Source organism: Thiocapsa sp., assembly GCF_022340925.1.
Lineage (GTDB): Bacteria > Pseudomonadota > Gammaproteobacteria > Chromatiales > Chromatiaceae > Thiocapsa.
This window is the reverse complement of sequence record NZ_JAJDNA010000059.1, coordinates 1-41,938: the sequence shown is the minus strand read 5'-3', so window position 1 is coordinate 41,938 and position 41,938 is coordinate 1. Positions and strand designations below refer to the sequence as shown.

General features: G+C 64.2%; 40 protein-coding genes. 14 read left to right on the top strand and 26 right to left on the bottom strand.

Annotated elements, in window-relative coordinates; genetic code table 11:
• From LJE61_RS07805 to LJE61_RS07735, 15 genes are all read right to left on the bottom strand, one after another.
• The coding region (locus LJE61_RS07805; RefSeq protein WP_296915142.1) for a hypothetical protein at positions 1 to 441 on the bottom strand (441 nt) is incomplete at its 3' end.
• Positions 438 to 1,052: a type II secretion system protein GspM gene (gene gspM / locus LJE61_RS07800; protein ID WP_296915140.1), complete on the bottom strand. Its 615-nt coding sequence runs from the start codon at positions 1,050 to 1,052 to the stop codon at positions 438 to 440. The genes gspM and LJE61_RS07805, both read right to left, overlap by 4 nt.
• Complete coding sequence (locus LJE61_RS07795; RefSeq protein WP_296915137.1) at positions 1,049 to 2,149, bottom strand: PilN domain-containing protein; 1,101 nt, start codon at positions 2,147 to 2,149, stop codon at positions 1,049 to 1,051. Before LJE61_RS07795 ends, gspM begins: the two co-directional genes overlap by 4 nt.
• Positions 2,150 to 2,285: 136 nt before the next feature.
• On the bottom strand, positions 2,286 to 3,191 hold the full coding sequence (locus tag LJE61_RS07790; protein ID WP_296915133.1) for a type II secretion system minor pseudopilin: 906 nt from the start codon (positions 3,189 to 3,191) through the stop codon (positions 2,286 to 2,288).
• Between the two features lie 5 nt (positions 3,192 to 3,196).
• Positions 3,197 to 3,895, bottom strand: coding sequence for a prepilin-type N-terminal cleavage/methylation domain-containing protein (locus LJE61_RS07785; protein WP_296915130.1), 699 nt, complete (start codon positions 3,893 to 3,895; stop codon positions 3,197 to 3,199).
• Positions 3,896 to 3,902: 7 nt separating this feature from the next.
• Positions 3,903 to 4,310, bottom strand: coding sequence for a type IV pilus modification PilV family protein (locus LJE61_RS07780; RefSeq protein ID WP_296915127.1), 408 nt, complete (start codon positions 4,308 to 4,310; stop codon positions 3,903 to 3,905).
• Positions 4,307 to 4,777, bottom strand: a complete 471-nt coding sequence (locus LJE61_RS07775; RefSeq protein WP_519972675.1) for a GspH/FimT family pseudopilin — start codon at positions 4,775 to 4,777, stop codon at positions 4,307 to 4,309. The genes LJE61_RS07780 and LJE61_RS07775 overlap by 4 nt, the downstream gene beginning before the upstream one ends.
• Before the next feature lie 29 nt (positions 4,778 to 4,806).
• A complete protein-coding gene (gspG, locus tag LJE61_RS07770; RefSeq protein ID WP_296915124.1) occupies positions 4,807 to 5,235 on the bottom strand; it encodes a type II secretion system major pseudopilin GspG in 429 nt (142 codons plus the stop codon).
• Positions 5,236 to 5,377: 142 nt separating this feature from the next.
• On the bottom strand, positions 5,378 to 6,586 hold the full coding sequence (locus LJE61_RS07765; RefSeq protein WP_296915121.1) for a type II secretion system F family protein: 1,209 nt from the start codon (positions 6,584 to 6,586) through the stop codon (positions 5,378 to 5,380).
• Positions 6,587 to 6,678: 92 nt separating this feature from the next.
• The gene (gspE, locus tag LJE61_RS07760; RefSeq protein ID WP_296915118.1) at positions 6,679 to 8,559 is read right to left on the bottom strand and encodes a type II secretion system ATPase GspE; all 1,881 of its coding nucleotides are present in this window, start codon (positions 8,557 to 8,559) and stop codon (positions 6,679 to 6,681) included.
• A gap of 231 nt (positions 8,560 to 8,790) precedes the next feature.
• The gene (locus LJE61_RS07755) at positions 8,791 to 10,692 is read right to left on the bottom strand and encodes a nucleoside-diphosphate sugar epimerase/dehydratase (protein WP_296915115.1); all 1,902 of its coding nucleotides are present in this window, start codon (positions 10,690 to 10,692) and stop codon (positions 8,791 to 8,793) included.
• On the bottom strand, positions 10,689 to 11,732 hold the full coding sequence (locus LJE61_RS07750; protein ID WP_296915112.1) for an MraY family glycosyltransferase: 1,044 nt from the start codon (positions 11,730 to 11,732) through the stop codon (positions 10,689 to 10,691). The genes LJE61_RS07755 and LJE61_RS07750 overlap by 4 nt, the downstream gene beginning before the upstream one ends.
• Positions 11,733 to 11,799: 67 nt before the next feature.
• A complete protein-coding gene (locus LJE61_RS07745; protein WP_296915110.1) occupies positions 11,800 to 12,354 on the bottom strand; it encodes a DJ-1 family glyoxalase III in 555 nt (184 codons plus the stop codon).
• A gap of 211 nt (positions 12,355 to 12,565) precedes the next feature.
• Positions 12,566 to 13,873: a S41 family peptidase gene (locus tag LJE61_RS07740; RefSeq protein ID WP_296915107.1), complete on the bottom strand. Its 1,308-nt coding sequence runs from the start codon at positions 13,871 to 13,873 to the stop codon at positions 12,566 to 12,568.
• A 157-nt stretch (positions 13,874 to 14,030) separates the two neighbouring features.
• Positions 14,031 to 15,290, bottom strand: coding sequence for a murein hydrolase activator EnvC family protein (locus tag LJE61_RS07735; protein WP_296915105.1), 1,260 nt, complete (start codon positions 15,288 to 15,290; stop codon positions 14,031 to 14,033).
• Positions 15,291 to 15,593: 303 nt separating this feature from the next.
• Between LJE61_RS07735 and LJE61_RS07730 the strand changes: the two genes are divergently transcribed.
• The 4 genes from LJE61_RS07730 to LJE61_RS07715 all read left to right on the top strand — a co-directional run bounded on the left by LJE61_RS07730 (position 15,594) and on the right by LJE61_RS07715 (position 18,145).
• The gene (locus LJE61_RS07730) at positions 15,594 to 15,962 is read left to right on the top strand and encodes an ArsR/SmtB family transcription factor (RefSeq protein ID WP_296915102.1); all 369 of its coding nucleotides are present in this window, start codon (positions 15,594 to 15,596) and stop codon (positions 15,960 to 15,962) included.
• Between the two features lie 174 nt (positions 15,963 to 16,136).
• The gene (locus LJE61_RS07725; protein WP_296917958.1) at positions 16,137 to 16,565 is read left to right on the top strand and encodes a rhodanese-like domain-containing protein; all 429 of its coding nucleotides are present in this window, start codon (positions 16,137 to 16,139) and stop codon (positions 16,563 to 16,565) included.
• Between the two features lie 81 nt (positions 16,566 to 16,646).
• Positions 16,647 to 17,132 (top strand): protein-export chaperone SecB, encoded by a 486-nt coding sequence (gene secB, locus LJE61_RS07720; protein ID WP_296915097.1) that lies wholly within the window; start codon positions 16,647 to 16,649, stop codon positions 17,130 to 17,132.
• An 8-nt stretch (positions 17,133 to 17,140) separates the two neighbouring features.
• Positions 17,141 to 18,145, top strand: coding sequence for an NAD(P)H-dependent glycerol-3-phosphate dehydrogenase (locus tag LJE61_RS07715; protein WP_296915094.1), 1,005 nt, complete (start codon positions 17,141 to 17,143; stop codon positions 18,143 to 18,145).
• A 30-nt stretch (positions 18,146 to 18,175) separates the two neighbouring features.
• On the opposite strand, the gene LJE61_RS07710 is transcribed toward LJE61_RS07715, so the two are convergent.
• Positions 18,176 to 18,661: a tRNA (cytidine(34)-2'-O)-methyltransferase gene (locus tag LJE61_RS07710; protein WP_296915091.1), complete on the bottom strand. Its 486-nt coding sequence runs from the start codon at positions 18,659 to 18,661 to the stop codon at positions 18,176 to 18,178.
• 134 nt (positions 18,662 to 18,795) lie between these two features.
• Here LJE61_RS07710 and LJE61_RS07705 point away from each other — a divergent pair, with 134 nt between their 5' ends.
• Positions 18,796 to 19,020, top strand: coding sequence for a hypothetical protein (locus LJE61_RS07705; protein ID WP_296915087.1), 225 nt, complete (start codon positions 18,796 to 18,798; stop codon positions 19,018 to 19,020).
• 136 nt (positions 19,021 to 19,156) lie between these two features.
• On the opposite strand, the gene LJE61_RS07700 is transcribed toward LJE61_RS07705, so the two are convergent.
• The 6 genes from LJE61_RS07700 to LJE61_RS07675 all read right to left on the bottom strand — a co-directional run bounded on the left by LJE61_RS07700 (position 19,157) and on the right by LJE61_RS07675 (position 26,180).
• A complete protein-coding gene (locus LJE61_RS07700) occupies positions 19,157 to 19,555 on the bottom strand; it encodes a hypothetical protein (RefSeq protein ID WP_296915084.1) in 399 nt (132 codons plus the stop codon).
• Positions 19,556 to 19,667: 112 nt separating this feature from the next.
• Positions 19,668 to 21,095 (bottom strand): nitrogen regulation protein NR(I), encoded by a 1,428-nt coding sequence (gene ntrC / locus LJE61_RS07695; protein ID WP_296915081.1) that lies wholly within the window; start codon positions 21,093 to 21,095, stop codon positions 19,668 to 19,670.
• A complete protein-coding gene (glnL, locus tag LJE61_RS07690) occupies positions 21,088 to 22,170 on the bottom strand; it encodes a nitrogen regulation protein NR(II) (RefSeq protein WP_296915078.1) in 1,083 nt (360 codons plus the stop codon). The genes ntrC and glnL overlap by 8 nt, the downstream gene beginning before the upstream one ends.
• Before the next feature lie 325 nt (positions 22,171 to 22,495).
• The gene (locus LJE61_RS07685) at positions 22,496 to 23,014 is read right to left on the bottom strand and encodes a DUF4124 domain-containing protein (protein WP_296917956.1); all 519 of its coding nucleotides are present in this window, start codon (positions 23,012 to 23,014) and stop codon (positions 22,496 to 22,498) included.
• Positions 23,015 to 23,129: 115 nt separating this feature from the next.
• Positions 23,130 to 24,533 (bottom strand): glutamate--ammonia ligase, encoded by a 1,404-nt coding sequence (gene glnA / locus LJE61_RS07680; protein ID WP_296917954.1) that lies wholly within the window; start codon positions 24,531 to 24,533, stop codon positions 23,130 to 23,132.
• A gap of 492 nt (positions 24,534 to 25,025) precedes the next feature.
• Positions 25,026 to 26,180, bottom strand: coding sequence for a cation diffusion facilitator family transporter (locus LJE61_RS07675; protein ID WP_296915196.1), 1,155 nt, complete (start codon positions 26,178 to 26,180; stop codon positions 25,026 to 25,028).
• A gap of 288 nt (positions 26,181 to 26,468) precedes the next feature.
• On the opposite strand from LJE61_RS07675, the gene glyQ reads away from it, so the two are divergent.
• From glyQ to LJE61_RS07655, 4 genes are all read left to right on the top strand, one after another.
• Positions 26,469 to 27,374 (top strand): glycine--tRNA ligase subunit alpha, encoded by a 906-nt coding sequence (gene glyQ / locus LJE61_RS07670; protein WP_296915193.1) that lies wholly within the window; start codon positions 26,469 to 26,471, stop codon positions 27,372 to 27,374.
• A gap of 11 nt (positions 27,375 to 27,385) precedes the next feature.
• Positions 27,386 to 29,479, top strand: coding sequence for a glycine--tRNA ligase subunit beta (gene glyS, locus LJE61_RS07665; RefSeq protein ID WP_296917952.1), 2,094 nt, complete (start codon positions 27,386 to 27,388; stop codon positions 29,477 to 29,479).
• A gap of 82 nt (positions 29,480 to 29,561) precedes the next feature.
• Positions 29,562 to 30,107, top strand: a complete 546-nt coding sequence (gene gmhB, locus LJE61_RS07660; protein ID WP_296915188.1) for a D-glycero-beta-D-manno-heptose 1,7-bisphosphate 7-phosphatase — start codon at positions 29,562 to 29,564, stop codon at positions 30,105 to 30,107.
• A gap of 1 nt (position 30,108) precedes the next feature.
• Positions 30,109 to 30,831, top strand: coding sequence for a lysophospholipid acyltransferase family protein (locus LJE61_RS07655; RefSeq protein WP_296915186.1), 723 nt, complete (start codon positions 30,109 to 30,111; stop codon positions 30,829 to 30,831).
• Positions 30,832 to 30,891: 60 nt separating this feature from the next.
• Here the strand turns inward: LJE61_RS07655 and gyrB are convergent, their stop codons facing one another.
• The 4 genes from gyrB to dnaA form a co-directional block, all read right to left on the bottom strand.
• Positions 30,892 to 33,297, bottom strand: a complete 2,406-nt coding sequence (gene gyrB, locus LJE61_RS07650; protein ID WP_296915183.1) for a DNA topoisomerase (ATP-hydrolyzing) subunit B — start codon at positions 33,295 to 33,297, stop codon at positions 30,892 to 30,894.
• Between the two features lie 159 nt (positions 33,298 to 33,456).
• Complete coding sequence (gene recF, locus LJE61_RS07645) at positions 33,457 to 34,590, bottom strand: DNA replication/repair protein RecF (RefSeq protein WP_296917950.1); 1,134 nt, start codon at positions 34,588 to 34,590, stop codon at positions 33,457 to 33,459.
• An 11-nt stretch (positions 34,591 to 34,601) separates the two neighbouring features.
• A complete protein-coding gene (gene dnaN, locus LJE61_RS07640; protein WP_296914729.1) occupies positions 34,602 to 35,702 on the bottom strand; it encodes a DNA polymerase III subunit beta in 1,101 nt (366 codons plus the stop codon).
• Between the two features lie 143 nt (positions 35,703 to 35,845).
• Positions 35,846 to 37,183 carry a chromosomal replication initiator protein DnaA gene (dnaA, locus tag LJE61_RS07635; protein WP_296914742.1) on the bottom strand — a complete coding sequence of 446 codons (1,338 nt, stop codon included), beginning with the start codon at positions 37,181 to 37,183 and terminating at the stop codon, positions 35,846 to 35,848.
• Between the two features lie 360 nt (positions 37,184 to 37,543).
• Between dnaA and rpmH the strand changes: the two genes are divergently transcribed.
• From rpmH to mnmE, 5 genes are read left to right on the top strand one after another with little or no spacing between them, the layout of a single operon-like run.
• A complete protein-coding gene (rpmH, locus tag LJE61_RS07630; protein ID WP_296917948.1) occupies positions 37,544 to 37,678 on the top strand; it encodes a 50S ribosomal protein L34 in 135 nt (44 codons plus the stop codon).
• Positions 37,675 to 38,073, top strand: a complete 399-nt coding sequence (rnpA, locus tag LJE61_RS07625; RefSeq protein WP_296917960.1) for a ribonuclease P protein component — start codon at positions 37,675 to 37,677, stop codon at positions 38,071 to 38,073. Before rpmH ends, rnpA begins: the two co-directional genes overlap by 4 nt.
• Positions 38,058 to 38,294: a membrane protein insertion efficiency factor YidD gene (gene yidD / locus LJE61_RS07620; RefSeq protein WP_296914735.1), complete on the top strand. Its 237-nt coding sequence runs from the start codon at positions 38,058 to 38,060 to the stop codon at positions 38,292 to 38,294. Before rnpA ends, yidD begins: the two co-directional genes overlap by 16 nt.
• Entirely contained in the window at positions 38,287 to 39,960 is a 1,674-nt protein-coding gene (gene yidC / locus LJE61_RS07615) for a membrane protein insertase YidC (protein ID WP_296914738.1), read from the top strand. The genes yidD and yidC overlap by 8 nt, the downstream gene beginning before the upstream one ends.
• 21 nt (positions 39,961 to 39,981) lie before the next feature.
• Positions 39,982 to 41,319 carry a tRNA uridine-5-carboxymethylaminomethyl(34) synthesis GTPase MnmE gene (mnmE, locus tag LJE61_RS07610; protein ID WP_296914740.1) on the top strand — a complete coding sequence of 446 codons (1,338 nt, stop codon included), beginning with the start codon at positions 39,982 to 39,984 and terminating at the stop codon, positions 41,317 to 41,319.
• The last annotated feature ends 619 nt before the right edge of the window (positions 41,320 to 41,938 follow it).

Here is a 41,938-nt window from a genome sequence, read left to right as displayed (position 1 = left end):
GACTCGGTCGGGCAGAATGTCCTGAACCGACCAGCCCTCGAGCTCATCGCCGATGCGCAGACGCCGAAGTCGGGGCTGACCCGGATCCTGCACCCAGGCCGAGATCAGGTCCGATGAGATGATCACCGCGCTGAGATCCATTCCGTCCAACGCGGCCGCGAGATCCGGCCCGACGAGGTCCGGGGGCTCAGTCTCATCCGGATCCTCCGGTCGCCGCTGGGGTCGGAACAACGGGCGGTCGATGACGCTCGTGTAGCTGTCTTTCGGGTCGGGCGGCATCAATCGGGCCAAGGCGTCCTCGGCTTTCCTGCCGTCCGCCGGGTCCGTCGCGGGCGGCTCGGTCAGGCCGGCCCGCGATGGATCGGGAGGCCAGTCTCTCCATTGCACCATCAGGACGACCGCGAGGGTGACGAGGATGGCTCCGGGGATCAGCCTTGTCACTGGTCACCCCCGAGTGTAAAGCCGAAGATGTCGAGTCGCATCGTGAGCTCGCCGCTGGGATTGACGGGGGGGCGCCTGATCACACGTCCTCTGGGGTCGCGTGCGGGCTGTTGCGGACGCGCCGAAGACCGAATGGAGAGCTGATCGACGAACAGAAAGGGCCGCTGCTGCTCGAGATCATAGAGGATGTCGAGCAGGGTTTCGGTGGATCCCTGGATCTGGGTGCGGACCCGGACTCGTGGAGGACGCTCGTCCGGGGGGCCGGGAAGGAGCTGGGTGCTGATCAGGCGGCCGCTGGCCGCGTTCACGATATCCTGCACCTGGCGCTGCAGCTCGGCGCCGGCCAGCGCGGGGGTGGGGGCATCGAAATAGAAGGCCTTGAAGGTCTCGTTGGCGCGCACACGCTCGAGCTCGGCTTGAAGGCTCGGCAGTGTCTGAATCATTCGCCGATAACGCGCGAGCTGATCCTCGCTGTCTGCGATCCTGGCGGAGAGGCGACCCATCTGCGCTGTCCAGGACATCGCCAGGGCTCCGGTGACCAGCAGGGGAATCGTGATGATCAGGACCCAGGCCAGGACGCACAGAATGTTCGACGTCGGTCGCGAGCTCATTCTTCCCTCGTTCGCGAAAAACGCAGCGAGATGTTGAACCGTTCCTTGCCGGTTTGCGGGACCTGGGTGACGGGCGACCTGAATGAGACCTCATCCATCCCAGGAGCCTGCTCCAGCAGGGCGATGAGGGCGGTGGCCTGGCCCGATTCACCCCGCAGCTCGACCCGGCCGTCGTTGTAGTCGAACGTCTGGATCCAGGTGTCGTCGGGGATGCGCTCGGTCAACTCGCGCAACATGACGAGGACATTCGGCTCGTCCCATTTTTGCTGCAGGACCGCCGTGCTGCCCAAGCGGGCGCGTTCCAGCTCCTGGCGCAGATCGTCGACCGCGACGGCTTCGATCCGGGCGTGCCGGACCTGCGAGTCGAGCGCCTCGGCGATCCGTTGGCGCTGCCACCAAGGGCCGATCAGAATGGCCGCGACCAGCAAGAGCGCCGATGTCCAGAGCAGCCTGTCGAGACTGAAGAGCTCCAAGCGGCGCTTCGGACGCTCCGAAGGCGGCAAGAGGTTGGCGTTCGACCATGCGCCATCCCACCAAACCCGATCGATCGGTGCGCCCGCATCGCCGAGCCGCTTGATCCATGGAGCGACGAGGTCGCGGCGGCACAGGGCCAGGTCCACGTTCAGGCGGCGAGCGCCCTTCGGGCCGGGGCGTATCGAGAAATCGTACAGGACCTCATCCGGTTGGAACGGTGAGAGGCGATCCAGCTCGTATCGGATCACTTGAGCAAGATTGCCTCGGACCTGAGCCGGCAGAGAGACCCTGCGGGTCAGAATGGCGTCAGGCGGCAGCATCAATTCGCGCGTCGGGGCCCGCTCCTGTCCGGAGTGGCTGATGTCGGGGAAAGGGATGATTGCATGCAGGTCCACCGCGCCGACCGGCTCGCGCTCTTCACCCACCGCCAGGACGACCCGGGCCACCTCACGCTCAGGCTCGATGATGAGGCGCCGGCGGCGCCTCGCCAGCATGCGCCTTACCCGCTTGGGCAGGCAGGCGGAGAGCGATTCACGGAGGCCCTCATAGACCCCGTCAAGGGCCGCAATGCCAGCGCCCCGTGGGCCCTTAACCAAGAAATTGAGACGATCTAGGAGGGCCATGGTCGATGGTCGTCATCGCGTGGTAAGAGACGGTTGCACACCGGGTACCGTCGGTTGTCGTCACCCGATGCCAGAGAGCGACGACCGCTGGCAACCTGCCCCCGCAGTTTACGTCCACAGCGCGCCCGTGCGCCAGTCAATCACTGCGCAGCTCGCTCGACGGAGGGGGCGCGTTTGTCAGACCGAATCGGCGCCAACGCACCCGATAAGGCGGCTGCTCGCCTGGCGTGGTCTCGATCAGGGCTTCCATCCTGCGGCCCAGCCGGCCCCGGCCGACCTCGCCGACCTCGATCCGATAGAGGGGTCCTCCGCGATCGACGAAGCGAGGTCCGCCGCTGTCCTCGAACAGGGGTGCGTCGCGTTCGGCGACGCGCGCCTGTGCCTCATCCAGAGGGATCCCTTCCAATGCGGCCACGGCCGCGGCGGAGGCAAACCGCTCTTCGAAATTGGCGTCGTCGATATCGACACTGACCTCCGGGGCCAGGCGCTCATACAGCTCGGGCGTCATTCCGATGACCTGGAGGAGCTCCTCGGCGATCACGAAAGGGGCGTCCTTTGCGCCGATTGTGCGTCCGGCATCGCGGTAGTCGCGATCTTCGGCGCCATTGAGGAGTGTCAGGTCGTCTTCGTCGCGCCAATCCACGATGGCCGCCGCAACGGACTCCGCGACGGCGTCTTCCGCGCCGAGCGCCACAAGCAGGGCCGCGAGCAGCTCTGGAGTGGCCTGATTGAGATCGATTCGCGACGTCTCATTGGTGACGCGAATCTGCAGGTCGGAACCCGCGATCCGCCAGGGCCGGGGAACGCCGTTGGGCAACCATGCGGCGGCTTCCGGGTCGGTCGCTTCCGGCGGGGGCATCGCAAAGACGAGGACGGTATAGGCTAGAGCGGCATCGGCCAGGGCCCGAAAGCGCGCGGCCGAGACATGATTGTCGCTCAATGCGGTCTCGGTGCGTTGCGCCGCGGTCAGCCCGAGGGCCATCACGGTCAAGAGGGTCAGTACCCAGAGCACCAGGACGAGGGCGATGCCGTTGTGACGCATCCCCCTCACATGAGACTCTCGGGCAGTTTGACGACCAGATCGGGCCAGGTCTGAGCCGGCGTGCTGAGATGAATCCTCAGCAATGCCGGGAGGGTCGACTGGCCGAGCCACTCCTCATGCCAGTCGGGCTCGAGATCGCCGTCGGCCATCCCGAAATAGGCGATTGCGAGCTCCCCGACCGGCTCGAGCAGCACGGTCCGGCCAAAGGCGCCGGCTGCGGCGTCGGTATCGCGGGACCAGTCTTCATCTTCAACAAAGAGGCCTGAGTCCTCATCCAAAGGCTCCCAGGGTGGGATGCCGTTGGATCCCTGGAGCACCTCCGGATGCGCCAGCCAGTGCGTCAGGACCAGCCCTTGGCCATCGCCGATGGGCGCCAGACCTAGGCGGAGGACGTATAGACCGGGGACGCCCACATGCTCCGACAGGGGTGCGGCCAGCTCCAGGCGCTCGCTGTCTCCGGCGAAGACTGAGACGACCTCGCCATCGAGCGTGAGCGTCGTTGGGCGAGCCTGAGTCAGCATCCACAGCAGAAAGTCCTGCGCGACCCGCACCTCGGACACCTGCTCCGAAATCGCATCCACCCCTTCCCAGGCGCGGGATCCGAGCTGCAAACCGGAGAACAACATGAGCGTGATGAGGCTGACGATGGCCAGCGCAATCAGCAGCTCGATCAGGGTGAATCCGTTTCCCGGCTCGTTCAGCACAGTGCCCCTAGAAGTGTTCGCCCAGGCGCAGGGTCGTTAGCGTGAGGCTGCGCACCCGGCCGGCATCCTGCCAGAGTGCAGTCGCGTTGATGCGGTACGGCATGGCGGGGGGAGCGTCAACAGACGTCTCGCCAAGCGACACGGGCACGATCGTGATCTCCCATGCGATGCCGTCTTCCGGATCGCCAGAGACGGCGCCTTCCTCCAAGGGGATCTCGGTCCCGACCGCGTTCAGCTTGGCCTCGGCCAGCGAGGCGGCACGACTGTATTGCGACGAAACCAGGGTGGTTCGGGTCGCCTGCGAGAAGATCTGCATCAACACCCCGAGGGAGATCGCGAGGATTGCGAAGGCGACGAGCACCTCCAGCAGGGAGAAGCCGGACTCCCGCGGACCCCTGATTGCAGTGTGTTTCATTCCGGAACCCAAGGTGCCATGCGGACCCGCCCGGTGAGCCAGTTGACGCCGACCTGATAGCCGGAATCACCGTAGGCCAGGATCACCCGCCCTCCGGTGGAGCTTCCGTCGGGAAAGAAACGGATTGCCCCGCGTTGGTCGTCCAGCATCTCCTGCTCCGCAGCTTCCAGCGTCAGGTCGAGCCTTTTCGGGAGCGTCAGCACGCGGTGTCCCGGCAGCTCCAGGCGGCGCGCCTCGACGTCTACGACCAAACCGAGATCCGTGCCCTGCCGGATGGCCGACTCCCTGGCCAATCGGAGGCTGTGAAGGGTTCGCCGAGCCGCGGCCTTCATCTCGAGCCCTGGCAGGGCGGCCGAGAAGAGCGGCGGCACCGCGGACATGGCCAGGGCGGCGATCGCCAGGACCACGAGCAGCTCCACCAAGGTGAAACCCCGGTGCCGTGGATCGCGTCGCCGGCGCAGCCCGATGCGCGACGGCGCAGGTTGAGGTGACGGGTTCAGTCCCAACTGCGGATGTCGGTGTTCTCGCCTTCGCCGCCCTCACGATTGTCCGCGCCAAGCGACCAGATATCGACAGCCCCGTGCTCGCCGGGGAACCGGTACTCGTAGTCGAACCCCCAGGGGTCCTTCGGGACATCGCCTTTTCGCAGATAGGGACCGTTCCAATTCTGCAGGTTCGCCGGGCGTTCCACGAGGGCCTGCAGACCCTCTGATTGGGTCGGATAGCGACCCACCTCCAATCGGTACATGTCCAGGGTGGCCGCGAGATTCTCGATCTGCAGCTTTGCGGTCTTGGTCTTGGATGAGCCGAGGAAGCTCATGACCTGTGGACCGACCAGCCCGGCGAGCAGGCCGAGGATCGCTAGGACGACGAGCAGCTCGACGAGCGTGAAACCGCGATGGCGCTTGTGTTTGATGGCGTACATGGCTTGACTGGGATGCTTGTTTCTGTCCGTGCACATTGTATTGTGCCGGCGAAGTGGGACCAAGGCGCTATCGAACGCGAGCAGCCCGCCCGACGTGACCGATCCGCCGAGCGTGATGACGTGTCTTTCGGTTCGGTTGGAGTCAAAATACCAGCTCGTTCGCGCCCAGAATGGCCATCAGGATCGAGACGATGATTCCTGCGACGATGACGCCGAGGCCGATGATGAGTATCGGCTCGAGGAGCGTCAGCATACTCTGAACGCTGGAGCGGGTCTCCCGGTCGTAGATGCTCGCGACCTTTGCCAGCATGGCATCCAGACTCCCGGACTCCTCGCCGACGCGGATCATCTGCAGCGCCAGATCCGGGAGGGCCTGGAGGCGGACCAAGGGGCCCGCGAGACCCCGGCCGTGTTTGAGGTCGTCGCCGGCCTCGTTCAGCAGTCCAGAGAGCTTGCGGTTGGAAACCACCTCTTTCGCCAGGGTCAGGGCGCTCAGCAAGGGAAGACCGTTTTTCAAGAGCGTGGCCAGCGTGTGACAGAGACGAGCCGTCTCCATCTTCCAGACGAGGTCGCCGATCAGCGGGACGTCCAGAATCTGGTGGTCGACCCGCTCGCGTACGGCCGGATCCTGAAGCCAGCGCTCCAGCACCACTGCGATCGAGGCGAGGCCGACGAGCATGGCCCACCAATAGTTGCGGAACAGGTCGCCGGCCCCGACGACGATCTTTGTGGGCAGCGGAAGCGCCTCCCCCATATCCTCGAACAGAACCGTGAATTGGGGTACGACGAAGACCAACAGCATGATCACCGAGAGCCCGGCGACCACCAGCAGGATGGAGGGGTAGATCAAGGCGGAGGTGACCGTCTGGCGCAGCTCGGCTAAGCGTTCGAGATAATCGGCAAGACGATCGAGGACCTGGTCGAGTGCGCCGCCGGCCTCTCCTGCCCGCACCATGTTCACATAGAGTCGGGGGAACTGCCCGTCCTGCATCTCGAGCGCGCTGGAGAAGGTGGCCCCGCCCCTGACCCGGTTTTGCAGATCCGACAACACCTTGACAAGGTGCTCCTCGCCGGTGAGGGCCACGAGGATCTGCAACGAGCGGTCAAGGGTCATCCCGGCTTCCAAGAGCGTCGCCAACTCGCGCGTCAGGATGCCGATCTCCTTCTGAGTGAGGCGTCGGCGTCGCACCCGTCCCAACCGAGCACGCAAACCGGCCGAAGAGCGGGTGTCGATCGGGATCAGCCCCTCCGACTGGAGTTGGCGCACGAGCGTGGCTTCGTCGGCAGCCTCCTGCTCGCCCTCGACCGATTCCCCGTCGGGCTTCACGGCCTTAAACAGATATTTTGGCAACTTGGTCCCCGTCAGTGTCATTCCGCGGCAGCGCGTGGAGCCGCGACCCGACTTCGACAGCTCGGGTCGCGGACGCCGCAGGTCCGCCGACGTCAATACTCGGTCGGCGCGTCGCCGGCCTCGGCGACGCGCAGAACCTCTTCGATCGTAGTCCGGCCTTGGAGTGCCTTTCGCAGGCCGTCGAGATACATGGTTTCCATCCCTTCGAGGACAGCGATGCGGCGGATCTCGGTGGCGGTGGCGTGGCTGAGCACCGCCTTGCGGATCTGATCGGTCATCACGAGGACCTCGGTGATGACCAGCCGACCCCGATAACCGGTCCCGTTGCATTCGTCGCAACCGACGGCGCGCCGCAGCTGCACCTGGGAGGGGGCGGCCCCGATCGAGGCAAACCGCGCTGCCAGCTCGGGTCGCGCCTCGTAGGTCTCCGGGCAGCTCGGGCAGAGCCTGCGAACCAGCCGTTGGGCCAAGATGCCGTTGATGGTGGAGGTGAGCAGATAGTCCTCGACACCCATCTCCAAGAGGCGGGTGACGCCGCTGGCGGCGTCGTTGGTGTGGAGGGTCGAGAGCACGACGTGGCCGGTGAGAGCCGACTGGACGGCAATGCGGGCGGTCTCCAGGTCGCGCATCTCGCCAACCATGATGACGTCCGGGTCCTGGCGAACGATCGCCCGCAAAGCGCTCGCGAACGTCATGCCGATCGAGCTCTTGACCTGGATCTGATTGATCCCGGGCAACTGATATTCCACCGGATCTTCCACCGTGATGATCTTGCGTTCTTCGGTGTTCATCCGGCTCAATGCCGTGTAGAGCGTGGTGCTTTTACCCGACCCCGTGGGTCCGGTCACAAGCAGGATCCCGTAGGGTTTCTCGAGGATGCCACGCAGGCGTTCCCGCGCTGACCCGTCGAACCCCAGCGCATCCAGGTCAAAGCGGACGCTCTCCTTGTCAAGCAGGCGCATCACCACGCTCTCGCCGAACATGGTGGGGACCGTCGAGACGCGGAGGTCCAGCTCTTTGCCCTGCATCCGGATCGGGATCCGGCCGTCCTGAGGCAGGCGCCGCTCGGCGATGTTCAGCTTGGCCATGATCTTCACTCGCGAGATCACTGCCGCGGTGGAGCGCACGGGCGGGGCATCGACCTCTTTGAGGATGCCGTCGACCCGGTAACGCACCTTGAGCTGGTCGGCAAACGGCTCGATGTGGATGTCCGATGCACGTGATTCCAAGGCCCGCTGGATGAGCTGGTTGACCATCCGGATGACCGGTGCTTCGCTCGCCAGGTCCTTGAGATGCTCGATGTCTTCCTCGTCGAATTCCCCGAGTGATTCGTCCGCGGTCTCGGGGGCCTCTTCGACTTTCTCGTAGAGACGCTCGAGCGCGAGCTCGATCTCGCTGGGCATCGCCACCCGCGCCTCAACGGGCTTGCGGGCAGCCATCTGCATTGCCGAGACGGCGTATGAATCGATCGGATGGGCGAAGGCGACCTGGAGGGCGTCGTCGTCCTCGGAGAGTGGCAGGACCTTGGCGTCCTTCAGAAACCGCAGGCTGAAGAGGTCTTCACGCACGGGCTCGGAGGGAAACGAGCCGGCGTCGGCCAGGGGGAGGTCGAGGACCTCGGACATCGCCTGAGCCATGTCCCGTTCCGAGATCAGCCCCAGTCGGACCAACATGGGAAGCAGGGGGTCTCCGGCCTCATCGGCGAGCCGGTGAGCACGAGCCAGATCGCCAAGCGTGAGCTTGCTGCGTTCTTGCAGGTGGGCAACGACACGGGCCTCGGCAGTGGGTTGCTGATGCGGGGGCAGTGGCTCGGTCGGCGTCGAGCTGCCGGCGGCGCGCCCTTGCGAGTGCACGGCATCTAGATGCTCTGCGGTCGAGGGCATGCGTGCGGAGGTCTCGGGCAAGTGGTCGTCGCGATCATCGCGCGTCGCACTGATCGTTGGGGCCTCCTCTAGGATGGCATCGTCTTGCATAGATCTTCCTCCGGGCTCGGGCTCTCCCGCTCAACGACGAGTGGGGTTGCATCGCGTCCCTACGCGTCAACCACTGGTGCCACAAATCGGACAGTCTGTCCAGATGTCCCCGGCGTTCCGTTCGTTTGCACCCGGGCCATCAAGGGGGCGCTGGAGCCTTCGGCGCGTTCCGCAGCACAGCAAGCTGCCGGGCTGGTCCTTGGCCGGGACGGCCACTCGATCAGCGCTTCATCAGGCGCCGATCGAGGAGTCGGCAATCCCCGCCGTTTGTTCCGCCGTCCGCCCGGCGGGATCTGCGGCCGCTTGCCATCCGGCTAACGGACCGGTAAGGACCCGCTCCATCGCCGGCCGGTCGCCCGATGCGGCGGCTTGCTCGAGTGCCGCGACGTTGTCAGCCACGCTGTCCGCGACCAGTCCGTCGCCGCTGCGGGCGACCCGAATCTTGGGGTGGCGCGTCGCTATCAGATCCTCTGAGTCATAGAAGAGCTCCTCGTAGAGTTTTTCCCCCGGACGCAGACCGACGTATTGGATCGCGATGTCCTCGCCCGGCTCGCGCCCGGAGAGCCGGATCATCTGCTCGGCGAGATAACGGATCTTGACCGGCTCACCCATATCGAGGACGAAGATCTCGCCGCCCTCGCCGATGACGGCCGCCTCCATGATGAGCTGGCAGGCCTCCGGGATCGTCATGAAAAACCGCTCGATGTCGGGATGGGTGACGGTGACGGGTCCGCCTTGCTCGATCTGGCGGCCGAACAGAGGCACCACGCTGCCCGCAGATCCCAAGACGTTTCCGAACCGCACCGTGATATAGCGGCAGGCAGCCTGGCGATCGAGGACCTGACAGATGGCCTCTGCGACCCGTTTGGTCGCGCCCATCACGTTGGCCGGATGGACGGCTTTGTCGGTCGAGATCAAGACGAAGCGCTCGCAACTCCAGCGCGATGCCGCCTCGGCAACAATCCGGGTCCCGGTGACGTTATTGCGCACGGCCGCCCGGATCTGATCCTCGAGCATCGGGACATGCTTGTAGGCTGCGGCGTGGAACAGGATTTCGGGCCGCTCCTCGGCGAAGACCGCGTCGACGGCCGCCGCATCCGTCACATCCGTCAGATGTCGAGCAAAATGCAGGGTCGGATAGTGCTCGCGCAACTCCATTTCGATGCGGTAAAGGTTGAACTCCCCATTGTCCACCAGGATGAGGCGTGCAGGATCGGCACCGGCGATCTGGCGGACCAGCTCAGATCCGATCGAGCCGCCCGCGCCGGTCACCAGCACAGCGCGTCCTGAGAGCCCTTTGCGAATTTCCGACCAGTCGAGCTGGATCGGGTCCCGGCCGAGCAGATCTTCGATCGATACGGGCCGCAGTTGAGTGATGCTGACCTGTCCGGTCATCAGGTTACGCAACTCCGGCACGGTGCGAAACGGCAAGCCCGTGCCCTCGCACAGCTCGACCAGGCGACGCATCTCTCTGGCGGTGGCGCTGGGGACGGCGAGCATCAAGAGGTCGATCCCCTGACGAGCGGCGATTTCGGGGATGGCCTCGGTTGGACCCAGCACCGGAACCCCATGGACCTCACCACCTTGCCGGCGCGGCTTGTCATCGACGAAGCCCGCGGGGAAATAGGCGTGCCGCGGGTCGCGGAGCATGTCGCGCGCCAGCATCTCCCCGGCGCGCCCGGCACCGACGATCAAGACCCGTTTTCCGGCGCTGAGATTGAGCCGATGGTCCTTGAGCCAGCGATAGAGGAGCCGAGGCCCGGCCAGCAGGATCAGCTGGAGGCCCAGATAGAGGACCGGAACGGAACGGGGGATCAGCTCAGTGCGATTGACAATGAACAGGGCGACGACGACGAGTGTCGTGCCGGCCAGTGCCGCTTGGACGATCCGGACCAGATCAGGCAGGGACGCGAAACGCCATACGCCTCGGTAGAGGCCGAACAGCCAGAAGACGCCGCCCTGAATGACCACGACCCACGGCAGCGACTGCCAAGCACCTGTCAGGAATTCGGGCGGGATCCGATCGAGATTGAATCGGAGCCAATAGGCCAATAGCCAGGCAGTCGGGATCATCAGGAGATCATGGGTGAAGGCGGCCGTGCGCGAGCGCAGGCGATCGAAGAGCGGGTTCATCGCAGGCCCGCGGCGGTGGTTCGCTCGACGAGCCGGACCTTCAGATGGACCAGGCCGTATATGACGGCCCACGCCCCGATCAGCAGCCACTGATCGTGGGGCTGGAGACCCGGTGCGGCGACCGCGGAGGCCGCGCAGGCGGCCATGACCAGATAACTGTGGAGCACGGTCTTGCGATGACTCCAGCCGGCGAGCACCAGGCGCTGGTAGTGATGTGAGCGATGGGGCTTCCAGATCGCCTCACGACGGACCGCCCTTGCGAGCAGGGTCCAGGTTGCATCGAGAATGAAGGGCGAAAAGGCGACCCACGCAACCCACAAGGGAAATATCCCCCGCTCAGCGCCCCATAGAGAGAATGCGGCAACGAGAAGGCCAAGGCTGGACGAGCCCGAATCACCGAGAAAGATCCGCGCAGGCGGGAAATTGGACGCCAGGAACCCGGCCGCAGCCATGGCCACGCAGCAAGCGGTCAGTGCGAAGATAGGTTCGTCTCCGATCCAGCCGAGGATCGCGAAGGCCGAGAACCCGAACAGGGCCATTCCCCCGGCGAAGCCGTCCATGCCATCCATGAAATTATAGAGATTGATCAGCCAGACCACGTAGATCAGGCTCAGCAGGACAGTGACGGGCATCGAAAAGGGCTGGGCCCAGCCCGGGATCTCGAGCACCGACCAAGTCAGTCCGCCAGCCATCAGCACAAGGGCCGCCGCACAATGGACGATGAGTCGCACCCATCGCGGGACGTCACCGAGGTCGTCCAGATAGGCGACGCCCGCGACCAGAAGCAGGGCGAACCCCAGCCACCGCAGCTCCTGCGCCGAGTCCCCGTGGGCCGCCGCCAAGAGGAGCGGCGCACCTAATCCGAGGAGCACGGCCAGGCCGCCGCTGCGCGGCACGGGAGTGCTGTGCAGGGATCGCTCATTCGGGTAGTCGACGGGTCCGCGGTCTGGTCCGCGCGAGGCCAGCCAGCGCGTGACCAGGAGGCTCAACAGGAATGAGGAGGCCGCCAGGGCAGCCTGAATCGGCGTCTCCAGGGTCATGGTCCTTGGTATCTTCGACTCACGGCTTGCGGACGGACGCCGGCGACGACCGCGAGGATCGCCCCTCTTACAGAGTGCGCGCCAGGCCGCGCTCAACGTCGTCGCGCGCTGCTCGCCCCAGCAGGACCTCGATCAGCTCCAGGGCGAAATCCATCGCCGTTCCGGGCCCCCGTGAGGTCACGAAGGTTCCGTCGACGACGACCGGTGCATCGACAAACCTCACGCGGGGATAGTCCGAGGTCGTGATGGCCCCAGGGTACCCGGTCGCCTGCCGACCGTCGAGCAGGCCCGCGCCCGCTAGAACCTTCGGCGCGGCGCAGATGGCCGCCAGATATCGGCCCGCGGCGTGCTGTGCCCGCAATTGCGCGACCAGGCGGTCGTCAGCGGCGAGCTGGTCAGCGCCCGGGAGCCCGCCGGGTAGAGCGATCATATCGAAAGCCTGCCCCGCGGCTTCATCCAGGGTCGTGTCGGGTATCAGCACGGTACCCCGGCTGGCAGTGACCGGACGCGCGTCGAGTCCGGCCGTGATGACCTCGATGCCAGCGCGGCGCAGCAGGTCGATGATGGTCACGGCTTCGAGCTCTTCGCAACCTTGCGCGAGCGGGACGAGTACCCTTGGCATCGTTAGGCTCCGAGTTTGGCAGGCACCTTCCCCGAGCAGGTCGCCGGTCAGGTCTGGACGCGTGGTCTCGACCAGGCAACGACGCACCGGCTGGTTTTCGCAGGGGGCCGGGCCCGGTCATCTGGTGTCGCAGAGGCGACTGAGCATCACCCGAGTCGCAAAGCCACCTGGTTCGACTCGCATGCCGAGATCGGCCAGCGCATCGCCTGTTTCAGGGTGAGCCGCGTCGGCTCAGTATATCCAGTCCCTTGAGGACATTCAGCGCCTCTGCCAACTGAAAATCCTCCGTGATGAGCAGCTTCGCCGGGGTTTCCGCACCCGGCTCAGGTTCCGTGGCCTCGTCATCGAGGTGGCGGACCAGATCGGCCTCTTTCAGGTCGGCCAGCTCGGCGTCGGCCAGGGGTTGGAACTCGCCGCGCTCCAACGCGATGTCGGGTGCGATGCCTTGCGCCTGGATTGAGCGGCCGGACGGGGTGAAGTAGCGGGCGGTCGTGAGCTTCAGGGCGGTCGCCTCGTCAATCGGGACGATGGTCTGTACCGAGCCCTTGCCGAAGGTCTGGTTGCCCATGACGATCGCACGATGGTGATCCTGGAGCGCCCCGGCAACGATCTCCGAGGCGGAAGCGCTGCCCCCGTTGACCAACACCACCATCGGGGCGCCGGCGAGCACATCGTCCGGACCGGCCTGGAACTGAAGCTTGCTGTCTTCCTGTCGGCCTTTCGTGTAGACGATCAGACCCTCGGTCAAGAAGGCGTCGCTGACACCGACCGCGCTATTGAGGACCCCGCCCGGATTGTTGCGCAGATCGAGAACGAGTCCCTTCAAAATGCCCTCGTTCGATTCCTTCAACGTTTCGACCGCCTTCAGAACGTCTTCGGTGGTGCGCGCCTGGAAATGGGAGATGCGTACGTATCCGAAGCCCGGCTCAAGGATGCGGCTGCGCACGCTTGCGACCTGGATAATGGCGCGCTCGATGGTGACATCGAAGGGCTTTTCTTCGGTGCTGCGCAGAACAGTGAGCTTGATCTGAGTCCCCGGCTGACCGCGCATCAGGTTGACGGCATCGTTCAAGCTGAGCCCTTTCACCGGTTTCTGATCGATACGGATGATACTGTCTCCGGCCTGGAGGCCCGCCCGTTGGGCCGGTGTGTCGTCGATGGGCGCGATCACCTTGACGAAGCCGTCTTCCATGCCGACCTCGATCCCCAGCCCGCCGAACTCGCCGCGGGTGCCGACCTGAAGATCCCGGTAGTCCTCGGTGTCGAGGTAGGAGGAATGCGGGTCGAGGCCGGACAGCATGCCTCGGATGGCATCCTCGAGCAGCGCCTTGTCGTCCACTCCTTCGACATACTCCTCTTTGATGCGACCGAAGACCTCGGCAAAGGCGCGCAGCTCATCGAGCGGCAGCGCCTCAGCGCCCTCGGCCGCTTCGGCGAAGGAGGCCTCGACTTGGAAGGTGGCCCAAAGGATCAAAGCCCCAAGACCCAGGGCAAAGGCGGATTGAAGGCGGTCGGTCATGGCATGCCTGAAAGGGTTGCTTAAGTTGGAGTCGGCGCGACGTTCGGCAGCGCATGGACGACTGACGCGCCGCAGCGGGTCCCACTGAGCCGGAACAAGCCTGAAGCATCGCACGTTTTCGCCACCCTCAACAGTGATTGACGACGGCTGAGGTGTTTCATGCGCGCGGGTGGTGAATCCGGATCATGCCCCAGACCTGTTTGATCGATTCGCCGATCAGCCGTTCCCGGTCGTCGAGGCGATCCTGTCGGCTTGGCCTCGATCGATGTCCCTGCCGACCCGCGTCGCCGCACCAAGCCTCAGGGTCTTGCGGCCTCCCATTGTGTCGGATGGCGAAGTAGAGGACGGGCTCGTCGCGGCCGCCGCTGTTTCCGCTGAGGGCGACCACCTCCCCGGTCGCGACCCATTCACCCGCCTCTTTGAGGAGGGCCTCATTGTGGCCGTAGATCGACATGTACCCCGCGCCGTGATCGATCACCAAGAGCAATCCGAAGCCGCGCAGCCAATCGGCATGCACCACGCGACCATCATGGACTGCCCGCACCTCCTCGCCTTCTCGCGCGGCCAGGAGCACGCCGTCCCAACGCAGATCCGAGTCTTTCTTGGGCGTGCCGAATTCGGCCAGGACATGCCCCTCCAGAAGCGGCCAGGACAGACGTCCTTTTCGCGCCGGAAAAGAATCTCGGCGGATGTCCAGCTCCGCGCTGATCTGTGCACCCTGTTTCAGGTGCTCGACGAGGCGACGCAGCGACTCTGCATCGCGCTTGAGCGTTTGGAGATCCTCGGTGCGGTTGGCGATGCTCGCCTCCAGGCGGCTCAATGCCTCGGCGCGCTCTTGCCGTGCCGATTCCAGGTGCTGCCGGGCTGCCTCTTGGAGCTTGGCGAGCTCGAGCAGGCGCTCGGTCTCTCGCTCGGCGTTCGCCGCTAATCGGCCGACCCTCTCGACACGGGTCTGGATCGCCGTGATCCTGCGCAGCTGCTCGCGATTGAGATACGCGAAATAGGCGAGGATCCGGCTTGCCTGAGTGGTGTCCTCTTGGTTCAGGAGCAAGCGCAAACGGTCGGCGCGGCCCATGACGTAAGCGGTACGAACGAGATCTGTCCAGAGGGCGAGCTCCTCGTCGAGCGCGCGGTGCTCCTCGAGGTGGCGAGCGCGCAATGCGTCCGCGACGCGCGTCTGCTCGGTGACTTCCCGCGTCAGCTCCCGCCCGGTCACAGCCGCCGCGGCGACCTCGCGCTCACGCGCCTCAAGCTCTTCGATCAGGGCCCGTCGATCTGCCTGCTGATCCACCAGCTCGCCGCTCAACGCGTCGACCCGCTCCTGGATGCTCCGCAGGTCTTGGGTTCGCTCATCGAGCATCCGATCGGTCTCGGACTCGCCCAGGGCGGCGCCCGCGACGAGACCCGCGGCAAGCATCGCGCCGGCCAGTCGACAAGCGATCCGACGTTCCCTTCTCCGGCCGCGCCGAGATTGCGGCACTGCGGCGAGGTCGCACCGAAGGACTGTTCGGGGGGGCGTGAGCAAAGCGATGGCGGCGTCGTGGGCTTCGTCGATCACTGGATTATACCCGCCTAGGAGCCTGTCGGACTGAGGTGGATCGAAGCTCGGGCGCGCGATCGCCGGTCGCTCAGTGCGACAATAGAGGGTCGGGCAGTGCTTCGCACGCGGCTGGAAAGAGTTTATTATTGTATTGTTAAAAATTGATCAGGCAGGACCACGATGGTGACCAACATGAGTCAGCCTTCCCGCCCAGTCCTGAACGACCCGGTGGGCGACCACGATGAGATTAACCTGTTCGCCGATGATGCCGATATCGAGCGGGCGTCCCGCTCGCTCAAAGCCATGTCCCATCCGCTTCGCCTCAAGATCTTGTGCACCCTGGGTGACCAGGAGGTGAGCGTCCAGGAGATCGTCGACCATGTCGGGACATCCCAGAGCAATATCTCTCAGCACTTGGCGATCCTCCGCGACAAGGGAATCCTGGCATCGCGAAAGGACGCGAATCGCGTTTACTACCGGGTCAGTGACGGGCGCACGCTTCGTCTGATCGGCATGATGCGCGAGGTCTTCTGTCAGCACGCGCACTGATGCGACCTTCGCGGGGTGACGCCTGGGTCCCTCATCCTTATACTTCGCCACCTCGGATCCTTCCTACGGCACCGAAAGCCGTTCGGGACACTGTTTGCGGCCGCTCCGGCCAACCGGCCCGCGACCTCCACCCGCGTTTGGACGACGCTGATAAACCAACGAGATCGCAGAGCGATGCTGGTAGACCAACTCGTCGAATTTGTCGGTAACCACTGGTACCTCTTCCTAGCGCTGGTCGTGATCATCGGGCTGCTGACCCACAACGTCATCATCGGCGGCAAGGGCAGCGTGGAGCCCTTGGCGGCAACCGAGATGATCAACCATCAGGACGCGCTGGTGGTCGACGTGCGACCGGCGGCGGACTTTGCGAAGGGCCACATCATCAACGCGCTCAATATCCCGATGAACGGCTTCAAGAATCAGGTCGCGACGCTGACGAAGCACAAGGCCAAGCCGATCATCGTCAACTGCCGGTCCGGCTCTCAGTCGGCGGCGGCCTGTCACCAGTTGCGGAAAGAGGGATTCGAGCGGGTGTTCAATCTGCGCGGCGGTATCATGGCCTGGGAGGCGGCCAATCTCCCCTTGAGTCGCAAGAAGCGCTGAGCGAGGCGATGTGGCCGGAGCCTGGCCGGCTCGCGCCCCACCCTCGACTCCACTCGAACGACCAACTCAAGGAGCCCCAGCATGTCCGAAAACGAGCATACCCGTCCGGAGCGAGAGCTCTCCGTGCAGCGCGTCTATATCAAGGACGCGTCCTTCGAGTCCCCGAACGCGCCCGATGTCTTCCGCGGGGAGTGGAAGCCCACGCACGAGCTTAATCTCAACACCAAGGTCAATCAGATTCAGGAGCACATCTACGAAGTGGTTCTGCTGGTGACCGTCTCGGCCAAGCTCGGTGACAAGACGGCCTTTATCGTCGAGGTGCAACAGGCTGGGATCTTCGCGATCAGCGGCTTCTCGGAGCAGGAGATCGGGCCGATCTTAGGTGGCTACTGCCCGAATCTTCTCTTTCCCTACGCCCGCGAGGCTGTCTCCGACATGGTGGTCAAGGGAAGCTTCCCGCAGCTCGTGCTGCAGCACGTGAGCTTCGACGCACTCTATGCCCAGCATCAACGTGAGGCGGCGCAGCGGGCCGAAGGCGACACGCCGGCCCAGCAGAGCCGACATTGAGTCAGTCAATGCCAGCCGGCTCCAGCGTTGCGGTCCTGGGTGCGGGATCCTGGGGCACGGCACTTGCGGTCCTGCTCTGTCGCAACGGGCACCGCGTGCGACTCTGGGGGCACGAGCCCGCGCAGATCGAGGCCTTGCTTCGAGACCGGGAAAATCGGCAGTTTCTTCCCGGCATTGCGCTACCGACCGCCATCACTGCGACCGACTCGCTCGAACAAGCGCTTGCGGGGGTCAGCGACTGTTTGATCGTGGTGCCGAGTCATGCATTTCGGGCGGTCGTGGAGCAATTGGCCAAACGAATCCCGGCCTCGATGGGTGTCGCCTGGGGGACCAAGGGCCTCTGTCCCGGGAGCGGGGTGCTCCTGCACGAGGTCGCCCAGGAGATTCTCGGTGCGCGACCGCTGGCGGTGGTGTCGGGCCCCAGCTTTGCCCGCGAGGTGGCGCGGGGTTTGCCGACGGCGGTGACGGTCGCATCTCAGGTCGCCGCCTTCGCGGAACGCGTCGCTCGGCTCCTGCACGGGGAGCGTTTTCGTGCCTACACGAGCCCGGACATCGTCGGCGTCGAGATCTGCGGAGCCGCCAAGAATGTGCTCGCGATCGCCACCGGGATTGCCGATGGCCTCGGTTTCGGAGCCAATACCCGCGCCGCTCTCATCACGCGGGGGCTTGCGGAGCTGATCCGGGTCGGGACGGCCTTGGGCGGTCGCAAAGAGACCTTCATGGGACTGGCCGGGATCGGTGACCTCGTCTTGACTTGCACGGATGATCAGTCGCGCAACCGACGGCTGGGGCTGGCCCTGGCCGCCGGTGAGGGCCTCGTTGATGCGCAGGCCCGAATCGGCCAGGAGGTCGAGGGCGTCCTCACCGCGCTGGCCGTCCACCGGCTGGCAGACCGGTTGGGCATCGAGATGCCGATCTGCGAGCAGGTCTATCGGGTACTCTACGACCAGGTGTCACCGGAGAGCGCAACCCGGGCGTTGCTCGAGCGCGAGCCGAAACCGGAATTCGATTGATCCGGATCGTCGCCAGCCGACTGGCGGCGGTCAATCCGGGGCCACTGACCGTTGAGCCGCCCCGTCAAAGGCCTGTTGGCGCCAGGCCTCGAACACGGCCACGGCCACGGCGTTCGAGAGGTTCAGGCTCCGGCTGCACGGGCGCATCGGGATGTACAGCCGGCGTTCCGTGGGCAAGGGAGCGAGCACCTTGTCCGGAAGTCCGCGCGTCTCGGGGCCGAACAGCAGGGCATCGCCGCCTTGATAGCGCGGGGTGGTGTAGACTGTTGTGCCGCGTGTCGTGAACGCGTACAGGCGAGGCGGTCGTATCGCGCGGAGGAAGGCCGCGTACGAGTCATAGACTCGGACATCCGCCCAGTCCGGATAGTCGAGTCCTGCACGCCGCAGCAGCCGGTCCTCCAACTGGAAGCCGAGCGGCTCGATGAGATGGAGACGGACCCCGGCATTGGCACAAAGCCGCATCACGTTTCCCGTGTTGGGCGGGATCTCGGGCTCGTACAGGATGATGTCGAACATCTAACTCGTTTGGAGCCTGTCAGACGGCCGGTAGGCGGTTGACCGTCGCTCGGCGGAGCATGCTATATTACGATTTTCGTAACTTCTAACCTCGCCGTCTATCTTCGGCCTTCAATCCCTTGGGGGACATGAGCATGAGCGACATCGCCGCGCTGAAAAAGGAAAAACAAGAGCTGATCGAGAAGATGCTTGAGATGCAGAAGCAGTTCATCGATTACGAGCATGCGCACGGGGTCTCCGGGAAGGACTACTGGGCGGCGACGGACGGCTTGTTGGTGAACTATCGTCAAGACTATCTCGACATGGCAAACCGCGTTGTGGACATCGCCCACGAGATCGTGGGCTCCTCGCGCAACTGATCGATCCCATTCGTGACGGCGCCTGTCCGAGCCGATCTGCTCGGGCGGGCGATGTGTCGGCTGCCCACCTGCGCCGGGTGGGCCGCAGGTCATGCGATTCCGCACTCCGCTCGCGCGCCTGGCCCGGTAGACGACCTCAGGTGCTGCGAAGATGCTCGATGTACCTGGGCGTGTCGCGCATCTCCAGCCTGATTCCCGTTCCTTCTGCCACGAAGGCCTTCGGTTCCCCGTCGAGCCGAAGCTCACAGCGCGCATGACCCCGGCTCACGAGCGGGACCGGAAGCATGTCCCTATACGTGTAGATGTTCTCGTCGATGTCGCCGCCCAGGCATACGATCGGGCCCGCCGGAATGGGTGACAAGGGTTCGGCGTCGTCGATCACCAAGTCTCCGGCTTGCCACCAGCGCGTCCGCTCGTGTGAGCCCGTCATGGTCTTGATGAGATAGGCGCGGGAGAAATGGATTCGCAGATGCCCGCCGGCCAGCTCGATGGACGAGATCTCCGAGCCCTTCAGATCGATGCTGATGCTGTCCACTTCATCCTCCGGGTCTTCGCGTTGCGTTTCAGGTGTCGGCTGAGACGCGGCTCGCCGCATATTGCGGACGCACCGGCTCGCGATGGGTCTGTTCAGCCGCGCGGGCTACCCATCACCCCTCCGCGACATCCCCGGGATCGGTGTCGATGTCGAGCTGGAGCTCTTTGATCTTGCGGGTCAGTGTGTTGCGACCCCAGCCGAGCAAGCGTGCCGCTTCCTGTCTCCGCCCGCCGGTATGCTCCAGAGCCGTTTGGATCAAGATCTGCTCGAAGGCCGGCAGCGCGGTATCGAGCAGCGCTCCTTGGCCCTGCTTCAGGCTGTAGCGGACCCAGCGGCGAAATACCGATTCCCACGGCTCGTCGCGGACCGGCTCGGAAAACGATGCGTTGAGCTCCGGGGGCAAATCCTCGGCATGGATCTCTTTACCCGATGCCATCACCGTGACCCAACGGGCCGTGTTCTCGAGTTGACGGACATTGCCTGGCCAGTCCAGCCGTTTCAAGCGATCGATGGCGCTGCGCGCGAGCAGCTTTGGCTCGCATGACAGCTCCATGGCCGCCTGTGCAAGAAAGTGGCGCATCAAGAGGGGGATGTCTTCGCGCCGGTCACGCAGGGCCGGCAGATGGATGCGGATGACGTTGAGGCGATGGAAGAGATCCTCGCGAAAACGACCCTGGCGAACGAGGTCTTCAAGGTTCTGGTGCGTCGCCGCGATGATGCGCACGTCGACTCGTGTCGGCGCGACGCCGCCAACCCGGTAGAACTCGCCGTCGGCCAGCACTCTCAAGAGCCGGGTCTGCAGCTCGGCCGGCATGTCGCCGATCTCATCGAGGAACAGGGTTCCACCGTCGGCCTGCTCGAAACGACCCTCGCGACGGTTTTGGGCGCCGGTGAATGACCCGCGCTCGTGGCCGAACAGCTCTGATTCCAGGAGATCACGGGGGATCGCCGCCATGTTCAGTGCAATGAAGGGCCGATCGCTGCGCGGGCTATGGCGATGAAGGGCGCGGGCCACCAACTCCTTGCCGGTACCCGATTCGCCGTTGATCAGCACGGTGATATTGGAGCGGGCGAGTCGGCCGATGGCGCGAAAGACCTCCTGCATTGCCGGTGCTTCGCCAATGATATCCGGACCTGTGGCGATCGCCATCTCTTCCGGTCGCTCGTCCCGACCGCGTCGGCAGGCACGATTGACTTGTCCGACGGCCTCGTCGAGGTCGAAAGGCTTTGGCAGATACTCGAAGGCACCTCCGTGGAACGCGGACACCGCGCTGTCCAGATCGGAGTGGGCGGTCATGATGATCACGGGCAGGCCGGGATAGCGCGCGGCGATCTGTCGCAGGAGATCCAACCCGTCGATCCCGGGCATGCGGATGTCGGTGAGGATCACATCCGGCTGCTCTCGCTCGAGGGCTTCCATGACGCCGACGCCGTTGGAGAAGCAGGTGACATGCATGTCGGCCTTGCGCAACGCACGCTCGAGAACCCAACGGATGGACCTGTCGTCGTCGATGACCCAGACCCTGGACGCCCTACTCATGCTCGGTCTCCAACGGCAGATAGACGAAAAACGTGGTGTCGCCTGGGCGACTCTCGCACTCGATCAGGCCTCCGTGTCGGTTGATGAGCTCTTGTGCGATCGGGAGACCCAGTCCAGTCCCACCTTGGCGCCCCGATACCATTGGAAAAAAGATACTGTCTTCAATTTCCTGCGGAATGCCAGGGCCATCGTCGCGGATCTGTGCCTGGAGAACGAGACGATGACGACGGTTTCCGATGGTGAATTGGCGCAGCACACGCGTGCGCAGCTCAATGTGCCCCTCGAGCCCCGCGGCTGCAGCCGCATTGCGGGCAAGGTTCAAAAAGGCCTGAATCAGGCGGTCCTGGTCGGCGATGAAATCCGGGATGCTGGGGTCGTAATCGCGGAGCACCCGGGGGCCGTTCGGCGATTCGGCCAGGATGAGCCCGCGGACGTGCTCCAGCACATGGTGGATGTTGACCGACGCCCGTCGCGGTAAGCGACTGGGGCCGATCATTCGGTTAACCAGGTCCTGGAGCCGATCCGCCTCCTCGATGATAATCCGTGTGTACTCGCGCAGTCCTGCGTCGGGGAGCTCCTGCTCGAGGAGCTGCGCGGCGCCGCGCAAGCCGCCGAGCGGATTCTTGATCTCGTGAGCCAGCCCGCGAATCAATGCCTGCGTGGCTTGATGCTGGGAGAGCAGGTGCTCCTCGCGATTGATTCGAAGCTGTCGGTCCACCTGAGTCAGCTCGACCAAAATCTGGTCATCTGCATCGAAATGGTGCAATGGCAGGACCGTGCAGTTCACCGTCTTGGTGCGTCCATCGGCCGCAATCACATTCACCTCGCGCTCGGTGAAGGGGTGCCTCGATCTGAGGGCCTCCATTAGGCGTTCCTCGACCTGGTCGTCGGGGCAGGGGAGCAGCGTCACCGCGTGATGGCCGACCATGTGCCGGGCACTGACCTCGAAAAGCATCTCGGCCGCCGGGTTCAGATACAAGAGGCGCAGGGTCTTGTCGAAGAGCATCACGGCGGTGTTGAGGTGATCGAGAATCGTCCGCTCGAGGGCCGGCTTAGAGGCAGTCTGTATGCTCATGGTCTCATCCGAACCGCCGACGAGTGTGCGGCAAAGACTGCCGGGGCGAAGACGGGAGATTTCCGGTTACCAATTGGCCCGCAGGGCGTGATCACTGAAAAACGAAACCAGTCAATCAACGAGGTCTGCTGATCGTCCTCTCAATTGTATTCCCAATCGGAAGGCAAGACTCATACCATGTTCGAGCAAGACCTCTCGGTTGGATCTCGCCCGCACAGGCGCCGCCCCCGAGGTCCCGTAGGGGCTCGCCGAGGTTGGCCGTCGACATGAAGGGATCTCTCCGATCGGGCGCCGCGCACCGTCGGGAGGACACCGATCTAGGCTCCTAGGGGATGACCCCCGGGGGAAGGGATTGGCGTAGCTCGAACGCATGGACCGGTGTCGCAGCCAGCACCGCATTGAGCCGATCAATCACACGGGCCTGCAGCCGATGTGCTCCAAAATCGATGTCTGGCGTATGGGCCTGCGCCGACCCTGCATCCACGGCGACTGGGCGGCCGTCGAGGAGCAGCTCGAGGCGATGTCCCTCAAGGAGCGGCGGATCCAACTGCAGGCTGATCGCCAGCACGGGGGTCGCTTGCTCCAGCACGGCGCCGGCGGCCGGAACCACGATGGCGAAGGTCGCGTACGGCCCAAGGCCGGGGGCGGAGTATGGCGAGTCTTCGGAAGCGCCGGTGGATACGGTGCCTGGGTGCGTCTCGGGCATCGTGAGGCGCACTGCGTTTTCGGGTGGACGGCGATCGGAAAAATGCGTCCGGCCTTCAGCGTCGACCCAACGATAGATGTCGGCGTGCGCGGCCGCGGCGGCCAAAAAACCGATCGAGACAATGAGTTGTCTTGTCATCCACGAAGCATAGCCGAGCAGCCCACCACCGCTCAAGCCAGAACGGACGAAGCCCCGGCGAGGGGGCTTCGCGGACCGGCCGAGAACCTCGGGGCCGAACGGCCCGAGGCTCGGATTAGAGGCTGTAGTACATGTCGAACTCCACGGGGTGGGTGGTCATGCGCAGACGCGTCACCTCATCCATCTTGAGCGCGATGTAGCCGTCGATGAGATCGTCGGTGAAGACGCCGCCAGCGGTCAGGTATTCCCGGTCCTTGTCGAGGTATTCCAGCGCCATGTCGAGCGAGTGGCAGACCGTTGGGATGGCCAGGGCCTCTTCGCGCGGCAGGTCGTAAAGATCCTTGTCCATCGGGTCCCCGGGGTGGATCTTGTTCTGGATACCATCCAAGCCGGCCATCATCATCGCGGCGAAGGACAGGTAGGGGTTGCCCGAGGAATCCGGGAAGCGGACCTCGAGGCGGCGCCCCTTGGGGCTCGGGACGTGGGGGATCCGCACCGAGGCGGAGCGATTGCGCGCGGAGTAGGCGAGCATGACCGGGGCCTCGAAGCCGGGCACCAGGCGCTTGTATGAGTTGGTCGATGCATTGGTCAGGGCATTGAGCGAGCGCGCGTGCTTGATGATGCCGCCGATGTAATAGAGCGCGGTATCGGATAGACCGGCGTACTTGTCTCCGGCGAAGACATTCACGCCGTCCTTGCTCAGCGACTGATGGACGTGCATTCCGCTGCCGTTGTCTCCGACCAACGGCTTGGGCATGAAGGTCGCGGTCTTGCCGTAGGCATGGGCGACGTTCTGGATCACGTACTTGGTGATCTGGTTCATGTCGGCGCGCGACACGAGCGTGCCGAATCGAGTGCCGATCTCGCACTGCCCGGCGGTGGCAACCTCATGATGATGCACCTCGACCGGGACACCCATCTCCTCCAAGGCCAAACACATCGCGGCCCGCAGATCATTCAGGGAGTCGACCGGCGGCACCGGGAAATAGCCGCCCTTGATGGCAGGCCGGTGGCCCATGTTCCCGTCGGGGAAGACCCGCTCGGAGTTCCATCCGGCCTCTTCGGAATCGATCTTGTAGAAGGACCCGTTCATCTCGGAGCCCCAACGCACGTCGTCGAGGATGAAGAACTCCGGCTCAGGTCCGAAGAAGGCGGCGTCGGCGATGCCGGTCGACTTGAGATAGGCCTCCGCCCGCTTGGCCAGGGAGCGGGGGTCCCGCTCGTAGCCCGTCATGGTATCGGGCTCGAGGATATCGCACCGGATGATCAGGGTGTTCTCGTCGGTGAACGGGTCCATGACGGCCGTCTCCGCCTCCGGCATCAGGACCATGTCAGAGGCCTCGATGCCTTTCCAGCCCGCGATTGATGAGCCGTCGAACATCTTACCATCCCGGAAAAAATCTTCATCGATGACACTCGCCGGCATCGATACGTGCTGCTCTTTGCCTCTGGTGTCGGTGAAACGAAGGTCGACGAACTTCACCTCGTTGTCCTTGATCATCTTGATCACGTCTGTCATGGGTTATTTCTCCGCAGCTATGGGGTTCTCAGAAGCATGTCCGAACAACAGGTTTAGGACCCGTCCCGGAAGGTGGTTCGGCGTCGGGCGCGTTGCGACGTGCCGGAGCTTGGCGGGTCGTCGATGGCGCCCCCCGACTCGCCGTCTGTTGACAGCGAGGTCGGCGAATTCTTTCGAGGCCAGCTCACGCCCGGTCATCGGCGCACCGGGCGGCTGGCGTATTCTGTCGCCTCCCCGGCGGTAAGCACATCATGCGCCAACACGTGCCGGCCCTGGATCCGGCGACGCGTTTGGAGTGTTCGTAAGGGAGCAGCGGCATTAAGCAACTGATTCTCAGATGGTGATTGCGGGGCATGGCCGCGGGCGCGGGCGTGCTTGGATCATTTGGCGGGCCTCGGCGAGCGCTCCACTGGACCGAATTGCGCCGACTCGAGCGCGCCTGCACCTAAATGGCCGATGTCAGGCCAGACGCGCACCAAGATGGTGCGCAGACTACCCAAAGAAGACGCGTAGGTCGCGGAACACCACGTCCGCCTGCAATGCGGCCACCAGCCGGTCACGCAGCTGGGCTGCATCCGCACCCTTGCGACGGCAGGCCGCAAGGGGGAAGTGGACATCGACGTCGATGCGCCCGCGGAGGTAGTGCAGGACGACGCGCTCGCGCTCGGTTGCCTCCGGGATCTCGGACCAGAGCGAGGCGAGCCGTGCCAGCGCCTCGGCACGCAGCGGGAGTCCAACGGCAGGGGGGAATCGATCGTCGTCCTCCGGGTCGATATGCACCGTCACATCGGTGATCTCGTCGATCTCGCGCTTGAGGCGATGTTCCACCAGCAGGCTGATCATATGGCCTTCGGAGACGCTGACGAGAGGATCGACGAGGACGTGAACATCCACCGAGACCTGTCCGGCGTAGCGGCGGGTGCGGAGCATGTGGATATCGCGCACACCCCCGACGGAGCGGATCGTCTCCGCGACCGCCGCCAGCCGGTCGGTCTCGAGACCGGTGTCGACCAGCTCGTTGATCGCCTCCCAGCCGAGCTCCCAGCCGATCTTCGCGATCATGACGGCAACGACGATCGCCGCGATCGCATCGAGATAGACGAGGCCCGCCATCGTGCCGGCAATCCCGATCAGCACGACGACGGAGGAGATGGCATCGGTGCGATGGTGCCATGCGTTGGCCCGCAGCAGATCCGATTTGACGCGCTTGGCATAGCCGAGCGTCCACCAGTAGAGCCATTCCTTGACCCCAACCGATGCGAGGGCCGCGACCAGGGTCAGCGGCTCCGGCTGGAGCAGCTCAGCTGGGTCGAAGAGGCGATGGATCGCGTCCCAGGCGATGCCGACGGCCACCGCGGTCAGCAGGAGACCCAGGACCAGGGTGGCGACCGTTTCGTATCGGGCGTGCCCATAAGGATGGTCGCGATCGGGACCCTGACTCGCACGCCGTCCTGCCACCAGCACCAGCAGATCGGACATGAGATCGGAGAGCGAATGGATGCCATCGGCCACGAGCGCCTGGGAGTGGCCGAAGACACCGGCGACGACCTTGACGATCGACAGAATCAGATTGATGACCCCTCCGACGACGGCCGTGCGAGTCACGGCATGCCGGCGTTGGAGCGACAATTCCAGTTCTGTGGTCATGGCGGCATGGAAGGTGGGTCCGCGTCGGTTGGCGCCCGTCGAGTCGCACGGGAACGCACGTGCTGCTGCGGGCGGGCAGACACGCGACCCGCCGAAGGTCTCCAGTATCGGGTAGAGTACCAGGGGACGGAGCGCCGTGCGCGCAGGGCGATCAGACCCCGATCGACTCGGTACCTTGGCTCAATTGACGGGCGTGGCCGTTCCCGGAGACGCCCCCGAGGCGCGCTCAGGGTCACTGCGGATATACTTGGCGGTTATCGTTCAGCCCGTGTCGAAGGAGACGGAATTTTGAGTCTTGATTGCGAGGGTGTCTCGACGTTCCAAGGGCTCGTCTTTGCGCTGGAGCGCTATTGGGCCGAGCAGGGGTGCGTTGTCATCCAGCCCCTCGACATGGAGGTCGGGGCGGGCACTTTCCACCCGGCGACTTTTCTGCGATCGATCGGTCCCGAGCCATGGCGCAGCGCCTATGTCCAGCCTTCGCGCCGGCCGACTGACGGGCGTTATGGCGAAAACCCGAACCGGCTTCAGCACTACTACCAGTATCAGGTCGTTCTCAAACCGTCGCCTCTCGAGATGCAGGACCTCTATCTGGATTCGCTTCGCCGCCTCGGGATCGATCCCCTTGTGCATGACATTCGATTCGTGGAAGACAACTGGGAGTCACCGACGTTGGGCGCATGGGGTCTCGGCTGGGAGGTCTGGCTCAACGGGATGGAAGTGACTCAATTCACTTATTTTCAACAGGTCGGCGGACTCGACTGTCGCCCGGTGACCGGCGAGATCACCTATGGTCTCGAACGCATTGCCATGTACCTCCAGGGCGTCGAGAGTGTCTTTGATCTGATCTGGAGCCGAACCCCGGTGGGGGTCGTCACCTACGGCGACGTCTTTCATCAGAACGAGGTGGAGCAATCCGCCTACAACTTTGAGCACGCGGATATCGGCGTTCTCTTCGCACAGTTCGATACCTGTGAGGCGGCCAGCGCGGACTTGGTCGAAAAGGGCCTGCCCCTGCCGGCCTATGAACAGGTGCTGAAGGCTTCACATACCTTCAACCTGCTGGATTCTCGTGGGGCAATCTCGGTAACCGAGCGGCAGCGATTCATCCTGCGGGTGCGCACCCTCTCCAGGGCTGTGGCGCAGGCTTATTTGGATCGCCGGGAGGCTCTTGGCTTTCCGATGCTAACCCGCTGAGGGAGACGACCGTGGACGCAATCAGTGACCTCTTGGTCGAGATCGGGACGGAGGAGTTGCCGCCGACCGCCTTGCTTTCCCTTTCGAATGCCTTCGTCGACTGTTTTCGCGAGCAACTGGGCAGCGCCGGCATCGGGTTCGAGGCGATCGAGTCCTTTGCTTCGCCGCGTCGGCTCGCCGTGTTGGTGCGCGGAGTCCTCACCCGACAGCCTGATCGCGAATTGGTCAGGCGCGGTCCCACCATTCGGGCGGCCTTCGACGCAAACGGCCAACCGACCAAGGCGGCCTTGGGCTTCGCCGGTGCCTGTGGAATCGCGTTCGAGGCGCTCGGACGCGAGGGGGGTGAGAAGGGGGAATGCCTGGTCTTCCGCACCCGCGTCCCGGGCGAGACCACGGCCGCTCTCGTCCCCGGCCTGACCGAGGCGGCACTGGCCGGGCTGCCCATCCCCAAACGGATGCGGTGGGGCGAGGGCACGGAGGAGTTCGTGCGTCCGGTCCACTGGGTCTGCCTGCTCCTGGGATCGGAGCCGATCCCAGGCCGCATCCTTGGGGTCGAGGCTGGTGCGTCGACGCGGGGTCACAGGTTCCATCACCCCGGGACGATCGCGGTGAGCGTCGCAACAGAATACGCCGAGCTGCTCCGCTCAACCGGGTATGTTGAGCCGGAGTTCGGGCGCCGGCGCGACCTGGTCCGTCGACAGCTCGACGGGCTCGGTCGCGCGCATGGTCTGCGGGTGCGGATCGACCCGGCGTTGCTGGATGAGGTCACCGCTTTGGTCGAGTGGCCTCGAGCGATTCTCGGACGATTCGATGAGGCCTATCTGGCGATGCCGTCAGAGGTTCTTATCGAGGCCATGCAGTCCCATCAAAAATATTTCCCCATGGAGGATACCGCCGGGGTCCTGCAGGCGTCCTTCGTCGCGGTCGCCAACATCGAGAGCCGGGATCCTGACCAGGTGCGCGCGGGCAACGAACGTGTCATCCGCCCGCGCTTTGCGGACGCGGCCTTCTTCTGGGGTCAAGACGTCAGACAGCCGCTGGAAAGCTACGCTGGGCGGTTGGAAACAGTCGTGTTTCAGGACCGTCTCGGGTCCCTTGCGGAGAAGAGCGCCCGGGTGGCGACGCTGGCTCGGTATCTGGCCCCGTCGCTGGGCGTCGAGGCCGATCTGGTGGCGCGCGCGGCGCGGCTTGCACGTTGCGACCTGGTGACATCCATGGTTTACGAGTTTCCGAGCCTGCAAGGGACCATGGGCCGCTACTACGCCGCGCGCGCGGGCGAGGATCCCTGCGTCTGCGCGGCCATGGAGGAGCAATATCGCCCGAGGTTCGCCGGGGATGCGTTGCCCGCGAGCCCCTGTGGGCAGGCGCTTGCGGTCGCCGATCGTATCGATACCCTGATCGGGATCTTCGGCGTCGGGTTGAGGCCGACCGGTGCCAAGGATCCCTATGGACTGCGGCGCGCGTCCATCGGCGTACTGCGAATCCTGATCGAGACCCCGCTGGATCTCGATTTGCGCAATCTGCTCAGCATCGCGGTCGCGGCGTATCCGAGTGACATTCTCAGCGCGGACGTCGAGGAGGCGGCGCTCGGCTATATGCTCGAGCGCCTTCGCGGCTATTATCACGACCGCGGCGTTGCCGGCGACACGGTCGAGGCCGTCCTCCGCAGTGGTGTCACGATACCGCGTGATCTCGACAAGCGGATCGCCGCGGTCAGCGCCTTTCGCACCCTGCCCGAGGCGGCTCGTCTGGCCGCCGCGAACAAACGAATCCGCAATATTCTGACCAGGGCGGGGATCGACATCGGCACCGGGGAGGAGGCGGGCGACTTGGGGCCGGATGGCGGTGTGCTCAGGGAGCCGGCGGAGATCCGGCTTGCCGCGAAGCTGAATGAGCTCGCCGCTCGGGTCGGGCCGCTTGCGCAGGCGGGCGATTATGTCGGTGTGCTGAAGGCGTTGTCTGGTCTGGCGGCGGATCTGGATACCTTCTTCGAGCAAGTGATGGTGATGGTCGACGACCGCGCGGTGCGTGAGAGCCGCATTCATCTGCTCCGCTCCCTTGCCGGACTCTTTCTGCTTGTCGCCGACATCTCCTGTCTCCAGTGAGTCATGTCGAGGACGGCGGGTCCTGGGACCCTGAATATCCGAGCTCGGCGGATTCAGCTGCCCTCTTAGGAGGATCGAGTGCATGGTCGATCGCGTCGTGATCTTGGACCGCGATGGAGTGATCAACGCGGATTCCGATGAGTACATCAAGACGATTGATGAGTGGATACCCTTGCCTGGCAGTGTCGACGCCATTGCCCGGCTGTCTCACGGCGGGTACCGGGTGGCGGTGGCGACCAATCAGTCTGGTTTGGCGCGCGGTTTTCTGACTCCGAGGGACCTTGATGCCATGCATCGTATGCTTCGAAATTTGCTGGTCGAGCAGGGTGGGCGAGTCGAGATGATCGTCTATTGCCCGCACGCCCCGGACGAGGGATGCCGGTGCCGGAAGCCGCGGCCGGGGATGCTCGAAGAGATCGGGCGTCGATTGTCGGTCGATCTGGCCGGCGTCCCCTTCATCGGTGATTCGCTTGGGGACATCGCCGCTGCCCGCGCCGCCGGGGCCCTGCCATGGCTGGTTCGCACCGGTAAGGGCGAACGCGCGCTCGCCAGTGGATCGCGCGAGTTGGCCGGCGTCCCGGTCTATCGGGATCTCGCTTCCGCTGCCGATGAATTGCTGCGCGGATAGCATGATACTGATCCGCTCGCTCCTCTACGAGGTGGTCCTGGTCGGCTCGGTGGTCGCGTTTTCCGCGATCCTGATCGTGCTCGGACCGGTTGTATCCGTGCGGACCCGGGACGGGCTGGCACGAGCGTGGGCGAGACTCAACCTGTCGGCCCTGCGATGGATCTGCAGGCTCCGCTATCGGGTCCGAGGGCTGGATTCACTTCCTTCGGATGCCTCCATCGTCCTGTGCAAGCATCAGTCAGCCTGGGAAACCATCGCCCTGTGGGCAATCTTGCCTCCGCACCAGTCTTGGGTCGTAAAACGTGAGCTGATGCGGATACCGTTTTTTGGTCGTGCCTTGCGCCAGTTCGATTCGATTCCGATCGACCGCTCAGCGGGTCGGAGCGCGATTGCGAAGTTGATCCGTGATGGCCTCAGTCGCCTGGACGCGGGGCGCTGGGTGATCGTGTTCCCCGAAGGCACGAGGGTGGCACCCGGTGCGCGTCATGCCTATGCCATCGGCGGTGCGCTCCTCGCCGAGCGCAGCGGTCGTCCGGTTGTGCCGATCGCCCATAATGCGGGGAATTTCTGGGGACGGCGCAGTATGCGCAAGCATCCGGGTACGATCGATCTGGTCATCGGACCAGCGATCTCGACCCGGGGACGCAAGGCGTCAGACATCAATGTCGAGGCCGAGACCTGGATTGAACGAACAGTGGCTTCGCTTCCTGGGACGGCTGCATAGCCGGCGCTCGTTCGGTGGCAGGGACTTGGCTCGCAACGATCGCTCAAGTCCGACAGACTGCTAGATGTCGAGGTTTTCGACGTTGAGCGCGTTGCGTTCGATGAACTCTCTCCGTGGCTCGACGTGGTCCCCCATCAAGGTCGTGAAGATTTGGTCAGCGGCAACCGCATCCTCGATGGTGACCCTGAGCAGGCGGCGCGTCTCGGGATTCATCGTCGTATCCCAGAGCTGGTCCGGGTTCATCTCGCCCAGCCCTTTGTAACGCTGGATGCTGTGGCCGCGTTGCGCCTCGGCAAGCAGCCAGCGGATCCCTTCGCCCAACTCGGTGATGTCTTTGCGACGCTCCCCGCGCGTGATATAGGCGCCTGGCTCGATCAGACCCGCAAGCTTGTGGCCGAATCCGTGGATCTTGGAATAGTCAGCCGTGTGAAAGAAGTCAAGAGGGACCGTCCTGGTCTCGGGAATGCCATGGATGAAGCGAATCAGCTCGAGAGACGCCGGCCGATTGGATGTGGAATCGGTGAGGCTCAGGCGATAGCGCAAGGAGACAGACTCGGGCTGGTTCAAGGACTGCTCCAGGTTCGCACGCCAGGCGGCGAAGGCGACCGGATCCTCGATTATTGCCTCGTGGACCCGGGGCGCCTTCGCCAGCTCCTCGAGGAAGACGGCGTCATAACGGTTCGCGAGGCGCTTGATGATCCCGACAAACACCTGATAGTCGCGGGCGAGCGACTCAAGTGCCGTTCGGGCGAGCGGAAGGGCGTCGGCATTGACATGGAGGTCGGCATTGTCAAGCGCTGCCTGGAGCAGCGCGCGATTGAGTGCGGCCTCGTCCAGTAGATACTCCTCCTGCTTGCCCTTCTTGATCTTGAACAGCGGTGGTTGGGCAATGTAGATGTGCCCTCGCTCCACCAGTTCGGGCATCTGGCGGTAGAAGAAGGTCAGCAGCAGGGTGCGGATGTGAGCGCCATCGACATCGGCATCAGTCATGATGATGATCCGGTGGTAGCGCAAGTGGTCGGGGTTGTATTCCTCGCGCCCGATGCCGCAGCCCAGCGCAGTGATCAGGGTGCCGACCTCGGCGGAGGAGAGCATCTTGTCGAAACGCGCCTTCTCGACGTTGAGGATCTTTCCCTTAAGAGGGAGAATCGCTTGGAAGGCCCGGTCTCGTCCCTGTTTGGCCGAGCCGCCGGCCGAGTCTCCTTCGACCAGGTACAGCTCCGAGCTGGCGGGATCCTTTTCTTGGCAATCAGCCAGCTTGCCGGGCAGCCCGGCAACGTCGAGCACGCCCTTGCGGCGCGTCATCTCCCTCGCCTTGCGCGCCGCCTCCCGCGCACGCGCTGCCTCGAGCATCTTGTTGGCGATCGATTTGGCTTCCGCCGGCTGCTCCTCGAGAAAGACGTTCAGGTGCTCGACCACCAGCGCCTCGACGACGGATTTGACCTCGGACGAGACCAGCTTGTCTTTGGTCTGTGAGGAGAATTTCGGATCCGGCACCTTCACCGACAGTACGGCGGTCAAGCCTTCGCGTGCATCATCCCCGACGGGGCGGATCTTCTGGTTGCGGTCGAGTCCCTCGCGCTCGATGTACCCATTCAAGGTTCGGGTCAGGGCTGCGCGGAGACCTGCGAGGTGGGTACCCCCATCCTTTTGTGGGATCGTGTTGGTGTAGCAATAGATGGTCTCTTGGTAGCCGTTGTTCCACTGGATGGCCAACTCGACCGTGATTGACTGACGCTCCGCGCAGAAGTGGATGACGGTCGGGTGAATGGGCTCCTTGTTCTGGTTAAGGTGCTGGACGAACGCCCGGATACCGCCCTGATACTCGAAGACGTCTTCGCGCCCGGTGGCCTCCTCGGTCAGCTCGATGCGGACGCCCGAGTTGAGAAACGACAGCTCGCGTAGGCGCCTTGCGAGGATGTCGTAGTGGAGCTCCAGGTTGGTGAAGACTTGGGCGGATGGGTAGAAGCGGATCTCGGTGCCGGTCGCGTCGGTGTCGCCGACCATCTGCAGCGGATATTGGGGTTCGCCGAGGCGGTATTCTTGCTGGTAGATTCGTCCCCCTCGAGAGATCCGAAGAAAGAGTCGATCCGACAAGGCATTTACCACGGACACGCCGACGCCGTGGAGTCCGCCGGAGACCTTGTATGAGTTGTCGTCGAACTTGCCGCCGGCGTGCAGGACGGTCAGTATGACCTCGGCCGCCGAGCGCTGCTCTTCGGAGTGGATGTCGACGGGGATGCCGCGGCCGTCGTCGATGACTGAGACTGAGCCATCCCCGTGAAGGACCACCCGAACATTGGTGCAGTATCCCGCGAGCGCCTCGTCGATCGAGTTGTCGACGACTTCGAAGACCATATGATGTAGGCCGGTTCCGTCATCGGTGTCACCGATGTACATGCCAGGCCGTTTTCGAACCGCGTCGAGTCCGCGGAGGACCTTGATGCTTGTTGAGTCGTACGTCATGTGGCCCTGAGGGAGGTGGTTGATGGAGTCGGGTCATGGGCGCCGCGGGCGTTGGGCCGTGACGGGTCGTGATGGCGGCGAGCGCGCGATGGGCCCCGGGGAGGCGCTGTGATCTGGTTGGGTCGATGCCGGGGTGCGTGGCCGCTCAGCGCCTGCCCATTATAGGGCAAAAGGGGCTGGGCGCGCTCCCGCCGGACTAGGTGACCGGAGCGAGCCATGTTCCACGTGGAACATGGCCAGTCCTCGTGGAGTGACGGCCAAGGGGATGTCCGCGCTCGTGCCGGGGCGCGTTGCCAGCCGCTGAGATGGGCTGTCATCGAAGAGATCCGACAGCCGACGAGCCGTTCCGGCGTCGAGCTCGGCGTCGAGATCGTCGAGGAGCCAAAGCGACGCATCCAGCCCCCTGCCCAGATGAACCTGCTCCGCAGCCAGTTGGAGAAGCGCGACCGCAACCTTCGCCTGGCCGCGGGACAGCCGCGCCGGCACCTGGTCACGAAGGATCATCAAGTCTGCTCGATGCGGCCCGGCCAGCGTCTGGCCGCGTTGCGCCTCCGCTGCCCGTGCGAGTGTTAGCGCCTCAGGCAACGAGCGTTCCGGGGGCCAGCCGCGGTTCAGCACGAGGTCGCAGCCCTCCAAGAATGGAAATTCACGGCACAGTGCCTGGAAGTGCCTGCGCCAAGCGTCGACAAAGGTGTGCCGCTTGGAGGTGATCTGGTTGGCGAGATCGATGAAAATCTGATCCCAGGCGGAGTCGCCGGCGCGACCTTTGCGGAGTGCTGCATTGCGTTGGAGGAGAACGCGGCCGAGATCCCTGCGCAACCGGCCGATCTGATGTTCCACGTGGAACACATTCCAATCGAGCAGTGCCCGTCTGAGGCGTGGTGGACCTTCCAGCAAGGTCTGCGGGTTCTCGCCGACCAGCTTGACCCCCAGCGGGTTCTCCCCTGGGGGTCGGCCCGCGAGGGAAACGCCGTTGACCTTTCGTTCGCTCCCCTGATTCGTCCATTCGAAGGTGATCAGCACCTCTCCCGCGCCGAATCCGTCACGGAATCGACCCTCGATGAACGTGCGCGCTTCTCCGTCCGTTGTGAGCGGGCCCGCCTTGCGGCCCCGAAAGGTCCGGCCGCGGGCCAAGAGGTAGATTGCCTCAAGGATGGTTGTCTTTCCGGCGCCGTTCGCCCCGGTCAACACAACCAGGCGCGGATCTGCCTCCAGCTCAAGGCTCAGTCGGCGGAGGTTGCGCAGATTCCTGACGGTCAGCGATAGGAGTGTCGGGCAGCCCGGATAGGCCATGTTGCACGACCCTATAGTCGCATTGGCATCACCACATAGGTCTCATCGTCGGCCCCCAGCCCGCGCCAGACGGAGCTGCTCCCGGCGTCGTGAAACCGCACCTCGAGCTCCTCCCCTTCCACGGCCCCCAGCACATCAGACAGATAGGTCACATTGAAGCCGATCGCGGTCGGCTCGCCGCGATAGTCCAACTCGACCTCCTCCTCCGCCTCTTCCTGCTCCGGATTATGGGCCTGCAGTCTCAAGACCCCCTCTTCGAACGCGAGCCGCACCCCCCGGTGTTTTTCGTTGGACAGGATCGCCGTCCGGGCTAGCGCCCGCCTCAGCGCGTCCGTGCTGAGTGTGGCCACCTTGCCAAGCTCGTGCGGGATCACCCGCTCGTAATCCGGATACCGCCCGTCGACCAGCTTCGAGGTCATCGCCATCCCGCTCCCCGCGAGCCTGATCGTCCGAGCACCAATCGCGATGGAAACCTCGTCATCTGAAGGTCCGAGCTGTCGCCGAAGCTCCATGACCGTCTTGCTGGGTACGATTACCTGGACGGCCTCACGGACGTCGAGCTCCAGAGAGCGGCGATACCTCGCCAGCCGGTGTCCATCGGTGCCCACTGCGGTGATCCCGGAGTCGTCCAGCTCGATCAACAGGCCATTCAGATAGTACCGGACATCCTGTTGAGCCATCGCGAACGATGTCTTGTCCAGGATGCGCCGCAACACTCCCTCGGCCAACCTCACCCCCACCCCATCGACGTCAGCATCCATGAGCGGAAAATCGGCTGCAGGCAGAACCCCCAGCGAGAAGCGGGCGCGCCCCGCCGTGACGACGCAGCGCTCATCGCTCAGGCGAAAACGAATCTCCGACCCCTCTGCCAGGTTGCGGCAGATATCCGCGAGCTTTCGGGCCGGCAGCGTCGTCTCGCCATCTTGCGTCACCGAAGCCGCGCAACCCGCCTTGACCTCCACCTCAAGATCCGTTCCACAGATCTCGACGCGATCTCCCCGCGCCGAGAGCAGGAGGTTGCCCAGAATGGGGAGCGTCTGTCGCCGCTCGACTACCCCGACCACCTTGCCGAGCACCGGAAGCACGCTCTCGCGCTCAATGACAAACTCCATCGCGATCTCCTAAAGCCAAAATGACTGGGATGTCGGTCGTCGTCAGGGGCGCGCCTGGCCCAAACATCCGCGCTGGATCAGCGGTTTTGCAGCGATCCGCCACCGATGCGCGTGCCGCGCCTCCGCCCGCAGCCAGTTGACGGCTACGATGTCAGCATTCTCATGAGGTTCTTATAGTCTTCCTCGAGCGTTGCATCACTCTCGCGAAGGTTCTTGACCGTTCGGGTCGCGTGCAGCACGGTGGTATGGTCACGGCCACCAAAGGCCTTGCCGATCTCAGGCAGGCTGTGCTTCGTCAGCTCCTTCGCGAGCGCCATGGCGACCTGTCGCGGGCGTGCGATCGAGCGGCTGCGCTTGGCCGAGAGCATGTCGGCCGTCCGCAGCTTGTAGTACTCCGCCACCGTCTTCTGGATGTTCTCGATACTGACCTGCTTGTCTTGTGCCGCCAGCATGTCCCGGAGCGCATGCCGTGCGAACTCCAATGTGATCGGCTTGCCGGTGAACTGGGCATTTGCGACCAGACGTCGCAGGGCTCCCTCGAGCTCGCGGATGTTCGAGCGGATTCGCCGACCAACAAAGAACGCGACATCCTCCGGCAGCTCGACCCCCAATAGACTGGCCTTGCTGTGCAGGATCGCGACGCTGGTCTCGAGGTCCGGCGGCTCGATCGAGACCGTCAGCCCCCAGCCAAAGCGTGACTTGAGGCGCTCTTCCAGGCCAATGACCTCCTTCGGAAATCGATCGCTGGACAGCACGATCTGCTGTCGAGACTCGAACAGGGCATTGAAGGTATGAAAAAACTCCTCCTGGGAGCGCTCCTTACCCGCGAAGAACTGGACATCGTCGATCAGCAAGGCATTCACTGAACGGTAGGTTTTCTTGAAGTCGTCGATCCGGTTGTGCTGCAGCGCCTTGATCATTTCCGCAACGAACCGCTCGGAGTGAAGATAGATCACACGAGCACTGGGATTCGTTGCGAGGATGATATTACCGACCGCATGCATCAGATGAGTCTTCCCGAGCCCGACACCGCCGTAGATGAACAAGGGGTTGTAGGCGGCCCCCGGATTCTGCCCGATTTGGATTGATGCGGCCCGAGCCAGTTGATTCGACTTCCCCTCGACGAAGCTGTCGAAGGTGAAGTCGCCGTTGAGGTTGGCATTGGCCCGGCGGATCTCCAAATCCGCGTCCGAGTCCCCGGCTACAGCCGGCGACGGCTGGCCGGGCTCGGCCGCTTTCGACTCCAGTCCCCCCACCTCGAAACTGAGCTGCTTGACCGACCCGTCGCTGAAGGAGTGGCAGAGATCGAGCAAACGAGACTCATAATGCTGGCGTGTCCAATCGAGAACAAAGCGATTCGGCGCGAACAGCCTCAGACGGCCCCCGGCCAACTGCGCCTGTAATGGAAGAATCCAGGTATTGAATTCCGCCGAGGTCAACTCTCCCTTCAATTGTCTGACACATCGTTCCCATACGCCCACGGTGACCCCCGAAACCCCGATCTCATTGTCGCCAAGACCGCGAGCGGACGCGCGGTCTACGTGGTCCAGACGATCCTCCGGCATGCTGCCGCAGGCTCACTTACAGGGACCTTGAAAGATTGCCATCCCGGCAATTTTTCAAGACGCAAAGCGAAAATGCGATTTCCGAATCGACCAACAGCTTCCGAAGTCGTCTGGCGCTGCCGCAGTCTAGCCTCCCGGACGCCACTTATCCACATCCGATGGTGCCGTGTCGCGGTGTCCCGGCATTGACTTTGTCGGCAAAATTGCTTAAATTTTCGCGCCTTTTTAGGGCGGGACTCAGACCCGCCCGGTTCGACGAATTCCGGAGTCCCCAGCATGAAACGCACCTTTCAACCCAGTCGCCTCAAGCGCGCCAGGACACATGGGTTTCGCGCCCGCTGCGCGACCAAGGCCGGACGAAGGGTCTTGAGCGCCCGTCGCGCCAAGGGTCGGGCGCGCCTGACCCCCTGAGCTGCGCGGCGGATCGCGCGGCCCTGACCCCCAACTCCGATCTGGGTTTCCCGCGGACCTGCCGACTCACCCGTGCCCCGCAGTATCGGCATGTCTTCAACGCACCACGGCGAGCCGGCGGGACCGGCTTCATCCTGTTGTTTCGTGGGAACGCCGTGGGGCAAGCACGCCTGGGCCTCGCCATATCGAAGAAGTGCGCGCGGCGCGCCGTGGACCGAGCGCGGCTGAAGCGGCTCGTCCGCGAGAGCTTCCGTCTGCATCGCACTGGTCTGGGCGCATGGGACATCGTGGTGCTCTGCGCGCCAGGGGCGTCCGACTTGGCAAACGAGCGTCTGCTCTCAATCCTCGACCGAGCCTGGATGACTATCGGGAACCAACAATGCGTCGAATCTTGATTGCCCTGATACGCGCCTATCAATACGGAATCAGTCCGCTACTCGGGCCCCGCTGCCGATTCTATCCATCCTGCTCGCACTATACCGTCGAGGCCATCGAGCGGCACGGCCTGGCCCACGGAGGACTCCTGGCGGTGCGCCGCATCTGCCGTTGCCACCCCTGGCACCAAGGCGGCCTGGATCCCGTCCCAACCGAGAAGCCGACACGTTCCCATGGATAATCAGCGATTGATCCTGTTTTTTGCCCTGGCGGCTGTCCTGTTTCTGATCTATTCCGCCTGGATGGACGACTACGGCCGCCCGCCCCAACCACAGGTGGTCCAAGAGGGGCATCTGCCGGCTGATCGGCCTTCCGCGCCCCTTGCCGAGGATATCCCGCAGGTCACGACGACCGTCGATGCCCCGACGCCCGGCTCCTCGGGCGTCGAGGCGTTGCCGTCGGAGACACCGATCCGCGTCGAGACGGACGTTCTGCGACTGGACATCTCGCCGCGTGGCGGCAACATCTCCGCAGCCTGGCTCCTGGACTACTCGATCGTTCCCGAGCGACCCGACGAAAAGTTCCAGCTCCTCAAGCCGGTCCCGCCCAACATGTTCATCGCCCAGTCCGGTCTCCTCGGCGAGGAGCCCGGACTGGTCCCCACGCACGAGGCGCTCTTCGAGAGCGCCGCGACCAGCTATCGCTTGGGGGCGAGCGATGACAGCCTGGATGTCGAGCTGAGCTGGACCGGCGACGCCGGGGTCGAGGTTCGCAAGCGCTATCGATTCGAGCGTGGCAGTTATGTCATCCGGACCAGCGATACGGTCACCAATGCGACGGATGCACCGTTGGCTGCGCGCCTCTATAACCAGCTCCAACGGACCGAGCTCTATGATCCGAACGAGGCGCGGTTCGTTCGTACCTTTGCCGGGGGGGCCTACTACAGCCCGGAGGACAAGTACAACAAGGTCTCGTTCGAGGATATGCGCAAGGGCCCCCTGGATCGCAGCGTCGCCGACGGCTGGATCGCGATGATGCAGCACTATTTCCTTGCCGCCTGGATCCCGCCGCCAGGGGTTCAGGAGACCTTTTACACGAACGTCCTCGCCGACTCCCGTTACATTATCGGCAAGTATTCCCCGGTCGTCAGCATTGCCCCCGGAGGCACCCAGGTCTTCGAGAACCAGCTCTTCATCGGCCCGAAGCTCCAGGACAGCCTCGCGAGTGTCGCGCCCGGATTGGACCTCGCCGTCGACTACGGCTGGCTGACCGTGATTGCCCAGCCGATCTTCTGGGTCCTCAGCAAGATCCATGCGGTTGTGGGTAACTGGGGCTGGGCCATCATCGTCCTCACGATCCTGATCAAGTTGGCCTTCTACAAGCTGTCCGAGACGAGCTACAAGTCGATGGCTAACATGCGCCAGCTGGCCCCGCGCCTGCAGGCGCTGAAGGACCGCTATGGCGACGACAAGCAGCGCCTGAATCAAGCGATGATGGAGATGTACAAGACCGAGAAGATCAACCCGCTTGGCGGTTGTCTGCCCATCCTGATCCAGATCCCCGTGTTCATCTCGCTCTACTGGGTCCTGCTGGAGAGCGTGGAGATGCGACAGGCGCCCTTCGTCCTCTGGCTCGACAACCTCTCGGCCCCTGATCCCTACTTCATCCTGCCGCTGATCATGGGCGTCTCCATGTTCATCCAGACGAAGCTGAATCCGCCGCCGCCGGACCCGATGCAGGCGAAGCTCATGATGAGCCTGCCTTTCGTGTTCACGGTCTTCTTCGCCTTTTTTCCATCCGGCCTCGTGCTCTACTGGACGGTCAACAATATCCTGTCGATCGCGCAGCAGTGGCACATCACCCGGACGATCGAGAAGCAGGCGGCCGGGGCCAAGCGCAAGAAGTAGGTCGATTCGGGCGGCTCCGCGTTGGCTACCGACACCATCGCCGCGATCGCCACCCCACCCGGCATCGGTGGGGTCGGTATCGTTCGATTGAGCGGCGGCTGGGTCCCCCGCATCTGCGAAGGGATTGCCGGCCGCGTGCCGGGCCCCCGTTTAGCGACGTTGGCCAGCTTCCGGCAGGCGGACGGCGGCTTCATCGACCAGGGGGTCGTGCTCTACTTCCCCGCGCCGGCCTCCTACACCGGCGAGGATGTCCTCGAGCTCCAGGGCCATGGCGGGCCCGTGGTCATGGACATCCTCCTGGGACGCTGCCTCGAGCTGGGTGCGCGCCTGGCCCGGCCCGGCGAGTTCACGGAGCGTGCCTATCTGAACGGCAAGCTGGATCTCGCTCAGGCCGAGGCCGTCGCAGATCTGATCGAGAGCTCCACTGCCTTCGCCGCACGTCTCGCCGGTCGCAGTCTGCAGGGTCTCTTTTCGCGGCGGATCGAGACCCTGATCGAGCGCCTGATCCGCATCCGCACCTTCATCGAGGCGACCCTCGATTTCCCCGAAGACGAGCTGGGTGAGTCCGCCGGCCCTGGGCTCTTGGATGATCTGGGGTCAATGATCGAGCTCACTCGCCAGACCGTTGGCGACGCCCGCCAGGGTCAGCTGATCCGCGAGGGACTCGGGGTCGTGATCGCCGGTCCGCCGAATGCCGGAAAATCAAGTTTGCTCAATGCGTTATCTGGACAAGACGCGGCGATCGTGACCCCCATCCCGGGTACGACTCGCGACCTTTTGAAACTCGACATCCAGGTCGATGGTCTTCCTATCCGGATCGTCGATACCGCGGGGTTGTGTCACAGTGATGATCTCATCGAGCGCGAGGGGGTGAGGCGCGCCCGCGCGCAGCTAGACCAGGCCGACCTCGTCCTCTGGGTCTATGACGCCGCGGAGGGCCCGGATCCACTCACCCGCGAGATGCTGGCGGAGCAGGCCCCGGTGACCCGGGTTAGAAACAAGATCGACCTTCTCGGGATCCCTCCCGAGATCAGCGAGGTGGAGACGGGCCCGGAGATCGCCCTCTCGGCGATGACGGGTGCCGGCCTCGGCCTGCTGCGGACGCACCTGAAGAACCGGGCGGGTCTCGGCTCCATGCCCGAAGGCGCGTTTATCGCACGCAGACGCCATGTCGACGCCCTGCGTCGCGGCCTTGACTGGCTGGAATCCGCTCGACGGGCCCACGTCCAGGCGGCCGGGGCGGAGCTCGTCGCTGAGGACCTGCTGCAGGCCCAACAGGCATTCGGGGAGATCACCGGCCGCTTCACGCCCGAGGATCTCCTCGCGAGGATCTTCTCGACCTTCTGCATCGGAAAATAGTCGGATCGTTTGGGGTCTGCCGATGCCTTATGTCAGGATGTCCTCGGCCCGGATCTGCGCTGGGGCATTGCATTGAGATCAAGCCCGCCCCAGTTCCGAGTCCGGTATGACTCGACATCGTCAGGCGTGCCCGCCTGCAGGCCCTCGCGATCGAATCCGACCCGAAGATCTTCAGTATCCTGGTCGCTCAGGAAGCGGCACGGCCGGTAGGAAAGCGTCTTGCTGCCGATCCGGAACGACGCGGTCCGACCGTGCCGCACGCCCGAAGTCAGTCCATCCAGCGGGTGAAATCCGCCCGCGATCAAGGCCCTATGAACTGCGCACCCCCCCTCAACCGATGTCCTTCTCAACCGGCCAGTCCGCGGACTCAGTCAGTCCGCGACCTTGGTGATCCCCGAGCCGAGCACCCAGCGCATCCCCCGACCGTTCGGGTGGGGCTTCTTGGCAAAGCTGCTGGCCGCAGCGGCTGAGGGCCGATCATGGCGACCCTTCTTGCATCCGCCACACGGGTCCTCTGGCGCATCCTGGAACGCAACGGCGTCGACCCGGGAATGGTCTTCCGCAAGGCCGGTCTCGACCCCTCGGTGCTCGACGAGCCGCGCGCCCGATACCAGATCGA

Excerpts from the sequence above, each read along its gene's own strand:
- dnaN (WP_296914729.1), bottom strand. The coding sequence starts at position 35,702 with ATGGAGTTTGTCATTGAGCGCGAGAGCGTGCTTCCGGTGCTCGGCAAG.
- LJE61_RS07755 (WP_296915115.1), bottom strand. The coding sequence starts at position 10,692 with ATGAACCCGCTCTTCGATCGCCTGCGCTCGCGCACGGCCGCCTTCACC.
- yidC (WP_296914738.1), top strand. The coding sequence starts at position 38,287 with ATGGATAATCAGCGATTGATCCTGTTTTTTGCCCTGGCGGCTGTCCTG.
- LJE61_RS07655 (WP_296915186.1), top strand. The coding sequence starts at position 30,109 with ATGATACTGATCCGCTCGCTCCTCTACGAGGTGGTCCTGGTCGGCTCG.
- yidD (WP_296914735.1), top strand. The coding sequence starts at position 38,058 with ATGCGTCGAATCTTGATTGCCCTGATACGCGCCTATCAATACGGAATC.
- LJE61_RS07685 (WP_296917956.1), bottom strand. The coding sequence starts at position 23,014 with ATGACAAGACAACTCATTGTCTCGATCGGTTTTTTGGCCGCCGCGGCC.
- LJE61_RS07705 (WP_296915087.1), top strand. The coding sequence starts at position 18,796 with ATGAGCGACATCGCCGCGCTGAAAAAGGAAAAACAAGAGCTGATCGAG.
- LJE61_RS07780 (WP_296915127.1), bottom strand. The coding sequence starts at position 4,310 with ATGAAACACACTGCAATCAGGGGTCCGCGGGAGTCCGGCTTCTCCCTG.
- gspE (WP_296915118.1), bottom strand. The coding sequence starts at position 8,559 with ATGCAAGACGATGCCATCCTAGAGGAGGCCCCAACGATCAGTGCGACG.
- LJE61_RS07710 (WP_296915091.1), bottom strand. The coding sequence starts at position 18,661 with ATGTTCGACATCATCCTGTACGAGCCCGAGATCCCGCCCAACACGGGA.
- LJE61_RS07790 (WP_296915133.1), bottom strand. The coding sequence starts at position 3,191 with ATGCGTCACAACGGCATCGCCCTCGTCCTGGTGCTCTGGGTACTGACC.
- gspG (WP_296915124.1), bottom strand. The coding sequence starts at position 5,235 with ATGTACGCCATCAAACACAAGCGCCATCGCGGTTTCACGCTCGTCGAG.
- secB (WP_296915097.1), top strand. The coding sequence starts at position 16,647 with ATGTCCGAAAACGAGCATACCCGTCCGGAGCGAGAGCTCTCCGTGCAG.
- LJE61_RS07715 (WP_296915094.1), top strand. The coding sequence starts at position 17,141 with ATGCCAGCCGGCTCCAGCGTTGCGGTCCTGGGTGCGGGATCCTGGGGC.
- LJE61_RS07745 (WP_296915110.1), bottom strand. The coding sequence starts at position 12,354 with ATGCCAAGGGTACTCGTCCCGCTCGCGCAAGGTTGCGAAGAGCTCGAA.
- gmhB (WP_296915188.1), top strand. The coding sequence starts at position 29,562 with ATGGTCGATCGCGTCGTGATCTTGGACCGCGATGGAGTGATCAACGCG.
- LJE61_RS07735 (WP_296915105.1), bottom strand. The coding sequence starts at position 15,290 with ATGCTTGCCGCGGGTCTCGTCGCGGGCGCCGCCCTGGGCGAGTCCGAG.
- recF (WP_296917950.1), bottom strand. The coding sequence starts at position 34,590 with ATGGCCTATCCGGGCTGCCCGACACTCCTATCGCTGACCGTCAGGAAT.
- glnL (WP_296915078.1), bottom strand. The coding sequence starts at position 22,170 with ATGAGCATACAGACTGCCTCTAAGCCGGCCCTCGAGCGGACGATTCTC.
- LJE61_RS07795 (WP_296915137.1), bottom strand. The coding sequence starts at position 2,149 with ATGGCCCTCCTAGATCGTCTCAATTTCTTGGTTAAGGGCCCACGGGGC.
- gyrB (WP_296915183.1), bottom strand. The coding sequence starts at position 33,297 with ATGACGTACGACTCAACAAGCATCAAGGTCCTCCGCGGACTCGACGCG.
- LJE61_RS07675 (WP_296915196.1), bottom strand. The coding sequence starts at position 26,180 with ATGACCACAGAACTGGAATTGTCGCTCCAACGCCGGCATGCCGTGACT.
- rpmH (WP_296917948.1), top strand. The coding sequence starts at position 37,544 with ATGAAACGCACCTTTCAACCCAGTCGCCTCAAGCGCGCCAGGACACAT.
- LJE61_RS07750 (WP_296915112.1), bottom strand. The coding sequence starts at position 11,732 with ATGACCCTGGAGACGCCGATTCAGGCTGCCCTGGCGGCCTCCTCATTC.
- gspM (WP_296915140.1), bottom strand. The coding sequence starts at position 1,052 with ATGAGCTCGCGACCGACGTCGAACATTCTGTGCGTCCTGGCCTGGGTC.
- ntrC (WP_296915081.1), bottom strand. The coding sequence starts at position 21,095 with ATGAGTAGGGCGTCCAGGGTCTGGGTCATCGACGACGACAGGTCCATC.
- LJE61_RS07740 (WP_296915107.1), bottom strand. The coding sequence starts at position 13,873 with ATGACCGACCGCCTTCAATCCGCCTTTGCCCTGGGTCTTGGGGCTTTG.
- glnA (WP_296917954.1), bottom strand. The coding sequence starts at position 24,533 with ATGACAGACGTGATCAAGATGATCAAGGACAACGAGGTGAAGTTCGTC.
- LJE61_RS07725 (WP_296917958.1), top strand. The coding sequence starts at position 16,137 with ATGCTGGTAGACCAACTCGTCGAATTTGTCGGTAACCACTGGTACCTC.
- LJE61_RS07730 (WP_296915102.1), top strand. The coding sequence starts at position 15,594 with ATGGTGACCAACATGAGTCAGCCTTCCCGCCCAGTCCTGAACGACCCG.